Origin of the sequence: Halomonas terrestris (genome assembly GCF_049166755.1) — a bacterium.
Taxonomy (GTDB): domain Bacteria; phylum Pseudomonadota; class Gammaproteobacteria; order Pseudomonadales; family Halomonadaceae; genus Halomonas.
The window spans coordinates 1-56,992 of sequence record NZ_JBMHFZ010000012.1; the positions used below are offsets into that span (position 1 = coordinate 1).

A 56,992-nucleotide genomic window follows, 5' to 3' on the forward strand; every position below is an offset into this window, starting at 1 on the left:
CCAGCTTCCAGCTTCCAGCTTCCAGCTTCCAGCTTCCAGCTTCCAGCTGTCAGAACTTCTCCAGCGTTTCCCGGTAGCCGAGGAAGTCCTTGCGGCGCTGTTCGATGCGGCTGGCGGCGGTGGTGTCGCCTTCGCGTTCGGCGACCCCCTTGGCCACGCCGAGCTGGCGGATAGCGCTGTCGATGCGCCCGGTGAGCTGCATCTGCTCGGCGCGGGCCAGGTGCCCCCAGGCCTCGCGATCGCTGCGCCCGGCGGCCTCGGCCAGCAGGGTGAACACCTGGGGATCCTCGGGGCGGCGCTCGGAGAGGTCCCGCAGTACCCGCCAGGCCTCGTCGGGGTCGCGCTGCAGCAGCGCCTCGCCGAGCAGGCGGGAGGTGGGCACATGGCCGGGCATCAGCCTCAGCTGGCGGCGACTGCGTTCGATGGCGTCGTCGTAGCGACCGGCCTCGAACGCCACCTCGGCGGCCGAGGCGGGCAGCATCGCCAGGTCGGGATGCGCCCGGGCCAGGGCGTCGATCTCGCGCAGGGCGGCGTCGGTCTCGCCGCGCTCGGCGTCGATCAGCGCCGCCAGGTAGCGCCGAGCGTCCTCCGGGGCACCTCCCTGGGCCAGCCGGGTGGCGGCCTGTCGCGGGTCGCGGGAATGGATCGCCAGCAGCGCCCTGGCCCTCACCAGGGCATACTGAAGGGACGGGTCGCGCGGGCTGTCGATCCCCAGCTGGCTGGCACGATCCTGGGCATCGCTGAGGCGCGATTCGGTTACCGGGTGGGTCAGCAGGAACTCCGGCGGGTTGCCGCCCTGCAGGCTCGCCATGCGCTGCATGGCGCGGAACATGCGCACCATGGCCTGGGGGTCGTAGCCGGCCCGGGCCATGGCCTGGAGGCCGATGCGGTCGGCTTCCTGCTCGAAGCGTCGCGAATAGGCCAGCTGGTCCTGGATGAAGGCAGCCTGGGAGCCCATGGCCACGCCGATACCGGCATCGCCGCCCCCGCCGGCGGCGATCAGCATGCCGGCGAGCATGGCCGCCATGGCGGGAATCTGGGTCTGCTCGGCACGGGCCTGGCCGCGGGCATGGTGGCGCTGGGAGAGATGGCCGAGCTCGTGGGCCAGCACCGAGGCCAGGGCGGCCTCCTCGTCGGCGAAGGCGAACAGGCCGGCATTGACGCCGATCACCCCGCCCGGCACGGCAAAGGCATTGAGCATGCGGCTCTCGACCAGGGTGACGACGGTCGTGGTGCCCACCAGGCCGCTGTGGGGCAGCAGGCGCGCGACCAGGGATTCGACATACTCCTGGGCGATGGGGTCGTCCCAGCCCGGGGCGCGAGCCCGGAACTGCCTGAGCCAGGCGCGGCCCAGGCGTACCTCTTCGCCGCTCACGGCCTGGCTGCCACTGCTGGTCAGGCTGGGCAGGCCATAGTCGCCGCTCGACCGGTTGTCGATCCACTGGCCGGTGGCGGGCAAGGCGAGCGCCAGGCTCAGGGCGCCGACGGCAAGACAGCTTGTGGTACGGTGCATGGCCATCCTCTTGGGCGGATCAGGCGGCGGGCATCCTCCTCCGACATTGATTCGTCCCGTAAAGTGCCTTTAAATCTCAAGGGGTTTCATGTCGAGCGGCGTCCTGCCTGACGCCCGGCATGCCCTGAATGCATTCTCCCGGGAGACAACATGGCTGTGCAACCTGATGACGTGCTCGATGCCCGCGGTCTTCCCTGCCCCTTGCCGCTGCTCAAGGCCAAGCAGGCGCTGGCGCGACTCGAGCCGGGCCAGCTTCTCGAAGTGATGGCCACCGACGCGGGCTCCTGGCGTGACTTCGAGACCTTCATCGAGCAGAGCATCCACGAGATGCCGGCCAGGGAGGAGCGTGGCCCGGTCTATCACTACTGGATCCGCAAGGGCGGGGAGCACGCCTCATGACCCTGCGGGCGGTCTTCAAGAGCTGGATCGATCACTACTTCTCCGACGAGGAGGCGGTCATCCTGCTGGTGGTGCTGGTACTCGGGTTCGCCGCGGTGATCTGGTTCGGGCGAATGCTCGCTCCCTTCTTCACCGCCCTGGTGATCGCCTTCCTCCTGCAGGGGGCCGTGAGCTGGCTGGAACGTCGCCACGTGCCCCACCTGCTGGCGGTGACCCTGGTGTTCCTGGGCTTCATCGGCATGCTGCTGGCGCTGGCCTTCATCCTGATGCCGCTGATCTGGAACCAGCTCGTGAGCCTGGTCCAGGAGACGCCGCGCATGTTCGCCAGCGGCCAGCAGCTGCTGGACGACCTGCAGGAGCGCTACCCCAACCTGGTCACGCCCGACCAGATCCAGAACTGGATCGCCGTGGCGGGGCGCGAGATGACCCAGTTCGGGCAGCGTGCGCTGACGCTGTCGCTGGCCTCGCTGGGCAATGTCCTGGCGCTGATCATCTACCTGGTGCTGGTGCCGATCCTGGTGTTCTTCATGCTCAAGGACCGCGAGAAGCTGGTGAACTTCACCCTCTCGCTGCTGCCCCAGAACCGTGGCCTGATGACCCGCATCTGGCAGGAGATGGACGACCAGATCGCCAACTACGTGCGCGGCAAGTTCATCGAGATCATCATCGTCGGTACCGTGGCCTTCATGACCTTTGCCTACTTCGGGCTGCCCTATTCGGCCCTGCTGGCGGTGCTGGTGGGCTTCTCGGTGCTGGTGCCCTACATCGGCGCCGCCGTGGCCACCCTGCCGGTGGCGGCGGTGGCGGGCTTCCACTTCGGCATGACCAATGAGTTCCTCTACGTGGTGATCGCCTACGGCATCATCCAGGCGCTGGACGGCAATGTCCTGGTCCCGATCCTGTTCTCCGAGGCGGTCAACCTGCATCCGGTGTCGATCATCGTGGCGGTGCTGTTCTTCGGCGGGATCTGGGGCTTCTGGGGGATCTTCTTCGCCATTCCGTTGGCGACCCTGCTCAAGGCGCTGGTCTATGCCTGGCCCCGGGGCATCAAGCGGCGCCATCAGAACGAGGCGGTGGAATCCCTGGCCGAGGAGTGAGGCCGGGCCGGCTCCCGCACCGCACATGCATCGGGCGGTGCGGGAGGACGGTCAGGAGGCGCCGTGCAGCTCCCGGGCGGCTTCCAGCACCTCCTCGACGTGGCCGGGCACCTTGACGCCGCGCCACTCCCGGGCGAGCCTGCCCTCGGCGTCGATCAGGAAGGTGCTGCGCTCGATGCCGAGGTGCTCCTTGCCGTAGAGCTTCTTGAGCTTGATGACGTCGAACAGCCGGCAGACGGTCTCGTCCTTGTCCGAGAGCAGCGCGAAGTTGAAGCCCTGCTTGGCCTTGAAGTTCTCCTGGGCGCGGAGGCCGTCCCGGGAGACGCCGAGAATCACGGTGTTGGCGGCATCGAAGGCCTCCTTGCGGTCGCGGAAGTCGCCGCCCTCGGTGGTGCAGCCCGGGGTGCTGGCCTTGGGATAGAAGTAGACCACGACCTGCCTGCCCTTCAGCTCGGAGAGGGTCACGGTGGTGTCGCCGGTGGCGCTGGCGGTGAAGTCGGGCACGGGCTGGCCGATGCTGACGCTCATGGATAGGCTCCTGCTGCTGTCTGCTGATGGGGAGTGGCACTCGATTACACGCAACCGCACCCCTGCTGTCAAAGTCTCGCCTGCCCGTGCTGTACAGACTTTGATCGCCTGAGTACCATCTACCCCTTGGCGAGGGTGCCATTGTCCGAAGCGTGTCCCCGCAGTCAGGGGATGGTTGACACAGCCGTCGTATCGCGTAGTCGTATCGAGAGGAATGAGAGGATGATCACTGGCAGTATCGTCGCCCTGGCGACGCCGATGAAGGTCAATGGCGACATCGATTGGGAGGCGCTGCGCCGCCTGGTGAACTTCCACCTCGACAACGGCACCGATGGCATCGTCGCTGCCGGTACCACCGGCGAGCCCACCACCATGTCCTTCGCCGAGCACTTCGACGTGATTCGCGCGGTGGTGGAGGAGGTCGACGGGCGCATTCCGGTGATCGCCGGCACCGGTGCCAACGCCACCTCCGAGGCCGTCGAACTGGCCCGTTACGCCAGCGAGGTGGGGGCCGACTACTGCCTGTCGGTCTGCCCCTACTACAACAAGCCGACCCAGGAAGGCCTCTACCAGCACTTCAAGGCGGTGGCCGAGGGCAGCAAGCTGCCGGTGATCCTCTACAACGTGCCGGGGCGCACCGCCAGCGACCTCTACAACGAGACCGTGCTGCGCCTGGCCGAGGTCGACAACATCATCGGGCTCAAGGATGCCACCGGCAACCTGGAGCGGGCAGAAGACCTGATCTCGCGCCTCGAGGGCAGCGGCTTCATGCTCTATTCCGGTGATGACGGCACCGCCTGCGACTTCATGCTGATGGGTGGCCATGGTGACATCTCGGTGACCGCCAACGTGGCGCCCAGGGCGATGCATGATCTGTGTGCCGCCGCCGTGGCCGGGGACGCCGACCGCGCCCACCAGATCAACACCCGCTTGATGCCCCTGCACACCAATCTCGGTATCGAGTCGAACCCCATCCCCGTCAAGTGGGCGCTGCATCGCATGGGCCTGATCGAGCCCGGCATTCGTCTACCGCTGACATGGCTGTCCGAGAAGTACCACTCCACCATCAGCGAGGCCCTCCAGCTGGCGGGGCTGATCGACGACTGATCGGTGCTCGGCTGCCGGAACCTGGACAACTGGATGCAAGGTAGACGCATGAACTCTGCGCTGAAATGGATGCCGCTGGTGGCGGCCATCGTCCTGGCGGGCTGCGCTCGCCCCGACGGCTACTACCACGATCGCAACGTCGACTACGCCGAAGCACGTGACAGCTCGCCGCTGGTGCTGCCCGAGACGCGTGATCCCGCTCGCTACCGCGACGCCATGCCGGTACCCGAGGCGGCCGGCGACTTCCGGGCGCCGGATGGCCGCTTCAGTGTCCCGAGCCCCCCGCCGCTGGCGGCCGGGCGGGCCACCGAGCGCGATTTCGTCGAGCGCCGCAACATCGGCCGTGACAGCTGGCTGGTGGTCGGTGCCGATCCCGGTACCGTCTGGCCACAGCTCGAGGAGTTCGCCCGTACCCGTGGCCTGCAGGTGACCGCCAGCGACACCTCTCGCGGCGTGATCGAGACCAGCCAGGCGCGCATCCGCGTGCGTCAGGGGCTGCGCGCCGGCGACAGCGAGGTGCGCTGCGACCAGGGCGGCGCGCCGGTGGCGGCCTGTCTCGAGGCGATGGAGCAGTACTTCAGTGCGCGCAGCGCCTCCGCCAGTTCCTCGTCGCTGGCCGCCCAGCGCCTGGCCGGCGAGGAGCGCCTGCGCGTCGAGCAGCAGGGCGACGAGTGGCGGGTGGTGGTACCCCTGGACATCGATCGCACCTGGGCCGAGCTCAGCCACCAGCTGCAGCTCGACTTCACCGTGGAGGAGCGTCGCGAGCTGCTCGAGGGCGACCCCGAGGCCCACGACTTCCTGATCAGCTACATGACGCAGACCGAACGCAACCGCAACCCGCTGCAGGTCGCCTTCAGCCCCGACGTGCGGCAGATGTCCCAGCAGATCCGCCTGGTACTGGAGTCCGTCGGCCCCGAGCGGACCGTGCTGCGGGCCGAGAATGCCAGCGAACGTGCCTTCAGCCCCGAGGACCAGCGCGAGCTGCTCGAGCGGGTCTCGGGCCTGCTGCGCTGATGGGGGGTCGGGTGGTCGAGCCGAGCCCACCCGCCGGTACGCTGCGCTTCGGCTCCCTGGGCAGCGGCAGCAAGGGCAACGCGACCCTGGTCAGCGACGGCGAGACCCACCTGCTGGTCGACTGCGGCTTCGGCCTGCGCGAGACCGAGCGGCGGCTGGCCGGCTTCGGCCTGCATCCGCGTCAGCTGGATGCGGTACTGGTGACCCATGAGCATGGCGATCACGTGCGCGGGGTCGGCCCCCTGGCGCGCCGCCACGGCGTGCCGGTCTACCTGACCCCGGGCACCTGGGCCTCGGGTCGCCTCGGCGTGATTCCCGGGCACCACTGGATCACCCCCCAGGCGCGCTTTGCCATCAAGGGGGTCGCCATCGACCCGGTCACCGTGCCCCACGACGCCCGGGAGCCGGTTCAGTTCCGGTTCCATGCGGCGGGGCGCAGCCTTGGCGTGCTCACCGACCTCGGCCACCCCACCGACCACGTGGCCGAGGCCTTCGCCGGTTGCGACGCCCTGGTACTGGAGTGCAACCATGATGTGCGCATGCTCGCCGAGGGTCCCTATCCCCCGCGGCTGAAGCGCCGGGTGGGCGGGGACTGGGGGCACCTGGCCAATGCCCAGGCGGCGGCCCTGCTGGCCCGGCTGGGCCTGGACCGCCTGCAGCGCATCGTCTGCTCGCACCTTTCCGAACACAACAACCGCCCCGAGCTGGTGCTGGAGGCCCTGGTGCCGCTGCTCGACGGCGATGAATCGCGGCTGATGGTCGCCCGCCAGGACGAGAGCCTGGCGTGGCAGGCGATCGGCTGACTTCCCATACTTTCGCTATTCGCAGCCTGTGGAGGCTCCCATGGAAAAGCGTCAAGAACTCTACGCCGGCAAGGCCAAGTCGGTCTTCGCCACCGATGACCCGGAGCGTGTGGTCCTGCAATTCCGCGACGACACCAGCGCCTTCGATGGCGAGCGCATGGAGTCGCTGGCTCGCAAGGGCCTGGTCAACAACCGCTTCAACGCCTTCATCATGGAGACGCTGGCCGCCGCGGGGATCCCCACCCACTTCGAGAAGCGCCTCTCCGATACCGAGAGCCTGGTCAAGAAGCTCGAGATGATCCCGGTGGAGTGCGTGGTGCGCAACATCGCCGCCGGCGGCCTGGTCAAGCGGCTGGGGGTGGAGGAGGGCAAGACGCTGACGCCGCCCACCTTCGAGCTGTTCCTCAAGAACGATGCGCTGCACGACCCGATGATCAACGAGTCGCTGGCCGAGACCTTCGGCTGGGCCACGCCCGAGCAGCTCGCCGAGATGAAGGCGCTGACCTTCCGGGTCAACGAGGTGCTCAAGCAGCTGTTCGCCGACGGCGACCTGCTGCTGGTCGACTACAAGCTGGAGTTCGGCCTGTTCCAGGGCCGGCTGGTGCTCGGCGACGAGTTCTCGCCGGATGGTTGCCGGCTGTGGGATGCCGAGACCCGCGAGAAGCTCGACAAGGATCGCTTCCGCCAGGGGCTGGGCGGGGTGATCGAGGCCTACGAGGAAGTGGGGCGGCGGATCGGCGTCAGCTTCGACTGACGGCGCCGAGGACGCGATCGTTGCTGCCGGGGCATCAGGGAGGACCTGAGCATGTCAGGCGATTCACTCCGTAGTAGCGCTGCCATCTTCGAGCATGCCCCTGTTGGTCTTGCCGGGTTGGATGTGGAGGGCGTCCTGGTGCAGGTGAATACCCACTTTGCCCACCTGCTCGGTTGTCGGATCGAGCAAGTGGTGGGGTGCCGGTTGCACGACCTGATCATCGAACCCTACGGTGTGGAGTTTACTGCTTGTCTGGCCGACATCGCTCGCGGTGCTGAGGTCGAGGGTCGTCTCGAAATCCCGGTCAGGCATGGTGACCGCGACATGACCTGGGTAACCATGACCCTGGTTCGGATGGGGGAGTCTCTTGAGCAAGGGCCAGGGATATCCTCGATGATCGTGGACATCAGGGAGCATCATGGTCAGGCGAGTCAGACGCTAGTGGATCGCCTGATGCAGGCCAGCCCGGCGGTGGTCTATACGATGCGGCCTGAAAACCTGGCAACCATGACCTTCGTCAGTCAGAACGTGGCGAATGTTACCGGTTGGTCGCCGCAGGCGATTGCAGGCCGGCCTGACTGGCTGGAGGAGCATGTCCATCCGGAAGATTTCCAGAGGGTCTATGATGATCTGACCCGCTGGCTCGCGCGTGATGCTCCCGGTTATGCCCGGATCCACTATCGTCAACGCACTCCGGAAGGTCGTTGGCAGTGGCTGGACGATCAACTGACGACGGTCCGGGATTCCCGGGGCCGTGTCGTCGAACTGGTGGGGGCCTTTCGCGATGTCACCGACCGGGTCGAAATCACCCGGCGCCTGGAAAAGCTTGCTCGCAATGTCCCGGGTGTGCTCTTCCAGTATCGCCAAGATCCCGACGGGCAGGCCCACTTCACTTATGCAAGCGAGGGTGCGCTCGATATCCTTGGCCTGCCTCATGAGGAGATGGAGGCCGATGCCGCGAAGGCATTCGACCGAGTCCATCCTGACGACCTACCGACGCTCCTGGCCAGCATCGAGAAATCACGATGCCAACTGACTCCCTGGCAGTTGCGACTGCGTTTCCTGCATCCGCAACGTGGCGAAATCTGGCTGGAGGGGCGTTCTTCGCCGGAAGAGGAAGAGGGTGGAAGCGTACTCTGGCATGGCGTACTCCTGGATATCTCCAGGGAGGTGGTAGCCGAGAAGGCCTTGCAACAGAGCCGGGCGGAACTGGCAGAAGCCCAGCAGCTGGCCCATCTGGGTAGCTGGGTATGGAGTGTCGACACAGATGACCTTCGCTGGTCAGAGGAGATGTTTCGGATCTTCGGTGTGACGTCTGACGCCTTTATCCCGACCTTCGAGGGGTTCATGCAACGGGTCCACGATGAGGACCGTGAACGCGTCAGGGCAGCGGTGGGCGAGGCTCTGACAGGGTCACCTTACGAGATCGACTTTCGGCTCCTGCGGCCAGATGGCTTCGAGCGCATCGTGAATGCCCGGGGGACGGTCGAGTTCTCCACCAACGAGCAGCCGCTGCGCATGATTGGGTCGGTGCTGGACGTTACCCGCCTTCGAGCGATGGAGGCCGAACAGCGACTGCTTGCCGCCACCTTCCACAGTAGCCAGGCAATCTTCATCACGGATTCAGACGGCACGATCCAGCGGGTCAATCCCGGGTTCACGGCCCTCCTGGGATATACTCCCGATCAGGTGGTTGGCCAGAATCCTCGCGTCTTCCACTCTTCTAAGCAAGGCCCCGAATTTTATAGGAATATTTTTGATCATATAGAAGAAAAAGGGTACTGGGAGGGTGAGATCTGGAACCTTCACCGCTCGGGGAAGGTGATTCCCCTACATGAGTTCATCACGGCTATCTATGATCCCGGCGGTCGGCTCGAGCATTACATCGCGACCTTCTTCGATATCAGCCGACAGAAGGAACTGGAGAGCCGCCTTGAATATCTCGCCTTGTATGACCCGCTCACGGAGACAGCCAATCGACGTCACATCGAGCCCCTCATGGAGCATGAGGCTCGCAGGGCAAGCCGTTACGGTAATCCCTGTTCCCTGGTGATGCTGGACCTGGACCACTTCAAGTCAGTCAATGACACCTTCGGTCACGATCTCGGCGACGAGATACTGCGCAGGGTCGTCGCGACCCTGGAGGAGCGGCTGCGCGACACCGATGTCCTGGGACGCTGGGGAGGAGAGGAGTTCATTGTGCTGCTACCCGATACGAATGGCGATCACGCCAAGGAAGTGGCTGAACAGCTTCGCCTTCGTGTCGAGCGAACGGAGATGCCCAAGGCGGGACGTGTGACGATCAGCCTCGGGGTATCCGAATATCATCCTGAAGAGTCCATCAAGGACTGGGTCAAGCGAGCGGACGATGCCATGTATTCAGCCAAGAAGGCAGGCCGCAATCGAGTGGGATGAGACCGCTCGGCATCTCCCGGCGAATGTGCCTGGCTCAGCCGTAATTTTCCTGGACGACCCGGTAATGCCCGTGGTCCTTGCCGAGGTAGAGGGCGTCGTCGGGCCGTTGGAGAAAGTTCTCCCTGTTTCGTCGTTCTCGTTGTAACCGACAGCGTCACCGGTGACGGATGTCAGGAACGTCTTTCCGGCATCTGTGCCGAACGGCCATGCCGGAGGTTGCTTCCCTAGGCACTTTCGCGACTCGCAGATGACTCTTTCAGAATTGCACACATGGAGGGGCTATAAGGAACTGCCGGGCCCTTCGTCGTTTACGGGGCGGATGCCGCGACGATCTCCACGACCCATTGCCGGATGTCGCCGGCCGGATCGGCCTCGGCACGAAAGCGCACGTCCACGTCACGCAGGCGTACGCCGTAGATCCGTGACTCGGCGCCGTTGCGGTAGGCCGGGCGAGGATCCTGGGCCAGCACCTGGGTGATCAGCTCGTGCAGCGAGTCGCCATCGCCACGGGCCGCCAGCGTCGCCTCCGCCTCGGGCGAGAAGTGGACCGGGAAGTGGGGCGGCGCCTGCGGGGCGAAACCGGTGCGGGCCTCGGGCCGGGCTTCCGCCCAGGGCAGGTAGGGCTTGATGTCGAGTACCGGGGTGCCGCTGACCAGGTCGGCACCGCGCAGCAGCAGGCAGACCCCGTCGCGGGTATCGATGCCGAGGAGTTCCACCAGCGACAGCCCCAGGCGGTTGGGCCTGTGCGTGCTGCGGCTGGCGAAGACCCCGACCCGGGCGTTGCCGCCGAGGCGGGGCGGCCGCACCAGGGGTGTCCAGCGCTCGGGGCTGAGGTGGAAGACGAAGGTCAGCCAGAGGTGGCTGAAGGCCGCCAGGCCCCTCACCGCCAGCGGGTCGTCGTAGGGCGGGGTGAGCACCAGCCTGGCGCGGGCCGCCGGGGCCAGGCCGGGCTGGCGGGGAATGCCGAACTTGTCCGGGTAGTCGCTCTCGATGACACCGATGGGTGTCATCGAGAAGCCCGACGGGGCGGGAGAGGAGGGCGTCGTGGTCATGGCGCGATTATGCCCGTTCGGCGTTGGCCGGGCGAGGGGATTGGCCGCGGCGTCAGGCTTGTGTAGGCTGCTGCTCGGCACCCAGGGTGCCGCATTCGACCCCCGACCCAGCACAGGGCAGACACCGATGAGCCAGACCACCACCGAGCGGACGCCGCGGATTCTCTATCGTGCCGCCCTAGCACGGGATGCCGCCGACCAGTCCGAGGTCTTCCACCATGCCGTGATGCAGGGGGCCAGTGCCCATTATGGACTGGCCGAGCGCGAGGCCTGGGCAGCGGTCCTGCCGCGGGAGGCCAGCGCCTGGGCGGCGCGCCAGGCATTGTTCACCACCCTGGTGGCAACCTGCGACGGTCGCTGCGTGGGTTTCCTCGAACTCGATATCCCCCGGGGGCGCATCGAGACGCTCTATGTCTGGCCCTCGCTGGCCCGCCGCGGTATCGGTTCTACCCTGCTGGTGCATGCCGAGCGCCTGCTGCTCGAACACGGGGCGGGGCGGGTGCGCATCGAGGCCAGCCTGATGCTCGCCGAGAGCCTGCTGCGCCGGGGCTGGCGGGATCTCGGCACGGAGTGGGTGGAGCGCGGCGGCGAACGGCTGTGCCGCCGCCGGCTGGAGAAGCCGCTCACCGCCGTCGAGACCTGAACTTCGTGAGTTCACCAGGATGACCGAGGGGAGCCGGGGGCAGGCCGAAGAGGAGGTCCGATTGCAGGGAAGGAATCGGTAGCGCCCAGGGACGGGTTCACAGCGCCTCCTCTCAGGCCTGCCTCCGGATCAGCCCCGCTGCCGAGACGCTTGGAGATCGACTTCGATGGACCGGCCTAGTCGACCAGCCGCATCGACAGGTCGATGGCCTTGAGGTCCTTGGTCAGGGCGCCGCTGGAGATGCAGTCCACGCCGGTCTCGGCGATGGCGCGCAGGGTCGTCTCGTCGACGTTGCCGGAGGCCTCCAGGGTTGCCCGCCCCGCGTTGCGCTTCACCGCCTCGCGCATGTCGTCGAGCGAGAAGTTGTCGAGCATCACGATATCGGCGCCGGCCGCGAGGGCCTGGTCCAGTTCGTCGAAGCTCTCCACCTCCACCTCCACCGGCAGATCGCGGGCGATGTTGCGCGCCTCCTTCACTGCCGCCTCGATACCGCCGCAGGCGGCGATGTGGTTCTCCTTGATCAGGAAGGCGTCGTAGAGGCCGATGCGGTGGTTGTGCCCGCCGCCGCAGGTCACCGCGTACTTCTGCGCCAGACGCAGGCCGGGCAGGGTCTTGCGGGTATCCAGCAGGCGCACCCCGGTGCCGGCGAGCAGGTCGACGTAGTGGCGGGTGCGGGTGGCGGTGGCCGAGAGGGTCTGCAGCAGGTTGAGCGCGGCGCGCTCGCCGGTCAGCAGGCTGCGGGCGGGGCCCTCGAGCTCGAGGAGGGCCTGGCCGGCCTCGAGTCGGTCGCCGTCGGCGGCACTCCAGCGCAGCGTGACGCTGGCATCGAGGCGACGAAACAGTTCGTCGACCCAGGCCACGCCGCACAGCACGGCGGTCTCGCGGGTGATGACCCGCGCCGTCGCCCACTGCTGATCGGGGATCAGCTGGGCGGTGATGTCACCGGGGCCGACATCCTCGGCCAGCAGCCGGGCGGCGCTGTCGCGGATCTCTTCGCCGAGCTTCTGGTGATAAAGAGGGGCATCCTGATAATGCATGGCGGGCCTGTCACTCTCCAGGGGGTGCGATGGACGTTCGAGGCGTCCATTATAGGGAATCTACGCGGAAGACGTCAGGGGAAGACAATGCCGATCGATGCGGGGTGGCTGTCAGGGGCGCGCCGGGTGCCGTCGCCCAACCGTGATGCTCGCCCCGAGGGCGAGGTCTCGCTGCTGGTGCTGCACTCCATCAGCCTGCCCCCCGGCGAGTTCGGCGGTGAGCACGTCGAACGCCTGTTCACCAACCGCCTCGACCCCGAGGCTCACCCCTACTTCGCCGCCATCGCCGCACTGCGGGTCTCGGCCCACCTGCTGATCCGGCGTGACGGCGAGTGCGTGCAGTTCGTGCCGTTCGGGGATCGTGCCTGGCACGCCGGCCGTTCGCGCTGGTGCGACAACGGCTGGCCGCGAACCGCCCTCAACGACTTCTCCATCGGCATCGAGCTGGAAGGCGACGAGGTCACGCCCTATACGCTGGCCCAGTACCGGGCGCTGGCGGCAACCACTGCCGAGCTGCTGGCCACCTACCCGGCGCTGACCGCGCACCGCATCACCAGCCATGCCCGAGTGGCGCCGCTGCGCAAGAGCGATCCGGGCCCGGCCTTCGATTGGGCCTACTTTCGCCAGTTGCTGGGTGCGCAATGTTGGAAAGACTACGCAGTTCGTGGCGGGAGATGGGCCTGATCGCTCACGCCGGGTGGCACGCTCGATTCATACGGTAGTTCGGCTACAACTGCTTGCCCTTGGTCGAATTCATGGCCTTTACGTCCACGTAATGCCTTGTGCTGCGGCGCAATGCCGGTTTTTTGAAAAACATTTCCATTGATGCTTGAATTGGCAGGACGGGACGTTTACGGTATCTTCTCCGGCATCAGCGGCGGGTATGCCGAGCCGTCTTGTAAAACTACTACACCACCCCCCGACATGCGGCGTGCACAGCATCTCCACAAGAGATAGCACCCATGCCCCCTGCGTTGCGGGGCAATCGACACCCCCATCGTCATTCGGAGAGACGTCTATGAGTCTGGAGACAAGAGAGGATCTCGATCCGATCGAGTCCGCGGAATGGTTGGATTCCCTGGAATCGGTACTGGATCGCGAGGGCGAGGAACGTGCCCAGTACCTGCTGACCCGCCTGGCCGACCGCCTGCGTCGGGATGGCATGCAGGTGCCCTTCTCGGTGACTACCCCGCATCGCAATACCATACCGGTGCACCGCGAAGCGCCGATGCCGGGCGATCTCTTCATGGAGCGGCGCATCCGCTCGCTGATCCGCTACAACGCCATCGCCCAGGTGATCCGCAACAACCGCGCGAATCCGGGCCTGGGCGGCCACATCGCCAGCTTCATGTCGGCGGCCACCCTCTACGATGTCGGCTTCAACCACTTCTTCCGGGCCCCCAGCGGCGACTTCGAGGGCGACCTGGTCTACATCCAGGGTCACGTGGCCCCCGGCGTCTATGCCCGTGCCTACCTGGAGGGGCGCCTGACCGAGGCGCAGATGGACAAGTATCGCCAGGAGGTGGACGGCGACGGCCTGTCGTCCTATCCGCACCCCTGGCTGATGCCGGACTTCTGGCAGTTCCCCACGGTCTCCATGGGCCTGGGCCCGATACAGGCGATCTATCAGGCGCACGTGATGAAGTACCTTGACTCCCGTGAGCTCAAGGACATGCACGATCGCAAGATCTGGTGCTTCATGGGCGACGGCGAATGCGACGAGCCGGAATCCCTGGGGGCCATCTCCCTGGCCGGACGCGAGAACCTCGACAACCTGATCTTCGTCATCAACTGCAACCTGCAGCGCCTCGACGGCCCGGTGCGCGGCAACTCGCGCATCATGGACGAGTTGGAGGGCGTCTTCCGCGGTGCCGGCTGGAACGTGCTCAAGGTGGTCTGGGGGCGCCTGTGGGACCCGCTGTTCGAGAAGGACAAGAAGGGCATCCTGCAGAAGCGCATGGACGAGGCGGTCGACGGCGAGTACCAGAACTACAAGGCCAACGGCGGCGCCTATACCCGGGAGCACTTCTTCGGCAAGTACCCGGAGACCGCCGAGATGGTCAAGGACATGTCCGACGAGGACATCTGGAAGCTCAACCGCGGCGGCCACGATCCGTTCAAGGTCTATGCGGCCTACCACGAGGCGGTCAATACCAGCAACGGCAAGCCCACCGTGATCCTGGCGCACACCGTGAAGGGCTACGGCATGGGCGGTGGCGACGGCGAGGCGGCCAACGAGGCGCATCAGGTCAAGACCATGGAATACGAGGCGCTGCGCAAGTTCCGCGATCGCTTCGGCATTCCGTTGACCGACGAGCAGCTCAAGGAGGTGCCGTACTACAAGCCCGAGGACGACTCCCCCGAGCTCAAGTACATGCACCTGCAGCGCGAGCGCCTGGGCGGTTACCTGCCGCAGCGGCGCAGCGACTTCGAGTCCCTGGCGATCCCCTCGCTCGAGGACAAGACCTTCGCCTCCCAGCTCGGCGGTTCCAAGGGTCGCGAGATCTCCACCACCATGGCCTTCGTGCGGGTCCTCAATGGCCTGGTGAAGGACAAGAAGATCGGCAAGCAGGTGGTGCCGATCATCCCCGACGAGGCCCGCACCTTCGGCATGGAGGGGATGTTCCGCCAGCTGGGGATCTACACCTCGGAAGGCCAGCAGTACGAGCCCGTCGACAAGGGCCAGATCATGTACTACCGCGAGGACAAGCAGGGCCAGATCCTCGAGGAGGGCATCACCGAGGCGGGGGCCATGTCGGCGTGGATCGCCGCGGCCACCTCCTACAGCAACAACAACCTGACGCTGCTGCCGTTCTACATCTACTACTCGATGTTCGGCTTCCAGCGTGTCGGCGACCTGGCCTGGGCGGCGGGTGACCTGCAGGCGCGCGGCTTCCTGGTCGGCGGCACGGCCGGTCGTACCACCCTCAACGGCGAGGGCCTGCAGCACCAGGATGGCCACAGCCACATCCAGGCGTCGACGATCCCCAACTGCCGCAGCTACGACCCCACCTATGCCCACGAGGTGGCGGTGATCGTCCAGGACGGCCTGAAGCGCATGTTCACCGACAAGGAAAACTGCTTCTACTACCTGGCGGTGATGAACGAGAACTACGAGCATCCCGCCCTGGAGGAGGTGCCTGCCGAGGACATCATCAAGGGCATGTACCTGCTGCGCGAGACCCAGGGTGACAAGGGCCGCGTGCAGCTGATGGGCTCCGGTACCATCCTGCGCGAGGTCGAGGCGGCCGCCGAGCTGCTCGCGTCCGACTGGGGGATCGGCGCCGACATCTGGAGCGTGACCAGCTTCAACGAGCTGCGTCGCGAGGCGCTGGGCCTGGAGCGCGAAGCGTTCCTGAACCCGGAGGCCGAGCCGACCAAGCCGCACGTCACCCGGTGCCTGGAGGGGCGCCAGGGCCCGGCCATCGCCTCCACCGACTACATGCGGCTGTTCGCCGACCAGGTCCGCGCCTGGGTGCCGACCGACTACCATGTACTGGGGACCGATGGTTACGGGCGCTCCGACACCCGCGAGAAGCTGCGTCGCTTCTTCGAGGTCGACCGTCACTTCGTCACCGTGGCCGCGCTCAAGGCACTGGCCGACCGCGGTGAGCTGGAGCGCAAGGTGGTGGGTGAAGCGATCGAGAAGTACGGCATCGACCCCAACAAGCCCAATCCGCTGACCAGCTGATCCGGTGGCACGGCGGGCCGAGTGCCCGCCTGTTCCAGGCACGATTTGGAAGGAGCGCGACCTTGAGTAGCGAAATCATCAAAGTTCCCGACATCGGCGGCAGTGAAGATGTCGAAATCATCGAGATCGCGGTGTCGGAAGGCGACGTGATCGAGGCCGAGGACACCCTGATCACCCTGGAATCCGACAAGGCCAGCATGGACGTGCCCGCTCCCAGGGGCGGCAAGGTCATCAAGGTGCTGGTCAAGGAGGGGGATACCGTCTCCGAGGGCGACGACATCGTCGAACTGGAGGCGGAGGGTGCCGGGGATGGCGAGGCCGAGGAGCCGGCAGACGCCGCCCCCGAGCCGGCACCCGGCAAGGCGCCGGAGCCCGCCGAGGAGAAGCCTGCGGCCAGGGCCGGCGGGGGCAAGCGCAGCGTGGAGATCAAGGTGCCCGACCTGGGTGGCTCCGACAACGTGGAGATCATCGAGGTGGCGGTGGCCGAGGGCGACGAGGTCGCCGAAGAGGACACCCTGATCACCCTGGAGTCCGACAAGGCCTCCATGGACGTGCCCAGCCCCCATGCCGGCAAGCTGGTATCCCTGGCCGTGAAGGAGGGCGACACCGTCTCCGAGGGTGACGTGATCGGTACCATGGAGGTCGCCGGCGAGGGCGGCGATGACGCCGAGGCGCCCGCCGAGCCGGCCCGGGCCGCTGCCGAGCCCGAGCCCGAGGAAGCGCCGGCCGAGGAGGAGGCGTCCGGCGGCGAGCCGGAGCGCAAGGAGATCCTCATACCGGATCTCTCCGGCGCCAGCGACGTGCCGGTGATCGAGATCGCCGTCGCGGTGGGCGACGAGCTCGACGAGGAGGATCCGCTGATCACCCTGGAGTCCGACAAGGCCTCCATGGACGTGCCGAGCCCCTACAAGGGCAAGCTGGTGGAGCTGACCGTCAGGGAGGGCGACACCGTCTCCGAGGGGGATCTGATCGGCTATATCGAGGTGGCGGGCAGCAAACCTGCGCCCAAGGCGGCCGCCAGGCAGGCGGAGCAGAAGGCCGAGGCGCCGAAGGCCGACAGGCCGGCACCGACCCCGGCCGGCACGCCCAGCCCCGAGGCCCAGATGGCGGCCCACAAGCCCCGCGACGGCAAGCTGGTTCACGCCGGCCCCGCGGTGCGCATGCTGGCCCGTGAGCTGGGCGTCGACCTGGGGCTGGTCAAGCCCTCCGGTCCGAAGGAGCGGGTGCTCAAGGAGGACGTCCACGCCTACGTCAAGCAGGCGATAGCCGCCCAGTCCCGGGGCCCCGCCGCGTCGCCTGCTGCCCAGGGTGGCATGGGCATCCCGCCGGTCCCCGAGGTGGACTTCAGCCAGTTCGGCGAGGTGGAAGAGAAGCCGATGGGCCGCCTGATGAAGATGGGCGCCACCAACCTGCACCGCAGCTGGCTCAACGTCCCTCACGTCACGCAGTTCGACGAGGCGGACATCACCGAGCTGGAGGCCTTCCGCAAGTCGATGAAGGCCGAGGCGGAGGCCCAGGGCGCCAAGCTCACGCCGCTGCCCTTCCTGGTCAAGGCCTGCGCCCTGGCGCTGAAGGCGTACCCCCAGTTCAACGTCAGTCTCAAGCCGGACGGCGAGACCCTGGTATGGAAGAAGTACGTCCATATCGGTGTGGCGGTGGATACCCCGGACGGCCTGATGGTCCCGGTGATCCGCGATGCCGACAGCAAGTCGCTGATCGATATCGCCAAGGAGTCCGTCGAGCTGGCCGGCAAGGCCCAGTCGAAGAAGCTCAAGCGCGAGGAGATGACCGGCGGCTGCTTCACCATCTCCAGCCTCGGCTCCATCGGCGGCACCGCCTTCACGCCGATCGTCAACGCCCCGGAGGTCGCCATCCTCGGTGTCTCCAAGGCCTCGATGAAGCCGGTATGGGACGGCCAGGCCTTCCAGCCACGGCTGATGATGCCGCTGTGCCTCTCCTACGACCACCGGGCGGTCAACGGGGCGGATGCGGCCCGCTTCACCGCCTTCCTGGCACAGGCGCTGACCGACATCCGCCGGATGCTGCTCTGAGCCGGGCCATGACGGCGCCTTCGGGCGCCGTCATTCCTTCCCGCCCCGGTCGGGGAAGACCAAAGTGCTATTCGGATGACAAATCCTTGATGCCAAGGATTTTTTTTCGTTACTGGGCGCAGCCTGCGAGCCGGCTGGCTTGTCTGGTGTCGGCGCCGCGGTTATCGTTCGTGACATTCATTTTTCCAACTCCAGGCTTTTTACCAATCGAGGAGCAGCAAGATGCGTTTGATCCTGTTGGGCGCCCCGGGTGCCGGCAAGGGCACCCAGGCCCAGTTCATCTGCGAACGATTCAATATCCCGCAGATCTCCACCGGCGACATGCTGCGCGCTGCGGTCAAGGAAGGCAGTGAGCTGGGGCTCAAGGTCAAGGAGATCATGACCAGCGGAGGCCTGGTGTCCGATGACATCATCATCGCCCTGGTCAAGGAGCGCATCGCCCAGCCTGACTGCGAGAACGGCTTCCTGTTCGACGGCTTCCCGCGCACCATCCCCCAGGCCGACGCCATGAAGGAAGCGGGCGTCAAGCTCGATCACGTGCTGGAGATCGCCGTCGAGGACGAGGAGATCGTCAAGCGCCTGGCAGGCCGTCGCGTGCACCCGGGCTCCGGTCGTGTCTATCACGTCGAGTACAATCCGCCGAAGGAAGCCGGCAAGGATGACGTCACCGGCGAGCCGCTGATCCAGCGCGACGACGACCGCGAGTCCACCGTGCGCAACCGCCTGGCGGTCTACCACGAGCAGACCGCGCCGCTGGTCGACTACTACCAGGCCTGGGCGGCGCAGGACCCCGAGGCCGCGCCTGCCTACCACCGCGTGGAGGGCGTGGGCAGCGTCGATCAGATCACGGCGCAGGTGCTCAAGGCCCTGGAGGGCTAACCACGCCATGCCTGCCGGGGCTTTCCCGGCGACAGGCCTGCGGGGAGGCGCTGTGAACCCCTCCCTGGGCGCTACTTTTTCCTTCCCTGGAAAAAGACCTCCCCTTCGGCCTGTCCCCGGCGCCCCTTGCCCGCTACGACGTGAGTTCCCTGGCCCGCCATAGGCGGGCCATCGTCGTTTCTGGCCGGGCCACGTATAATGACCCCCCATTTTGCTGTGATGGCCGAGTCCCATGTCGATCCTGCTGGCCCTGGATGCCTCCTCGAGCGCCTGTTCGGCCGCCCTGCTGCGCCGCCGCTCGGGTGCCAATGACGAACTGCTCTCCCGCTTCGAGATGACCCCCCGCGAGCACACTCGCCGGCTGCTGCCGCTGGTCGACGAGGTGCTGGCGGAGGCCGGCATCGCCCCCTCGGCACTGGATGCCGTGGCCTACGGCCGTGGCCCCGGCTCCTTCACCGGCCTGCGCATCGCCGCCGGTGCCGCCCAGGGGCTGGCCTATGGTCTCGATCGCCCGCTGATCGGGGTCTCGACGCTGGCCGCCCTAGCGCTGGGTGCCCACCGTCGCCACCACTTCCGCTGGCTGGTCACCGCCCTGGATGCGCGCATGGGCGAGATCTACGTGGCGGCCTGGCAGTGTCGTGACGGTCTTCCCGAGCCGCTCTCCGAGGAGGCCGTGATGCCGCCGTCGCGGCTGCGCCTGCCGGCGGGTCATGAGGACCAGGACTGGGTGGGGATCGGCTCGGGATGGGGACTCTGGGACGCCATGCCCGTCGCCGTGCAGGCGGGTATCGGCCAGCGTCTGCCGGAGGTGGAGGCGGACGCCGCCGACATGGCGCTGCTGGCCATGCAAGACCTGGAAGCCGGCCGGGGACGGCCGGCCCATCTCGTCCAGCCGGTCTACCTGCGTGACCAGGTGGCCTGGAAGAAGGCGCGATGAGCCAGCGGCCACCGCTGGCAGTGCGGGGAGACGGGCTGGCCACGCTGGCCGGGCGATTCGGCTTGCCTTTGGGTGGCGACGCGGAAGTGACCCTCGAGCGCCGCGACGGGCGCCTGGTGCTGGCCGGTGACCCGCGGCGCTACGGCAACCCGCTGGCGGTGGATTTCGTCGCCGGCCGGGCGGCCCACCGGCGCCGCTTCGGTGGTGGCCGTGGACAGCTGATCGCCCGTGCCTGCGGCCTTGGCAAGGGGGTCACCCCCTCGGTGGTGGACGCGACCGCCGGGCTTGGCCGGGATGCCTTCGTGCTGGCGAGCCTCGGTGCCCGGGTGCTGCTGGTCGAGCGGGTGGCGGCCATCTTCGCCCTGCTCGAGGATGGCGTGGCACGGGCCCTGGCCGATCCCGAGACCGCCGGGATCGCCGCCCGGATGCACCCGGTCCATGGCGATGCCTGTCGCGAGCTCGAGACCCTGGTGGTCGGCGGCGGCGTGGCACCCCAGGTGGTCCACCTCGACCCGATGTATCCCCACCGCGAGAAGTCGGCGCTGGTCAAGAAGGAGATGCGGCTCTTCCGGCTGCTGGCCGGGGACGACGGCGATGCGCCGCGGCTGCTGGAGGCCGCGCTGGACGTGGCCACCCACCGGGTGGTGGTGAAGCGGCCGCGCAAGGCCCCGCCCATCGCCGGCCGCGCTCCCCAGCATGTGATCGAAGGCAAGACCAGCCGCTATGACCTCTACGTCCACCGCTCCCTGACCCGGGACTGAGCGCGCGCCGGCTCAGGCGTCACGGCTGCGGGTGATCAGCTGCAGGCGGTGGCGCAGGGCCGGGTCGAACAGTTCGCGCGAGCGCCGGGCCGCCTCGCGCAGGGGCTGGCCGAACATCAGCCGCTCCTCCTCACGCCACAGCCACCCCTCCGCTTCCAGGCTCTCCACCAGGCTGGCGAACAGCCGGGTATCGAAGAATTCCGGGGCATCGAGCCCCGAGAGCAGTGCCAGGCGTTCGGCCAGCTGGCGGCTGCGCTCGGCCAGTTCCTCGGCGACCAGTCGACCCGGGCCGGCATCGAGCAGCACCGCCAGCAGCAGGTAGCCGCGCTCCAGCGAGGGCTGCATCAGCCGCCCGAGCAGGCCCAGGCGTTCGCCGGCCTCCAGGGGCTCGCGGGGACGCCGCCACCCCTCGCCGTCGCGTTCCAGCAGCCCCTGGTCGACCAGCAGGTCGAGCATCTCGGCCAGCGCCTCGCGCAGGGAAGCCGGCGGTTCGATGCCCAGCTCCCGCGCCAGGATCGGCCAGCCGGGGGCGAGCAGGGTCTCCAGCGGCTCGAGGCGGTGGGTCGATTGATGGCGGAAGGCGAAGGCGACCAGCCCGGCCAGGGCGAAGAGGTGCATCACGTTGTTGCGATACCAGGCGAGCAGGCCGGCCTGGCCGGCATCGGCGACCAGGATGTCGCCCAGCGGGTGCGCACGTCGCTCGACCATGCCCAGGGTGGCCACCTGGTCGATCCAGTCGGTGGGGGTGCCTTCCGGCAGGCTGGCGTGGGCCCCGCCGGGGCGGCGGCGCTGGAGTTCGGCGAGCAGCGCGAGCTGGCGTTCCAGCAGGCTGACCTCGATGGCATGGTGGGGGGTGGCCAGCAGCACCAGCGCCACCAGGTTGACCGGGTTGAGCGCCGCCGCGGCATTGATCCGCCGGCACAGCTCCTCGCCGAGCCGGGGCACCAGCGGGGTGAGCCAGGCGGGGCGTGTCTCGCCCAGGGTCTGTCGCCAGTCGCTCACTTCCCGGTCCAGGTAGTCGGCCAGGGTGAGGGGCTCGCCCACGTTCACCGCCACCCGGCCGAAGGGCTGGCGCAACTGGCCGAGCACCCGCAGCAGGGCCAGGGGGCTCTCCTTGCGCTTCCTGCCGCCACGCAGCTCGCGTTGGTAGCTGGCGCTCTCGATGATCCGCTCGTAGCCGATGTAGACCGGCACGAAGGCGAGCCGCTGCTGGCCGCTGCCGGCGGCGCTGCGCAGGTAGGAGCGCAGGGTCATGGCGAGCATGCCGGGGCGGGCGGCGAGCATGCGGCCGCTGCGTGAGCGCCCCCCTTCGATGAAGTACTCCAGGGGGTGGCCGCGGGAGAGCAGGCGGTGGAGGTATTCGTTGAACACCGCCGCATAGAGGCGGTTGTCGCGGAAGCTGCGCCGCAGGAAGAAGGCGCCGCCGCGGCGCAGCAGCGGCCCGATCAGGGGCATGTCGAGGTTGCGGCCGGCGGCGATGTGCGGCGGCATCAGGCCATCCCGGTAGAGCACGTAGGAGAGCAGCAGGTAGTCGATGTGGCTGCGGTGGCAGGGCACATAGACCAGCGTATGGTCACCGGCCAGGGCCTTGACCCGATCCAGGCCGCGGATCTCCACGCCGTCGTAGAGCCGGTTCCACAGGCGCTTGAGCAGGCCATCCATGAAGCGCAGCACCGGGTAGGCCATGTTGGAGGCGATCTCGCGGCCGTAGCGTACGGCGCGCCGCTGCAGCCGGGCCCGGGAGGTGCGCTGCTCCTCGGCCAGGCTGTCGATCACCCGACGGACCTCGGGGCTGCGTGCCACCCCCTCGATCAGGGTGCGCCGGTGAGAGAGGTCGGGCCCCAGTACCCGAGTGCGGAGGCGGCGGAAGTGCACCCGCAGCAGCCTGGCCGTCTTGCGGTTGGCGAGCGCCGCGCCGCGCTCGTCGAGCAGGTCGCCGAGCCGCAGCGGGGCACCGAAGTGCACCTCGACGTTCTTGCCGTGGAGCAGCACCGAGAGTGCTCGGCGCAGGCGGCCGGTGAGCTGCCAGCTGTCGGCGGCCAGCATCTTCCAGAAGCCGAAGCGCTTGCCCGGGGCACGGCCCCAGAAGACGCTGACCGGCACCAGCTGTACCTCGTGTCCGGGGTGCGCCCGGCGCTGCTCGAGCAGTGCCAGGAAGGGTGCCTCGAGCCGCGTGGAGCGACGCCACAGGCGGCGTCCGGGGGAGGGCAGGGCGAGGCAGGCCGGCAGGCTGATATCGCCCACGCGGCGCTGGCCGGCGGCCGGGGGCAGCCCGTGGGCCCGGGTGAGCGACTCCAGCAGCAGGGCGTCGGAGAGGGCCGGGTGCGGGAGCACGTAGAGCACCGGCAGCCGTGGGTCGAGGTCGAGCTCCTCGGTGGCCGGCTCGATCAGGCGAAGCTCCACCCAGGCGGCGATCAGCCGCCGCAGCGGTGCGCGCAAGGGGGTCGTCAGCGTGCGTACTAAGGCCATCCGATTGCCTTGGCAGAGGATACGAAGTGGCCAGTATAGCCATCGTGGACCGGCCGGTCAGGGGCATGGCTTTTCCTGATCCGGCAAACGTGCGTCAATGCGGTGGGGAATTTCACAGGGAAGCGTCATGCACGGCATGTGGAGAGACGGCAATCACTTCCAGCTGCTGCCGGAGTCGGCACGCTTCCTGCCGGCCATGTTCGAGGCGATCCACCAGGCACGCGAGTCGGTGTTGATCGAGCTCTACCTCATGGAGTCGGGGCGGCTCGCCTCGGCGCTGGTCGATGGACTGCTCAAGGCCGCCGAGCGCGGGGTCGTGGTGATGCTGATGCTCGATGGCTATGGCGCCATGGGGCTCTCGACCGCCGACCGCCGGAGCCTCGAGGAGGGCGGGGTGGCGCTGCGCTTCTTCAACCCGCTGGGTTTTCATTCGCTTGCCCGCAACCTGACGCGCGATCATCGCAAGTTGCTGGTGGTGGATGGTCGGGTGGCCTATACCGGCGGCTTCGGCGCGGTCGACGAGTTCCTCGACGCCTGGTACGAGGTGGCGGTGCGCATCGAGGGACCGGTGGTGGCCGACTGGGTCCGGTTGTTCTGCCGCCTGTGGGACTCGCCGCTGACCCGGGGCAGCGGCGAGCCTGATCTGGTGCACAACCTGCGCCTGGACGTGTCGCCCCACGAGGACTACCGGGGCATGCGCGGGCGGGTGGTCTGGGGCCAGGGCTATCGCTACCAGGCGATCCGCCATTCGCTGCAACGCCAGGTGTCGTCGGCACGGCGGCGCATATGGATCTGCACGCCCTATTTCGTGCCCACCTTCAGCCTGCGCCTGCGGCTGGCGCGGGCGGCCCGCCGTGGGGTCGACGTGCGCCTGTTGTTGCCGGGCGAGCGCCATGACCATCCCGGTGTGCGCTATGCCGGCCAGCGCTTCTATGGCCGTCTGCTCAAGGCGGGTGTGCGGATCTTCGAGTTCCAGCCCACCTTCATCCATGCCAAGTTCACCCTGGCCGACGACTGGACCAGCATCGGCTCGTGCAACTTCGACCACTGGAGCCTGCACTGGAACCTGGAGGCCAATCAGGAGGTGGAGGATGGTCGCTTCGCCGCGGAGGTGGCCGAGCTGTTCGAGCGCAGCTTTGCCACCAGCCGCGAGATCCGGCGGGAGGAGTGGTCCCGGCGCCCCCGCTGGCAACGCCTCAAGGAGTGGCTCTACGGCAGCCTGGACGGGATGCTGACGCGGCTGCGCTAACCCGGCTTCTCCGGGAGCCATAAGCTGTAAGAGCGGCGCTTCGCGCCTGGAAGAGCCGGGCTGCGCCCGGAGCTGGAAGAACGTCCGCTGCGCGGACTTGAGCTTGAAGCTGGAAGACAAGCCTTGACCCGAGTGGAGTAGGTTTCATGCTGCCTTCCAGCTTCCAGCTTCCAGCTTCCAGCTTCCAGCTTCCAGCTTCCAGCTTACCGCTTGCGTTTGCCGCCTCGCCCGGCAGGTTTCTTACGGCGCGGCATGGGCTTGGGGGCTTCCGGCGGTACGCGGTAGTGCAGGTAGAGGTCCAGCACCAGCTCGGGGAGCTGGGTGACGAGACCCTCGAGGCGTGCCCTGTCGGCGGTGAACTCGGCCATGTCCGGCTCCTCGTCGAACAGCCCCGAGAGCGCCATGAAGGGCAGCAGCAGGGTGGCGGCGGCCTCCTCGTCCTCCTCGAACCAGGCCGCCTCGTCGAGGAAGACCCCTTCCATGAAGCCGGCGCACCAGTCGCCGATCGGCGTCTCCTCCGGCGCCATGCCGTCGAGCTCGAGCGCGAAGGGCAGCTCCGGCAGCAGGCCCTGCTCGAGGGCGCCGATGGCGTTGCGCCTGAGCTGTTCCAGCAGCCCGAGGATGGCCTCGCGTTCGGTGTCGTCGGCGAAGGCCGGTTCGCCGTGGAAGAGCTCGGCGACCCAGCTCGCGGGGGGCACGTCGCTGGGGGCCACCGCCAGTGCCACCAGGAAACCGTGGGCGCCGATCAGGTCCAGGGCGTCGGCGTCGACCCGGTCGGAATCCAGGAAGTCGTCGAGCCGCTCGAGATCGTCGTCGTCGAGCAGCGGCTGAGGCTGGGGAGTGTCGGACATCGGGCATCTCGCTGTATGGCAGGGGTGTCGCTCGGCTTGCCGCTTCGTGGCTGGCGCGTCATTCTAGCATCCCATGACGACACCCGTGCTGCCCCATCCCGATCCCGCCCGGCTGGCCGCCCTCGACCGCGAGGCGCTGCTGGAGGCCCTCCACGAGCGTGTCGAGGCGGCCTGGCGACTCTGCCGCGAGGTGCACCCCGGGCTGCCGAGGCCGGCGGTGTGGTGCGACCTGCGTGGAAAGTGCGCCGGCCAGGCCCACTTCGGCCGCGGCGGGTTGCGCTTCAACCCGGTACTGTACGCCGAGAACCGTGAAGCCTTCCTGATCGAGGTGGTGCCCCACGAGATGGCCCACTGGCTGGTGGAGCATCTCGAGGATGGCCATCTCGCCCGCCCCCATGGCCGTGAATGGCAGACCGTGATGCGGCGGCTGTTCGGCCTCGAGCCACGCACCACTCACCGCTTCGACACGCACCGGGCGAGCCCGGCGCCGCATCGCTACCGTTGCGGTTGCCGCGAGCACGGCTTCACCGCTCGCCGGCACGCCCTGGCCCGGCAGGGGCGGCGCTACCGCTGTCGCCACTGCGCTCAGACCTTGGTCTATCTTGGCCGTGTCATGCCCGGAAATGATTCGTAAGTCATTGGGATAAAAAGGAAAAATGTTGCTACCAATGTCTAAAGGGAAGGCCGCTGCCGGCAGTATATGCTGGAATCACCTTATGGGGCCGGCTCGCCCAACAATAACGCAGCCGGCGACATCAATCAGGGTGCATCTCCCGGAAGAGGCCAATCCATGACCGAACAGCAGAAAGTCTACCCGGTACGCGACGACTTCGCCGCCAATGCCCATGCCGACATGGCCAGGTACCAGGCCATGTACCAGCAGTCGCTGGACGATCCGGAAGGGTTCTGGGCCGAGCAGGCGAAGCGTCTCGACTGGTTCAAGGCACCGACGAAGATCAAGCATACGAGCTTCGATTCGCACAACGTCGATATCCGCTGGTTCGAGGACGGCACCCTCAATGCCAGTGTCAACTGCCTCGATCGTCACCTGGAGAGCCGCGGTGACCAGACCGCCATCATCTGGGAGGGTGACGACCCCGCCGACGACAAGCACGTCACCTATCGCGAGCTGTACGAGCGCACCTGCCAGCTGGCCAATGGCCTCAAGGAGCTGGGGGTCGGCAAGGGGGATGTGGTCACGCTCTACATGCCGATGATTCCCGAGGCGGCCGTGGCCATGCTGGCCTGCGCACGCATCGGCGCCGTTCACTCGGTGGTGTTCGGCGGCTTCTCGCCGGACGCCGTCGCCCAGCGGGTCATTGGCGCCGACTCCAAGCTGGTGATCACCGCCGACGAGTCGGTGCGCGGCGGCAAGCAGGTGCCGTTGAAGGACAACGTCGATGCGGCACTGACCCGCCCGGGCACCGAGGTGTGCGAGAAGGTGCTGGTGGTCAAGCGCACCGGCGGCGAGATCGACTGGCAGGAAGGGCGTGACGTCTGGTTCGATGAACTGGTCGACAAGCAGTCCACCGACTGCCCGGCCGAGGAGATGAATGCCGAGGATCCGCTGTTCATCCTCTACACCTCGGGCTCCACCGGCGCGCCCAAGGGCCTCAAGCACACCACCGGCGGTTATCTCACCTACGCCAGCCTGACCCACCAGTACGTCTTCGACTACCAGGACGGCGAGGTCTACTGGTGTACCGCCGACGTGGGCTGGGTCACCGGGCACAGCTACATCGTCTACGGGCCGCTGGCCAATGGTGCCATCACCCTGATGTTCGAGGGCGTGCCGAGCTATCCGACCCACGGGCGCATGGGCGAGATCGTCGACAAGCACAAGGTCAGCATCCTCTACACGGCCCCCACCGCCGTGCGTGCCCTGATGGCCCACGGTGATGACGTCATGGCCAGCAGCCAGCGCGACAGCCTGCGCCTGCTCGGCTCGGTGGGCGAGCCGATCAACCCCGAGGCCTGGGAGTGGTTCTACCGGGTGATCGGCAACTCGAAGTGCCCCATCGTGGACACCTGGTGGCAGACCGAGACCGGCGGCATCATGATTGCCCCGCTCCCCGGTGCCATGGACCTCAAGCCCGGATCGGCGACCCTGCCGTTCTTCGGCGTGATGCCGGCGCTGGTCGACAGCGAGGGCAACGAGCTCAAGGGGGCCACCGAGGGCAACCTGGTGATCCTGGACTCCTGGCCGGGCCAGGCGCGCTCCATCTGGGGCGACCATGATCGCTTCGTCCAGACCTACTTCTCCACCTACAAGGGCATGTACTTCACCGGCGACGGGTGTCGCCGCGACGAGGATGGCTACTACTGGATCACCGGCCGGGTCGACGACGTGCTCAACGTCTCCGGTCACCGCATGGGGACTGCCGAGATCGAGTCCTCGCTGGTGGCTCACGATGCCGTGGCCGAGGCCGCCGTGGTCGGTTTCCCCCACGACATCAAGGGACAGGGCATCTACATCTACGTCACCCTGACCGATGGCGTGGAGCCCTCCGACGAGCTCAAGAAGGAGCTGACCCAGTGGGTGCGCAAGGACATCGGCCCGATCGCCTCGCCGGACGTCATCCAGTGGGCCCCCGGCCTGCCCAAGACCCGCTCGGGCAAGATCATGCGGCGCATCCTGCGCAAGATCGCTGCCAACGAGTGCGATGGCCTGGGCGACACCAGCACCCTGGCCGACCCGTCGGTGGTCGATGAACTGATCGAGCATCGCGCCAACCGTTGACGGCGGCCCTCGGGCTGCCGGGGGAGGCGCTCCCCGCGCGCCGGCTCGCCTCGGACCGAGCCCCGGGAGAGCACGCCAGCTCCTCGCCTCCCCCTTCCCGACCGGCCCTCGTGGCCGGTTTTTTCGTATCCGTTGACGCTGTTTGTCGACAACCCTCGCCGAGCGCTTGGGAAAGCCTTCCCGCATGGGGTAACATGCCGTCATCGACAGAAGAGTCCAGCATGGCGGCCCTCGGCCCGCTGCTCGAGGAACCGGAGGAGAATCCATGGCCTTTGCCCAGAAATTCATCGTCGCCGATGACCATCCGCTGTTCCGTGCAGCCCTGACCCAGGCACTGCGCCAGCTGGCGCCCCAGGCCGAGATCGTCGAGTCCGACACCATGGAGGCCACCACCGAGGTGGTGACCCGCCATCCGGATGCCGACCTGATCCTGCTCGACCTGCACATGCCGGGTGCGCACGGCTTCTCGGGCCTGATCCAGCTGCGCGGCCAGACTCCCGACATTCCGGTGGCGGTGGTCTCCGGCAGCGACGAGCCCCATGTGGTGCGTCGCGCCATCGACTATGGCGCCTCGGGCTTCATCCCCAAGTCATCGTCGCTGCAGCTGATCGCCGAGGCGGTGGGCGAGATCCTCGATGGCGAGGTTTGGCTGCCGGCAGAGCTGGCCGAGGCGATGGGGGAATCCGACGAGGAGGAGACCCGCTTCGCCGAGGCGATCGCGTCGCTGACCCCGCAACAGTTCCGGGTGCTCAACATGCTCACCGAGGGCCTGCTCAACAAGCAGATCGCCTATGAGCTCAACGTCTCCGAGGCCACCATCAAGGCCCACGTCACCGCCATCCTGCGCAAGCTCGGGGTGCACTCCCGCACCCAGGCGGTGATCGCCGCCCAGAAGCTCGAGGTCGAGCCGCCCAAGGTCGAGTCCTGAGCCGGCGGAGCCGGCTCAGGAGCTTGAAGCCATAAGCTTGAAGCTCGAAGAACAACCGCCCCCATGGCCTTGCCGTGGGGGCGGTTGAGTTTAGACTGCTATCCAGCTTCCAGCTTCCAGCTTCCAGCTTCCAGCTTCCAGCTTCCAGCTTCCAGCTTCCAGCTCGTGCGCAGCGCGCTACCCCTCCTGCCTGGCCGCCCGGTTCGCCTGCAGGGTACGGGTGAGCAGGGCGCGCAGGGCCGCGGGGCGCACCGGCTTGAGCAGCAGCTGGTAGCCGCTGCGCTTGATCTCCTCGGCCACCTCCTCGGTGCGGTCGGCGGTGATGACGATGCCCGGTACCGCCCCCTCCAGCCGCTCGCCCAGTGCCTCCAGGGCCATCAGGCCGGTGACCTCGTTGTCCAGGTGGTAGTCCGCCAGTATCGCGTCCGGGTCGCCGTCCAGGTGGCGCAGTACCGACTTGGCCCCGCCGATGGTGGTGGCGGTGAACACCTCGCAGCCCCAGCCCGAGAGCATGGCCTTCATGCCCTCGAGGATCAGCGACTCGTTATCGATGCACAGGATGCGCGTGCCGACGAGCTTGTTGCCGGCGCGACGAGGGGCGGCCTCCTCGGCCTGCTGCGTCTCGCTGCGCGCCGCCACGACCGGCACGCTGACCGAGAACACGGTGCCGAACCCGTCCCAGGAGCGCACCTTGATGGGGTGGTCGAGCACACGGCTCATGCGGTCGGCGATGGAGAGCCCGAGACCCAGGCCCTTCTCGCTCTCCTTGTGCCGCGATGCCTGGTCGAGGCGGCGGAACTCCTGGAAGATCTCGGCCTGCTTGGACTCGGGGATGCCGGGACCGCTGTCCCACACCTCGATGGCCAGCCGGTCGCCCTGGCGACGACAGCCCAGCAGCACCCGGCCCTCCTGGGTGTAGCGGATGGCATTCGACAGGAAGTTCTGGATGATCCGACGCAGCATCTGGGGGTCGCTGTCGACCCAGGCACGGGTGGGCACCACCACCAGGTCGAGGCCACGGTCCTCGGCCAGCACCTCGAACTCGGCACGCAGCGGGCGGAAGACGTCGGCCAGGGCGAAGTGACTGCGCCGGGGGGTCAGCGCACCGGCATCGAGCTTGGAGATGTCGAGCAGGGTGCCGAGCAGCTCCTCGGCGGCCTGCAGCGAGTTGTCGATGTGACCGATGGTGCGCTTCATGTCGGCGGCTTCCATCTCCTGGGAGAGCGCCGAGGTGAACAGCCGGGCGGCGTTGAGCGGCTGCAGCAGGTCATGGCTGGCCGCGGCCAGGAAGCGCGTCTTGGAGGCGTTGGCGTTTTCCGCCACCTGCTTGGCCTGGCGCAGGGCCAGCTCGGCCTCGGCGCGTACCCGGTTCTCCTGGCGCAGGGCGGCGTTGGCCTCGGAGAGGGCCTGGGTGCGTTCGCGGACACGCTCCTCCAGGGTCTCGTTGGTCTCCTTCAGGGCGATCTCCGCCAGGCGCCGTTCGGTGATGTCCTGATAGAGGGAGAAGAAGCCCAGGATCGCGCCACTGTCGCCGAAGTGGGGGGTGTAGGTCACCAGCATGTGACGGGTCCCCTCGGGTAGCGTCAGCGATACCTCGAAGCTGACCCGCTCGCCGGCCAGCGCCCGTTCGATCCAGGGGGCGCGGTCGCGGGCCATCGCCGGCGAGATCACCTGCTCGATATGCTTGCCGATCACCGCGTTGCGGTCGATGCCGAAGGCCTGCTCGTAGGCGCGGTTGGTGAAGAGGTAGCGGCACTCCTTGTCGAAATAGGCGATCAGCGCCGGGACGTTGTCGGTGTAGATGCGGATGTTGTTCTCGGAGCGGATCAGCGCTTCCTCGATGCGTTTCTGCTGGGTGATGTCCTGGTAGGTGTAGACGAAGCCGCCGCCGGGCATGGGGTTGCCCTGCACCTCCAGCACGCTGCCGTCCTGGCGGTAGCGCACGTAACGGTGTGGCTGGCCCTCGCGGATGTTGTCGAGCAGCAGCTGGACGTGCTCTTCCGGGTCGCCGGGGCCATATTCCCCGTTGTGGGCGTTGTAGCGGAAGATGCGGTCGATCGGGGCCCCCACCCGGATCAGGTGGTCGGGGAAGCGGAACAGCTCCAGGTAGCGCTGGTTCCACACCACCAGGCGCAGGTTCTGGTCGACCACGCTGATGCCCTGGTTGATGTTCTCGATGGTGGCCTGCAGCAGGGCGCGGTTGAACTCCAGCACCTGGGAGGCCTCGTCGACGATGGAGATCACGTCCGAGATGCCGATGCCGCGGCCCTGCAGCGCCGAGTTGACGACGATCCGCGCCGAGGAGGCGCCGAGCACCGAGGCAAGGAAGCGTTCGGTGAACTGGATCACGTCGATCGAGGCCCGGGTACCATCCTCGAGTGGCTTGCCGGTGCGCCGCGCATAGTCGTCGAAGGCGCGGCTCACCTGGCCGGCACCGAGGAAGCGTTCGCACAGCACCTTGAGGTCGCCCACGGTGGTGGCGCCGGTCCAGGGGCGGTTCACCGAGGTCTGGCGGGTCTCGACGCTGTCGACGAACAGCGAGGCCTGGATGCGTTCGACCACCCGCTGGGAGGTGACCTGGGAGACGAAGATGTAGCAGAACAGGTTCACGCCCAGCGAGAGCATCACCCCGTGGGTGAAACTGTCGCCGACGTTGAGCCCGAACAGCGAGGTGGGGGTGAGCCAGGCCAGGTCCAGCGGGCCGCCGTCGATCCAGTGGGCCGGCAGTACTCCGGCGGAGATCATCGCCGGCATCAGCAGGCTGTAGGCCCAGATGGCGAAACCCGCGTTCATGCCGGTGATCACCCCGAGGCGGTTGCCGCGCTTCCAGTAGAGGCCGCCGATCAGTGCCGGGGCGAACTGGGCGGCGGCGGCGAAGGAGAGCATGCCGATGGAGGCCAGGGAGGTGAATTCACCGATCAGCTGGTAGAAGCCGTAGGCCATGGCCAGGATCACGGCGATGGTGATCCGCCGTGCACGCAGTACCAGGCGGCCGTAGTCGCGGGCCTTGGTGTCGAACCAGCGCAGGCGGAACAGCGCCGGGATGACGATCTCGTTGGAGATCATGATCGACACCGCCACTGCGGCGACGATGACCATCCCGGTGGCCGCCGAGAAGCCGCCGATGAAGGTCAGCAGGGTCAGCCATTCGCTGTTGGCGGCCATGGGCAGCGCCAGCACGTAGGTGTCCGGCTCGATGCTGCTGTCGGCGAACATCGTCAGGCCGGCGGCGGCCAGCGGCAGCACGAAGAAGGCGAAGGCCACCAGGTAGAGTGGGAAGAGCCAGCGTGCCTTGGTGGCATCGTCGCGGTGGGTGTTCTCGACGACGGCCACGTGGAACTGGCGGGGCAGGCAGAGGATGGCCAGCATGGCGAGCAGGGTCTGGGCCCAGAAGCTCTGGCCGAAGTCCTGCTGGGAGAGCTGGCGCTGCAGTTCGAGCTGGGTCTCGGCACGCCCCAGCAGGTCGCCGAGCCCGTCGAACATGCCCCAGGTGACGTAGGCACCGAGCACCAGGAAGGCCAGCAGCTTGACCAGCGACTCGAAGGCCACGGCGTGGATCAGCCCCTCGTGGTGCTCGGTGGCATCGGTGTGGCGGGTGCCGAAGAGGATGGCAAAGGCCGCCATCACCAGCGCCACGTAGAAGGCCGTGTCGCCGAACAGCGGTGTACGGGTGATGTCGCCGGCATCGGTGAGCACGCTGAAGGAGGTGGAGACCGCCTTCAGCTGCAGGGCGATGTAGGGCAGGGTGCCGATCAGCGCGACCAGGCTCGCGAAGGCCGCCAGCGACTGGGTCTTGCCGTAGCGAGAGGCGATGAAGTCGGCGATGGAGGTGACGTTCTGGTGCTTGGCGACACGGATCATCTTGGCCAGCACCGGCCAGAACAGCAGGAAGGTGAGGATCGGCCCCACGTAGATGCTGGCAAAGGACCAGCCGGCGGTGGCGGCCTGGCCCACGGCGCCATAGAAGGTCCACGAGGTACAGTAGATCGCCAGCGCCAGGCTGTAGATCACCGGGCGACGGCGGCTGGCGCCGTGCTGACGGGCATGGCGGTCGCCTCGCCAGGCAATGGCGAACAGCACGGCGATGTAGATCAACGAAACGGCAATCAGCAGCCAGCCTGCGAACATGCGCACTCCCCCTGTGTGTGCGCCCATTCTAGGGCAATGCTGTCCGAGAGGGCAGCCGGAAGCCGGTGGCATCGCCGCGACATGGCTTCCCGGGTATCCTCCGGGCGGTGGTGGTCCCGGGTCAGCTGTCGCTACATACCGCCTGGAACAGGGGATCGGAAGCCTCGATGCTGCGCATCCCCTCGAGACGGGGCTCGCGCTCCTCGCCGACGAGCGGCAGGCGCTCGCGCGTGGTGCAGTTCATCAGCCAGGCCTGGTGGCTCACCTGGTCCACGTACTGCCGTTCGAATCGATAGAGGATGAATTCGACCAGTCGGTGGTCATCGGCCTGCTTCGTCACCAGGTTGGCGCGGTCCACGACACTGAATGCGGTGGTCATGGGGAAGACGTAGGTCCAGGGGCGCCAGAAGGCACCGCCTTCCTCGACGGATACCACCTGGGCCGACGCGGGGAGCTGGAGCTGCTTGTGACTGAACCAGGAGTACTCGTGGTAGATCTGGTAACCGAGCATCCCCAGCCCCGCGAAGACCGGGATGATCCAGCGCGGCAGCCGCTTGCCACTGATGAAGCGCAGCAACAGGCCGATGCCCGCGGCTCCCAGGGCGGCAAAGAACGCCGCGATCAGGTGCAATAACATACATCAACCTTCCTGAAACAGATCGGGCTTCCCATGGGGAAGCCCGATCGGGTGAAGTTCCACGACCCGGACAGGCCGGGTCGGGAAGCCATTATGGCTCAGTGGTCGACCGCTGTGCCAGCGCCCTTCGGGAAGCGAACGCTTTCCACCAGGTCCTGGATCTCCTGCGGCGGTTCCTCGGTCGCGCTGGAGACGGCGAAGGCCACGGCGAAGTTGATCATCGCGCCGACCGCACCGAAGGAGAGCGGTGAGATCCCCATGACCCAGTTGTCCGGCGTGTTGGGCAGCATGTTGGTGCCCGGAATGAACAGCCAGCCAAGGTAGGTGAAGATGTAGAGCAGGGTCGCGATCAGACCGGCCAGCATGCCGGCAACGGCGCCCTTGTTGTTCACCCGCTTGGAGAAGATGCCCATCATCAGTGCCGGGAAGAGCGAGGCACCCGCGATACCGAAGGCCAGGGCTACCGTCTGCGCCGCGAAGCCCGGAGGATTCAGGCCCAGGTAGGTGGCCAGCAGGATGGCGCCCGCCATGGAGATTCGCGCCGCCAGCATCTCGCCCTTTTCGGTGATGTTGGGGTTGATGGTGGTCTTGATCAGGTCATGACTGATGGCCGAGGAGATGGCCAGCAGCAGGCCCGCGGCGGTGGACAGCGCGGCCGCGATGCCGCCCGCGGCGATCAGGCCGATGACCCATCCGGGCAGGTTGGCGATTTCCGGGTTGGCGAGTACCAGGATGTCGTTGTTGACGGACAGTTCGTTGCCTTCCCAGCCACGCTCGGCAGCGGTTGACGCGAAGTCCTCGTTCCCCTCGTTGTAGAACTGGATGCGGCCGTCGTCGTTCAGGTCGTTGAAGGTGATCAGGCCGGTCTCCTCCCAGGTCCTGAACCACTCGGGACGCTCTTCGTAGAGCAGGGCGCCGTCCATCGCCTCTTCGTAGTTCTCCACCTGGCCGGCGGTCTCCGGATAGACGGTGGTCAGCAGGTTGAGGCGTGCCATGGAGGCCACCGCCGGTGCGGTGAGGTAGAGCAGGGCGATGAACACCAGGGCCCAGCCGGCGGACCAGCGAGCGTCGGCCACCCGGGGGACGGTGAAGAAGCGGATGATGACGTGGGGCAGACCCGCGGTACCCACCATCAGCGACAGGGTGAACAGCACCATGTTGAGCTTGTTGTCCACGTCGGCGGCATAGTCCCGGAAGCCCAGTTCGACGAGCACTTCGCTCAGCTTGGCCAGCAGCGGCATGCCGGACTCGTTGTGCACGCTGAACATGCCGAACATCGGGATCGGGTTGCCGGTCAGCTGCAGGGCGATGAAGACGGCGGGAATGGTGTAGGCAATGATCAGTACCACGTACTGCGCCACCTGGGTGTAGGTGATGCCCTTCATGCCACCGAATACCGCGTAGAGGAAGACGATGAAGGCGGCGATCCAGATGCCCCAGGTGTTGCTCACCTCGAGGAAGCGCGAGAAGGCGACGCCGGCACCGGTCATCTGGCCGATGACGTAGGTGACGGAGGCCACCACCAGGCAGATCACCGCGACCAGGCGTGCGGTATTGCTGTAGAAGCGGTCACCGATGAAGTCGGGCACGGTGAACTTGCCGAACTTGCGCAGGTAGGGCGCGAGCAGCATCGCCAGGATGACGTAGCCACCGGTCCACCCCATGAGGAAGGAGGAGTTGGCGTAGCCACCGGAGGCCAGCAGGCCCGCCATGGAGATGAAGGAGGCGGCCGACATCCAGTCGGCGGCGGTTGCCATGCCGTTGGTTATCGGGTGTACGCCGCCACCGGCGACATAGAAGTCCTTGGTGGACCCGGCACGGGCCCAGATCGCGATGCCGATATAGAGGGCGAAGGAGGCCCCCACGAACAGCAGGTTGATTGCAAATTGACTCATGCTGGCTTACTCCCCGAGGCCGAACTTTTTATCCAGCCTGTTCATTTTCCATGCGTAGAAGAAAATGAGGCCGATGAAGGTCAGGATGGATCCCTGCTGGGCGAACCAGAAGCCAAGGTCCGTTCCGCCAATGGGAATGCCTGCCAGAAGGGGGCGCAGCAGGATAGCGAAGCCATACGACACCAGTGCCCAGACGATCAGGCAGCCGGCTATCAGGCGTACGTTCGCCTTCCAGTAAGCAGCAGCATTGGATTTGTCATCTGCCATAGTGTTGCTCTCCACTTGTTTTTAAGGTTGGGAAGTTGCACCGAGAGTTGGCATGACTCGTCAGGGCAATTGCACGTTCACAACAATCTGCATCTGCACTGGCGCGAAGTGCGACGATGTCGCGGTGTCGCCGGTCGAGCGAGTGCTCGATGCCGGGCAGGCATGTTACCTCACCCGTTACCATCTCCTTGCGCGGCATTTCACCTCACCCTTCGACGCTTTCCTTGTGCGACGAAGCCGACTCCTCACCCTGCTGCCAGCTCGTTGCCGAGGTGCATTGTCGACGTGCGATTGCCCTGCATGACGCATGATTGATACTGGGCAATAAGTGCAGAAAATAAATCCCAGACTTTGGTATCATGAAGGAATGCTGATGGAGCCTGTTCTGCTTGATTCCTTTAAAAACAGGTGCTTATATTGTTCGGGTGCGACCGGTGTCGATCTCTCGCGACGCCGTATAGGACGATGGTATAGCCGGCAGGAAGTGGGACGTTAGTCTAATCGTGAATCATCTATGACGTTTGTCTAAGTCGGCCAGGATAGGACGATTGTCTAGGTTCTTTCCCGAAACAAGCCTTTGCTATCTTGAAGTCATCGTGGCTGTAAAGTGCGAATCAACCTGCGGGATGATGGCAGCCGCATAACGAGGACAGCCTCATGGTCGATGTCGATCTCTCTCAACCACCATTCACCTTCCTGGATGAAGAAGGGCGCGAGCGCGTACGCAGTGGCATCGACCTGGCCTATTTCGATCGTGACGAGATCATTCTCGAAACCGGCCAGCCGGGTGAGTTCGTCTTCATCATCCACAAGGGGGAGGTCGCGGAGCTGGACACGACCCTGCCCAGTGCCCGGGAGCGCATCGGCCATTACACCCATGGCGACCTGTTCGGTGCCATCAGCATCCTCAACGGCAAGAGCCGCTACCGATTCCGCGCCGAGCAGGAGAGTCTCTGCTACCTGCTGCCGAAGGCGCTGTTCCTGCAGCTGTGTGACGACTATCCGTCCTTCGCCGAGTTCTTCCGCCAGACCCTGGCCCACAAGGCCCGGCTGCTGACCGAGCAGCGCGCCGAGGGGGGGGTGACCATGGCCGGCTTCATGCTGGCCAGGGTCAGCGAGTGCATGCGCGAGCCGCTCTGCGTGGGGCCGAGCTCGACCATCGCCGAAGCGGTGGCCACCCTGCACGATAGTCATGCCGACAGCCTGCTGGTCGAGGGTGACGAGGGGGCGGGCATGGTCACCAAGACCGACCTGCTCAATGCCCTGGTGCTGGAGGGACGGGGGCAGGACAGCCCGGTGAAGGAGGTCGCCCACTTCGAGCTGGTCTCGGTGAGGCCGGACCAGTACCTGTTCGAGGTGCTGGTGGTGATGACCCGCCACAAGGTGGAGCGGGTGGTGGTCATGGACCAGGCCAGACCCTGTGGTGTGGTGGAGCTGACCGACGTGCTCAGCTACTTCTCCAGCCGCAGCTATGTCGTCAGCCTGCAGGTGGAGCAGGCGGACAGCCTCGAGTCACTGGCCGCTGCCAGCCGACGCACCCCCGAGCTGGTGCGTGCGCTGATGGCCCAGGGCGTCAAGTTGCGCTTCGCCATGGGCCTGCTGGCGGCGCTGAACGGCCGCATCATGAACAAGGCCTGGGGCTTTCTGATCGACGAGCGCTATCACGCTGACAGCTGCCTGATGGTGATGGGCAGCGAAGGGCGCGGCGAGCAGATCCTCAAGACCGACCAGGACAACGGCCTGATACTGGACGATGACCTCGACTGGCCCGACTGCACCGAACAGATGCAGCGGCTCACCGAGACCCTGATCGAACTCGGCTATCCGCCCTGTCCCGGCAATATCATGGTGTCCAACCCCGAGTGGGTGGGGACCGTGACCCAGTGGCGCGGCCGCATCGCCCGCTGGGCGGCGAGTCGGGATGGTGACAGCCTGATGAAGCTGGCCATCATGCTCGACTCCCATGCGGTGGCAGGCAACCCGGCGCTGCTCGAGCAGGTTCGCCAGGAGCTCTTCGAGCGCTGTTCCCGGGACGAGATCCTGCTCTCCTATTTCGCCCGCCCGGCGCTGCGCTTCTCCACGCCGCTGACCCTGTTCGGCTCGCTGAAGAAGCCCCAGCACGGCATCGACATCAAGAAGGGCGGCATCTTCCCCATCGTCCACGGGGTTCGTGCCATGGCCTTGGAGCGGGGAATCCATGTCACCTCCACCCTGGAGCGCCTGGATGCCCTGGCCGAGGACGGCCGCCTGGAGAGCCGCTTCGCCGAGGACCTGGGCGAGGCGCTGTCGCTGTTTACCGAGTTGCGCCTCAAGCAGCAGCTGGCGCGGCTGGACGGTGACGACGGCAAGTCGAGGAAGCCCGACCGTGTCGTGGTGCAGGAGCTCTCGTCACTGGAGCGGGACCTGCTGCGGGAGGCGCTGCACATCGTCAAGGACTTCAAGCAGCGCCTCTCGCACCGCTTTCATCTGGAATATTCGTGACACGAGCGGCGTTCTCGGGGATCGACAACTACAACAGGAGGTCAGCCCATGCTCAAGGTACTGCGCCGGGTTGCCGACCGGCGTCGCCAGGCCGACGGCTACTACGCCTGGCTTTTCCAGCCATATACCGGCGAGGAACTGGTCGCCATCGACAGCGAGACCACCGGGCTCGATACCCGCAGCGCCGAGCTGGTCTCCCTTGCCGCGGTGAGGATACGCGGCGATCGGGTGCTGGCCAGCGAGTCGCTGGACCTGCGCCTGGCCCGCCCGGCCTCGCTGAGCGGCGACTCGATCCGTATCCATGGCCTGCGCGGCATCGACCTGGAGGGTGGGGACAGCATCGAGACCGCGCTGGGCGCCTTCCTGGACTTCGTCGGCAACCGGCCGCTGGTGGGGTGGTGCCTGGATTTCGACCTCGCCATCATCAACCGGGAGCTGCGCCCGCGCTTCGGCTTCGACCTGCCCAATGCCGGCATCGACGTGGCCCATACCTATGCCCGTCAGCTGCGCCGCAGCCACCCCGAGATCGAGCCCAGCCTGCGCTTCGAGAAGGTGGCCGAGGCCCTGGGCGTACCGGTGATGGGGCGCCATACCGCCCTGGGGGACGCCGTGACCACGGCGCTCATGTACCTGCGCCTGGAGCGGGGGGCCATGCTGGCGAAGCGATCCTCCTGAGGCCAGCGCGATCCGGGGCATTCCGTCGCCAGCCGGCGGCGGCAGTGGTAGGATAGGCTCCCGTCATTTCCCAGCCGCTCTGGCAGTGCCCCGACCATGCAAGATGCCGTGATCTTCGATCCCAGCCCCGCTGACGCCTCCGTCACGGATGGCGATACCCCCCCTCTCGACGCCCTCGACGCGAAGGGCAGGCGCGAGTTCAACAAGCTGCAGAAGCGGCTGCGGCGCCAGGTGGGCAATGCGATCATCGACTACGGGATGATCCATGAGGGCGACCGCGTGATGGTCTGCCTGTCGGGCGGCAAGGACAGCTACACCATGCTCGAGATCCTGCGCAGCCTGCAGCGCAACGCGCCGGTCAACTTCTCCCTGGTGGCGGTCAACCTCGACCAGAAGCAGCCCGGCTTCCCCGAGCATGTACTGCCGGAGTACCTGGACGAGCTGGGCGTCGAGTACCATATCCTGGAGCGGGACACCTACTCGGTGGTGAAGGAGAAGACCCCCGAGGGCAAGACCACCTGTGCGCTCTGCTCGCGGCTGCGGCGTGGTTCCCTCTACGGCTTCGCCGAGGAGATCGGCGCCACCAAGATCGCCCTGGGCCACCACCGCGAGGACATCCTCGAGACGCTGTTCCTCAACATGTTCTTCGGCGGCAGCCTCAAGGCGATGCCTCCCAAGCTGCTCTCCGACGATGGCCGGAACATCGTCATCCGCCCCCTGGCCTACTGCCGGGAGGCGGACATCGCCGAGTTCTCGAGGCTGATGGCCTTCCCCATCATTCCCTGCAACCTGTGCGGCTCCCAGCCCAACCTGCAGCGCCAGGTGGTCAAGGAGATGCTCGCCGAGTGGGAAGAGAAGCACCCCGGGCGCCTGGAAAACATGTTCAGGGCGGTGACCAACGTGGCGCCCTCCCAGCTCGCCGACCGCGAGCTGTTCGACTTCGCCGGCCTGGAGGAGAAGCAGGCCCGGATGCAGGCCGACCGGATCGATATCCTCAACGAGTAGCCGTAAGCCTTAAGCGTTAAGCCATAAGAAAACCCCACTGCCCTCGAGAGCGTGGGGTTTTCTGTGTCGGAATATTGCCAGGCTGATCAACAGTTTGCAGCTGGGGCGCAGCGCTTCAGCGGGCGCCTTCCTCCTCGGCGACCCGGGCCAGGGCCTCGAGGTCGAGGATGTTCACTTCGCGGCCGGACACGGCCACCAGCCCCTGGGAATGGAAGCGGCCGAGGATACGGCTCACGGTCTCCACGGCCAGCCCCAGATAGTTGCCGATATCGGCCCGGGACATGGAGAGGCGGAAGCTGTAGGGGGAATAGCCGCGGCGGCGGAAGCGGTCGGAGAGGCCGGCGAAGAAGGTCGCCAGGCGCTGGTCGGCGGTCTTGCGCGACAGCAGCCGCATCATCCGGCGGTCGTCGCGCATCTCCTTGCTCATGCTGCGGTAGAGCTGCGCGCGCAGTTCCGGCAACTCCTCGGAGAGCATGTCGAGGCGGTCGAAGGGGATCTCGCAGACGGTAGTGGTCTCGAGCGCGACCACCGTGCCGGGGTAGCACTCCTCGTCGATGCCGTCGAGCCCCACCAGCTCGCTGGGCAGGTAGAAGTTGGTCAGCTGGTCCTCGCCGCTGCCCTCGGTGGTGACCTGCTTGAGGCTGCCCGAACGTACGGCAAAGACGCTGGTGAAGGCACTGTCCTGGCGGAACAGGGCCTCGCCTTTCTTCAGGGGAGCACGGCGCCGGATGATGGCATCGAACTGGTCCATGTCCTGGACCTCGAGTGCCAGCGGAAGGCAGAGCGAACTGAGGCTACAGGTCTGGCAGCGGGTCTCGTGCAGCAGGGAACGCCGCCTGCCGGGCGCGGTATCAGGCATGCTCTCCTCCGTGATGGTGAGTCTGCCACCATTATGGAGGATTAACGCCTGGCGGCAAAGCATCCCTTTGGAGGTAGGTCCGCACCTCGCGGGAGGCGTTCCTCACAGGATACGGGAGTATCCCGTTGCCTGCTGCTCGGGCAGATGGGCATCGAAGGCCATGGCGATGTGACGGATCAGCAGCCGGCCGATCGGCGTGACGAGCAGCCGAGGACCGGTGCGAACCACCAGGCCGTCCCTCTCGGCCGCTTCCAGCCGGACCAGTGCGTCTGCCAGCCAGGCCTCCGCGTCGACCCCGTAGGTCCTGCCCAGTGCCTCGAGATCGAGGGTCATGTCGCACATCAGGCGCTCGATGGCGTGACGCCGCAGGCGGTCATCGAATGTCAGGCGCCACCCGCGGGCGGTGGCCAGGTGGCCGGTATCCAGGGTCTCCTCGTAGCGGGCGAGGGCCCGGTGATTCTGGGCGTAGACATCATCGACCCGGCTGATCGCCGAGACGCCGAGCCCGACCAGGTCGCACTGGGCGTGGCTGGAGTAGCCCTGGAAGTTGCGCTGCAGGGTGCCCTGGCGCTGGGCCACGGCCAGGGTGTCATCGGGGCGGGCGAAGTGATCCATGCCGATGTGCACATAGCCGGCCGAGGTCAGCATCTCGATGGTGGTATACAGCATCGCCAGCTTCTCCTCGGGCCCGGGAAGCTGCTCGGCCGGGATGCGGCGCTGGGGCTTGAAGCGCTCGGGCATGTGGGCGTAGTTGAACACCGAGAGGCGGGCCGGGGCCATGGCGATCACCTGCTCGAGGGTCTCGGCGAAGCTGTCGCGGGTCTGCAGCGGGAGGCCATAGATCAGGTCGAGATTGAGCGAGCGGAAGCCCAGGCGGTCGGCCTCGTCGACCAGCGATTCGGTCAGCACCCGGGGCTGGATCCGGTTGACGGCGCGCTGAACCCTGAGGTCCAGGTCCTGGACCCCGAGGCTGATGCGGTTGAAGCCCAGTGCCTGCAGGTGGCGAAGGGTCAGGACATCGGCCTCCCGGGGATCGATCTCGATGGCATAGTCGCGCTCTCTCGAGCCCGAGAGCCCGAAACGGGCATCGAGGCGATCGAACAGGTCGCTCATCTGGTCGAGGGTGAGGAAGGTGGGGGTGCCGCCCCCCCAGTGCAGCTGCTGGACCTCCCGCGAGGTATCGAGATGGCGCGAGGTGAGGACCATTTCCCGGTCGAGGCGCGAAAGGTAGGGCTCGACCAGTCGCGTATCCCTGGTGATGATCCTGTTGCAGGCGCAGTAGAAGCAGGTCTGGCGGCAGAAGGGGACATGCACGTAGAGCGACAGCGCCCGGCCATTGTCGTTGCTGCGCTCGAGGGCCGTGGTGAAGTCCTCGGCGGTGAAGGCTTCATGGAAGCTGGGAGTCGCGGGATAGGAGGTGTAACGCGGCCCGGTGGTGTCATGGCGGCGCAGCAGTGCCGTGTCCCAGGCGAACCCCCCTCGGTTCTCGCGCGTCGCATGAGCGGACATGACGGCACTCCGGATCGTGGATGTGGCTTCATGTTAGCGGGGGCTCGCCATGCCCGTGTTGAGCTGGGTCAAGCGAGGTCGAGTTCCTCGCGGCACTCAGGCATGGCCGGTGCCGGGCAGCAGGGTCCAGAGTTGCCAGAGGGCGAAGGCGATGATCGAGAGCGCGGCCAGGGTGCGGGTGGCTGGGTGGCGGATCAGGCCGCCGAGCTGGCGGGCCGCCAGCCCGGTGGCCAGCAGGGCCGGCAGGGTGCCCAGGCCGAAGGCGCCCATCAGCGCGGCGCCCCGCAGCGGGTCGGCCATGGCCAGGCTCCAGGCCAGCATCGAATAGACCAGCCCGCACGGTAGCCAGCCCCACACGGCGCCCAGCGCCACGGCCTGGGGGATCCTGACCACCGGCATCAGCCGCCGGCCCACCGGCTCCAGGTGCCGCCACAGGCGCCGGCCGACCGCCTCCACCCGCAGCAGCCCCTTCCACCAGTCGGCGATATAGAGCGCCATCAGGATGAGCATGACCGCGGCGAACAGCTGCAGTGCCACACGGGTGGCCGGGGTGAGGGTGAGCAGGGTACCGAGGCTCGCCACCAGGGCGCCGGCGACCATGTAGCTGGCGATGCGGCCCAGGTTGTAGCCCAGCAGCAGCCCGGAGAGCCGCGCCGGGGAGCGCATGCTGGGGGGCACGGCGAAGGTCAGGGCGCTCATGATGCCGCCGCACATGCCGATGCAGTGGGCGCCGCCGAGCAGGCCGAAGACGAAGGCCGCGAGCAGCGGCGGCAGGCCGAGTCCGGTGGGGTCCATCAGGCGGTGTCGTCCGGTCCCGGCTCGTCCCTGCCGGCCTCTTCACGGGCCTGGCGGCGGCGCCGGCGCTCCTCGGCAGGCAGGTCGTTCTCGTCCTCGTCGAAGAGGATGCGGTGGGCGGGGCCCTCCAGGTCCTCGAACTGGTCGTTCTTCACCGCCCAGAAGAAGGCCCAGACGGCCAGGCCGAGCAGGATCAGCGACAGCGGAATCAGCAGGTAGAGGATGGTCATGCGTTCATCCGTCGTGGGGCCGGTTGGGTGGCGGGATTCGGTGCCCGGGACCTGCCGCGGAAGCGATTGAGGCGCAGGGCGTTGCCGACCACCACCAGGGAGCTCGCCGACATGCCGATGGCGGCGAGCCACGGCGGGACGATGCCGATGGCGGCCAGCGGCATGGCCGAGAAGTTGTAGCAGACCGACCAGGCCATGTTCTGGCGCATCACCCGGCGGGTGGCCCGCGAGATCTCGATGGCCTCGACGATACGGATCAGCCGCGGGCTGAGCAAGATGGCATCGGCGCTGGTGCGGGCCAGGTCGGTGGCGCCGTTCATGGCGATGGCCACGTCGGCGCCGGCCAGCACCGGGATGTCGTTGATGCCGTCACCCACCATGGCGACCTCCTCGCCGACGGCCTGACACTCGCGGATGCGCTCGAGCTTCTGCTCCGGGCTGGCCGCACCGCGCCAGGTGGCGATGCCGAGACGCCCGGCCAGTTCGCCCGCCGCCTCGGGGGTGTCGCCTGAGAGCAGTTCCACCTGCAGGCCCAGGGCTTCGAGGGCGCGAATCGTCTCGGCGGCGTCCTCGCGGACGTGGTCGCGCAGGGCGAACCAGGCGCGGGGTTCCCCCTCCTCGGCGAGCAGCTGCCACTGGCCGTCGCCGGGAGGCTCCAGGACGTGGTCCGGCGCGGCGAAGGCGGGCTTGCCGAGTCGCCAGCGACGGCCCTCGAGGGTGCCCTCCAGGCCCTGGCCGGTACGGCTGGCGACCTCCTCGGCGCGCACCGTGGCCAGGCGGAAGGGGTGGAAGGCGCGGGCGATGGGGTGCTCGGAGTGCGCCTCCAGGGCGGCGGCGAGCACCCGGGCCCGATCGGGGGCAAGCTCGCCGAGCGGCCGGGTCTCCACCAGCGCCATCCGGCCCGTGGTCAGGGTGCCGGTCTTGTCGAGGATCACCCGGTCGAGCTGGGAGAGTGCCTCGATGGCGTTGGCGCGGGTCACCAGCACGCCGCGGCGACGCAGCTGGCCGTGACCGGCGGTCAGCGCCGTCGGCGTGGCCAGGGCCAGGGCGCAGGGGCAGGTCACCACCAGCACCGAGAGGGTGACCCAGAGCACCCGCGACGGGTCGATGAACCACCACACCGTGGCCACGCCGAGGGTGACGAACAGCAGGCGCAGCACGAAGAGGTGGGACATGCGGGCGGCCATCTGGGCCAGGCGCGGGCGGCTGGCGAAGGCGCGGTCGGTGAGGTCGACGATGCCGGCCACCCGGGCATCCCGGCCGGCATGGGTCACGCGCACCACCAGCGGGCTCTCCACGTTCTGGCTGCCGCCGGTGACGCCGTCGCCGACCCGGCGCGTCACCGGCAGGTACTCGCCGGTGAGCATGGACTCGTCGAGGCTCGACTCGCCCTCCTCGATCACCCCGTCGGCGGGCACGCCATGGCCGGGCTTGACCAGCACCCGGTCGCCGGCGGCGAGCTGGTCGGCCGGCAGGATGCGCTCCTCGCCGTCGTCGGTGAGGCGGATCGCCGAGAGCGGCAGGGCGCCGGAGAGGGCGTTGCCGCTGTGGCCGCTGCGTCGCCGGGCGCGGGCCTCCACGTAGCGGCCGAAGAGCAGGAAGAAGGTGAACATCGCCACCGAATCGAAGTAGACCTCGCCGGTGTCGGTGAGCACCGCATAGCTGCTGGCCAGGTAGGCCCCGCCGATGGCGATGGAGACCGGCACGTCCATGCCCAGCATCCGGGTGCGCAGGTCGCGCACGGCGTTGCGGAAGAAGGGCATGGCCGAGAAGAACACCACCGGGGTGGTCAGGGCGAAGGAGAGCCAGTGGAAGAGGGCGTGGAAGTCCTCGCTGAGCTCGCCGGGGCCGGCCACGTAGATGGGGATGGAGAACATCATCACCTGGGCCATGCCCACGGCGGCGATGATCAGCCGGCGCACGTTCATGCGCTCCTCGTGGTGCAGGCGCGCCTGGGCCTCGTCGGGCTCCCAGGGCTGGGCCTGGTAGCCGATGGCGGCCATCTCGGCCAGTATCCGCGATAGCTTGACCGTCTCGGGAGCCCAGCTGACCCGCACCCGATGGTGGGTGAGGTTGACGGCGCTGGAGTCGACGCCCGGCAGGGCGTTGAGGCGGTGCTCGATCAGCCAGGCGCAGGCCGCGCAGGTGATGCCGTCCACCGCCAGGGTGGCATGCACCCGGTCGCTGTCGGCCTCGGGGTGGACGAACTGGCGCTGCAGGCCGGGGTCGTCGAACACCGCCCAGGTCTCGGCGCGGGCCGACTGGCGGTCGTCCGGGCGCTCGGGCAGTTCGGTACGGAAGCGGTAGTAGCTGGCCAGCCCGCCCTCGACGATGGCATGGGCCACCGCCTCGCAGCCGGGGCAGCAGAGCGGGTGGCGGGCGTCGTCCAGGGTGATCGACCAGGGCGCGCCGTCCGGCACCCGGCTGCCGCAGTGGTAGCAGCCGGTCTCCACCGCTTCCTGGGTGTCCGCATTCATCGGTTCGGCCGGCCAGGGGGCGGTTGCGGGATCACGAATCGCGGGACGCCGCGGCGCGGCCCGGGGTCAGCACGATCTCGCCCTCGTCGGGGAAGGTTGCCTCGCCGACCAGGCGCCACTCGGGGGAGTCCCCCGTGGGCTGCAGCTGCAGGTACCAGCGGTAGTGCAGGTTGTCCGGCGCCTGGCCCAGGTAGCGCCCGCCCCGCACGTGCTCCAGCGTCAGCTCGATATCGCGGTCGTCCTGGGTGGGGAAGATCAGCTCGAAGTCGAGCCTCTCGGGGTGGCGCTCACTGCCCTCCAGGTCCAGCACCACATCGCTGGTCAGCGGGTCGAGGCGCAGGCGGGCGGACAGGCCCAGGTCGGCGGCCCGCTGCTGCTTGGCCAGCACCATGTTGATGGCGCGGCCGTGCTCGTAGTAGTCCTCCTGCACCATGCCGTCGGCGCTGCGTATCGCCAGGAAGGCAAAGGTCGAGCTGACGCTGATCGACAGCATCAGCAGGCCGATCAGGAACCAGGGCCAGAACTGCTTGTACCAGGGGGGCGCGGGGTGGGGCATGTCATCTCCGGATCTGTCCGAGGAAGCGGGTCTCCCGCTCCAGGGCGAGGTTGGGTCGGGTCTCGGACGCGAGGTTCAGCTGGATGGGGTGGCTGGGCAACTCTATCACCTCCGGGGCGGCGGTGATCTCCACCACGGCCCGGCGGGTCTCGCCGGCGGGCACCTCGATGCGGTCGGTGTCGAGTACCAGGCCGGGGAGGCCGGAGGCCTCGAGACGATAGACATGGTCCTCGCGGTCGAGGTTTCGCACGGTCAGCGTATAGACATTGCTGACGCGCCCCTCGCGGGTCATCTGGTAGAGCTGGTTGCGCTCCCGCTCCACCTCGAAGCCCAGCGGCGTGCGGTCGGCGACGGCCCAGGCGAACACGCCGATCATCACCACCAGGGCCGCCAGGTAGCCCATCAGGCGCGGGCGCAGGATGTGGGTGGGCTTGCCTTCCAGGGCGTTCTCGGTGGTGTAGCGGATCAGCCCCCTGGGGTAGCCCATCTTGTCCATCACGCTGTCGCAGGCGTCGATGCAGGCGGCACAGGTGATGCACTCGTACTGCAGCCCGTCGCGGATGTCGATGCCGGTGGGGCAGACCTGCACGCAGAGGTCGCAGTCGATGCAGTCGCCGTGGCCCGCCTCGCGTGCCTCCTGGTGCGAGAGGCTCTTCTTGCGGGCACCGCGGGGCTCGCCGCGTGCGCTGTCATAGGAGACGATCAGGGTGTCGGCATCGAACATCACCGACTGGAAGCGCGCATAGGGGCACATGTAGATGCACACCTGCTCGCGCAGCCAGCCGGCGTTGAGGTAGGTGAAGACGAGGAAGAAGCCGACCCAGAAATAGGACCAGCCATGGGCCTCGAGGGTGGGCAGGTCGATGACCAGCTGGCGGATCGGGGTGAAGTAGCCGACGAAGGTCACGCCGGTGGCCAGCGCGATCAGCAGCCAGATGGCGTGCTTGGCCGACTTGCGCCAGGCCTTGTCGAAGGTCATCGGTGCCTTGTCGAGCTTGATGCGGCGGTTACGGCTGCCCTCGAGGCGGTGCTCCAGCCAGATGAAGAGGAAGGTCCAGACGCTCTGGGGGCAGGTGTAGCCGCACCAGACGCGACCGGCGAATACCGTGATGAAGAACAGGCCGAAGGCGCAGATGATCAGCAGCCAGGAGAGCAGCATGAACTCCTGGGGGTAGAAGGTGGCGGCGAAGATATGGAATTCACGGCCCGGCAGGTCGAACCAGATGGCCGGGCGCCCTCCCCACTGCACCCAGGGCGTCACGAAGAACGCCAGCATCAGGAGCCAGTTGGCACCGCGGCGGAGGCGCTGGAACAGTCCCTTGATCTCGCGCACGTAGATGTGGCGCCGGCTGGCGTACATCTCCTGCTGGACGGTGTCCCCGGGGGCATGGTGGCCGACCGGGTTCGGGGTGACATCTGTCGTGGGAATCTTGTCGCTCATGGCAGGCTCGCGAAAGGTACGGCGGGAGGGGAAGGACGGCCGCGGTTCATTGTATCGACCCCTCTGCCCAACGAGACAGGGTGCGACCCGAGGCCGCACCCTGTCCGCTCAGCGCAGGTCGCCTCAGTCCCTGAAGCGCAGGCTGTAGACGTAGGCGGCGACCAGGTGGACGCGCTCCTCGCCGATGTAGGCGGCCTGGGCCGGCATGTGGCCGTTGCGGCCGTTGCGCAGGGTCTGGCGCACCGAATCCGCGACGCTCTGGCCCGGGGCCTGGTAGAGCCAGATGTCGTTGGTCAGGTTGGGTGCGCCCAGGGCCTGGTTGCCGGTGCCGTCGGGCATGTGGCAGGCCGCGCACACCGAGGCGAAGGTCGCCGCGCCGCGTTCGGCACGCTCGGCGTCATGCTCCAGGTCGGAGAGCGCCAGCACGTGCTGGGTGAGGTTCTCGATGTTCTCCTCGCCCAACTGCTGCCAGGAGGGCATCAGGCCGTTGCGGCCGCGGTGCAGGGTGGTCAGGATCTGCTCCGGTTCCCCGCCGTACAGCCAGTCGTCGTTGGTCAGGTTGGGGAAGCCGTAGCCGCCCTGGGCATTGGAGCCGTGGCACACCGCGCAGTTGTTGAGGTAGATGCGCTCGGCCACCTGCATCGCCTCGTCATCCCGGGCCAGCTCCGGGATCGGCACTTCCTGGTACTGGGCGAAGATCGGCGTGAAGCGCTCCTCGGCGCGCGCCACTTCCTCCTCCCACTGGCCCTCCTGGGTCCAGCCCAGCAGGCCGGCGAAGTTGCCCAGCCCGGGGTAGAGCAGCAGGTAACCCAGCGAGAAGATCACCGTGCCCACGTAGAGCTGGAACCACCAGCGCGGCAGCGGGTTGTCGTACTCCTCGATGCCGTCGGCGGCGTGACCGGTCGTCTCGACATTGCCCTCGGCGTCGGGGGTCTTGTCGGTTCTCCGGTTGGCATAGAGCAGCCAGAAGGCGATGCCGATGGAGCCCAGCGTGATGACGATGATCCAGGCGCTCCAGAAGCCGGAAAGGGAGTCATCCCAAAGATTGTTCATGTGTTCCTGTCTCCCCTGTCTTTTCGGGAATCGGCCTCGTCGCGGGAGGCGCTCTTGTCACGGTTCGGTTGCTCATCATCGTCGGCGAAGGGCAGGTTGGCCGCCTCGTCGAAATCCGGCTTGCGGCGCCGAGAGTAGGCCCACACGGTGATGCCGATGAAGGCCAGGATCAGCAGCCCGGTGATGATGCCGCGAAAGGTCCCGGTATCCATGTCAACGCGTGCCCTCGAGCACGGTGCCCAGCTGCTGCAGGTAGGCGACCAGGGCGGTGATCTCCTGCTGGCCGCGCACCTCGCTGGTGGCGTTCTCGATCTGCTCGTCGGTATAGGGAACGCCGAGGCTGCGCAGGGTCTCCATCTTCTTCGGCGTGTCGCGTCCGTCGAGGGTGCGCTCGAACAGCCAGGGGTAGGCCGGCATGATCGACTCCGGCACCACGTCACGGGGGTTGTACATGTGGGCACGGTGCCAGTCATCGCTGTAGCGGCCGCCGACGCGTGCCAGGTCCGGGCCGGTGCGCTTGGAGCCCCACAGGAAGTTGTGGTCATAGACCGACTCCCCCGCCACGCTGTAGTGGCCGTAGCGCTCGGTCTCGGCGCGGAACGGACGGATCATCTGCGAGTGGCAACCGACGCAGCCTTCGCGGCGATAGATGTCACGTCCCTCAAGCTCCAGGGCGGAGAGCGGGCGAAGCCCCTCCACCGGCTCGGTCGTCTGTTTCTGGAAGAACAGCGGCACGACCTCGGCCAGGCCGCCGAAACTGATCACCACCAGGATCAGCACGGCGAGCAGGCCGACGTTCTTTTCGACGATCTCGTGTCTCATTGGTGTCGGTTTCCCCGTTGGCTCAGGCAGTCTGCGGAAGCGGCTGGCGAGCGGTCTCGCTGCGCTTGACGGTCATGGTGACGTTGTAGGCCATGATCAGCATGCCAAGCACCCAGCACAGGCCGCCGATCAGGCGCACGATGTAGCCGGGGCCGCTGGCCTCGACGGACTCGATGAAGGTGTACATCAGGGTGCCGTCGGGGTTGATGGCACGCCACATCAGGCCCTGCAGGATGCCGTTGACCCACATGGAGGCGATGTAGAGCACGGTGCCGATGGTGGCCAGCCAGAAATGCACGGCGATCATGCCGACGGAGTACATCTCGGTACGGCCGAACAGGCGCGGGATCAGGTGGTACATGGAGCCGATCGTGATCATCGCCACCCAGCCCAGGGCGCCGGCGTGCACGTGGCCGATGGTCCAGTCGGTGTAGTGGGAGAGGGCGTTGACGGTCTTCACCGCCATCATCGGGCCCTCGAAGGTGGACATGCCGTAGAAGGAGAGCGCCACGACCAAAAAGCGCAGGGTTGGGTCGGTGCGCAGTTTGTGCCAGGCGCCCGAGAGGGTCATCATGCCGTTGATCATGCCGCCCCAGGAGGGGGCCAGCAGGATGATCGACATGATCATGCCCAGCGACTGGGCCCAGTTGGGCAGGGCGGTGTAGTGCAGGTGGTGCGGGCCGGCCCACATGTAGATCATGATCAACGCCCAGAAGTGGACGATGGAGAGCCGGTAGGAGTAGACCGGGCGCTCGGCCTGCTTGGGCACGAAGTAGTACATCATCCCCAGGAAGCCGGCGGTCAGGAAGAAGCCCACCGCGTTGTGGCCATACCACCACTGCACCATGGCGTCGATGGCGCCGGAGTAGATGGAGGTGGAGTACATGGCGGTGACCGGGATGGCGGCATTGTTGACGATGTGCAGCACCGCGACGGTCAGGATGAAGGCAGCGAAGAACCAGTTGGCCACGTAGATGTGCGACGTCTTGCGCTGCTTGATCGTCATCAGGAAGACGATGGCATAGCTCACCCAGACCACGGCGATCAGGATGTTGATCGGCCACTCCAGCTCGGCGTACTCCTTGGTGGTGGTGTAGCCCAGCGGCAGGGAGATCACCGCCGACAGGATCACCGCCTGCCAGCCCCAGAAGGTGAAGGCTGCCAGCTTGTCGGAGAACAGCCGCGTCTGGCAGGTGCGCTGAACCACGTAGTAGGAGGTGGCGAACAGCGCCGACCCGCCGAAGGCGAAGATCACGGCGTTGGTGTGGAGGGGGCGAAGACGGCCGAAGCTCGTCCAGGGCAGACCCAGGTTGAGTTGCGGCCATACCAGCTGTGCGGCGAGGATGACACCGAGGGTCATGCCCACGATGCCCCACACCACCGTCATGATCGCGAACTGCCGAACTACCTTGTAGTTGTAGGTCGGGTGTTCCAGTGCTGTGCTCATGTCAGGTTCCCATCGAATGCGGTATTGGGTTGCCCCGCGGCATTCTGCCTCGGGTCGGCCTCCCGCAGGATGATGCAGGTCAATTTCCAGCGGGAATTCTAGCGCAGCCCGGCCACAACCTGAACACGCCTAAGTGTTAATTCATGAACTCGAGAGGGCTCTGAGTGTCTAAATATTTCTTTAATGTCAGCGATCTGGTGTCTCCCGAACGGCTGCGCGAGCACCTGGTCGCAGGCGATCGCGGCGGCTGGCTGGTGGAGGGACTGGGGCCCCTCGAGGTGCGCGGCGAGGCAGGCGTCGGACGGCTGCTGATCGCGCATGGCGCGGGGGCCGGGCAGGATGCCGTGTTCATGGAGAGGCTGCGCGACAGCCTGGCCGAGGCGGGGGTCCAGACCCTCGCCATCGAGTTCGCCTACATGCAGCAGATGCGACGCGAGGCGCGTCGCCGACCCCCGCCCCGGGTCGATCATCTGGTCGAGGAACTGGCCGCCTGGTGCGACACCGTGTCGCATCCCTCGCTGGCCGCCCCGTGGCTCGGCGGCAAGTCCATGGGCGCCCGGGTCGCCAGCCTGCTTGCCGCCCGTGATCAGGCCGCGGGACTCGTGCTGTGCAGTTATCCCTTCCATCCGCCGGCCAGGCCGGAGCAGCTGCGCCTGTCCCACTGGCCATTGCTGACCTGTCCGACCCTGGTGGTGCAGGGCAGCCGCGACCCCTTCGGGACCCGGGAGGAGCTGGCCGGTCATGCGCTGCCCGACGTGGCCAGGGTGCACTGGCTCGAGGATGGCGACCATGACTGGAAGCCCAGGCGCGTCTCGGGGCGTGACCAGGGGCAACTGATCGCCGAGGCGGCCGGGAAGATTGCCGCCTTCATGGCCGAGCACGCATGATCCGCCGGCAAGTCGATGATATGGCGGTGGTTCTGCGATGAGTGGCCGGCAGTCGTGGCGATGCAAAAAGCATTGACATTGGGCGGCGCCCCTGTAGAATGCAGCGCCACGTGACCGGGGGTGGTTAGCTCAGCCGGGAGAGCACCAGCCTTACAAGCTGGGGGTCACAGGTTCGAACCCTGTACCACCCACCATCGCTTCGGCGATGCCCGATCATGTCGCAGGAAGAGAGCAGCGGACCGGTAGTTCAGTTGGTTAGAATGCCGGCCTGTCACGCCGGAGGTCGCGGGTTCGAGTCCCGTCCGGTCCGCCATCGTCTTTCGCCCTGCAGTCATCTTGTGGACCGGTAGTTCAGTCGGTTAGAATGCCGGCCTGTCACGCCGGAGGTCGCGGGTTCGAGTCCCGTCCGGTCCGCCACGATGGCCTGGCAGTTGCAGCACGCAGTTTGATGTTCGTGGGTGATTAGCTCAGTTGGTTAGAGCACCAGCCTCACATGCTGGGGGTCACTGGTTCGAGTCCGGTATCACCCACCATGCGGACCGGTAGTTCAGTCGGTTAGAATGCCGGCCTGTCACGCCGGAGGTCGCGGGTTCGAGTCCCGTCCGGTCCGCCATCACGAATTCCGAGCCCCGAGTCGAGAGACTCGGGGCTCTTTCGTGTGCGCCAGGCCTCCGAGTCCCCTGGCCGTGCCCGGTCGAGCCAGTCGACGACCAGCGGGAAGACCTCGCGGGCCGCCTGCGGGTGGGTCAGCATGTCCAGGTGGCCATAGTCGCGGATGAAGCCCTGGTCACGGCCCAGCAGCGCCAGGCGCTGCTCGTGGGGGCCGCACTCGCCGGCGAAGCGGGCCACGTCAGCGGGATGCCCCAGCGCCTGGTCGAGTCGCCCGGCAAGGTGCAGGGTGGGCGGCAGGCCCCCTTCGGCGAGGGCCGCGGTGTAGTCGAAGCCATCGCGGCTATCGACCCAGGCGCCTGGCCTCACCCAGTCGACGCCCTGGCGATGGCTGCCGGCATACTCGTCGTCACTTCCCCAGCGCAGCGCCCGCGCCGGCAGGTAGCCCCACAAGGCGCGAGCCAGCGGCGCCAGTCCCTTCCAGATCAGATCCACGTAGAGCAGTCGCTGAGGTGTCCAGCTGTGCACGCTGCGCTTGGTGCCGAAGTAGGCCTGGCGGGAGATTCTCGGGCGCAGTTCGGGATGGCGTGCCAGACTCGATGCTGCCAGCACGCCGCCCCAGGAGTGGGCGACCAGGTGCAGGCGTGGCGCCCCTGCCAGCGACAGGCAGGCCTCGACGGCGGCGGGCAGTTCCTCGACGATGACGTCCGTCTGGTCGATGTCGATACCGCGGGCAGGGCGCGGCGGCGCCTTGCCCCGCCCGCGCTGATCGGCGACGAAGACGTCGAAGCCCTGACGGGCCAGCCAGGGAGCGAAGCCCCTGCCGGAGCGGCTGTGGAAGATCCGTCCGGACTCGATGGCACCATGCCAGCAGAGCACGACGCCACGCTCAGGGCCTGCGGCGCGGAAGCGGCTGAGGTGAACGGCGCCGCGGGAGAGGGGCACTTCCCGATGGTCGGGGGCGAGGCGCTCGGGAGTCGAGATCATGGGGTCTCCGGCGATGGTCGGGATTGCCTGTCGAGCGCTGGCGTTGCACTCTGTTGGCGACAGTCATACAGTTGTTTGAATCTTGCCGCAAGCGAGGCCCGATACCGTGACATCCTATCCACACCTGTTCCGGCCGCTCGAGGTCGGCCACCTGACGCTACCCAATCGGGTGCTGATGGGCTCCATGCACACCAACCTCGAGGAGGCCCCCGGCGGCTTCGCGCGCCTGGCGGCCTTCTACGCCGAGCGTGCCCGTGAAGGCGTCGGCCTGATCGTCACCGGCGGCATCGCCCCCAACCCCGAGGGCGCCGTCTTCCAGGGCGCGGCGACCCTCCAGCGCCCCGAGCAGGTGGCGGAGCACCTCGGGGTGGTCGAGGCGGTGCACCGCGAGGGCGGACGGATCTGCCTGCAGATCCTGCATGCCGGCCGCTATGCCTACACGCCGGAGCCGGTGGCCCCCTCGCCGATCCAGGCGCCGATCAACCCCTTCGCGCCCAGGGAGCTGGGCGCCGGGGAGGTCGAGACCCAGATCGATGACTACGTGCGCTGCGCCGTCCTGGCCCGGGAGGCGGGTTACGATGGCATCGAGGTCATGGGCTCGGAGGGCTACCTGATCAACCAGTTCGTCTGCCCGCGCACCAACCGGCGCGATGACGACTGGGGCGGGAGCTTCGAGAACCGCATCCGTTTCCCGGTGGAGATCGTGCGCCGTATTCGCGCGGCAGTGGGCGACGACTTCCTGATCATCTTCCGCCTGTCGATGATCGACCTGGTCGAGGAGGGCAATACCCGGGAGGAGATTGTCGCCCTGGGCCGTGCCATCGAGGCAGCCGGTGCCGACCTGATCAACACCGGGATCGGCTGGCACGAGGCGCGGGTGCCGACCATCGTCACCAGCGTGCCCCGGGCCGCCTTCAGCGAGGTGACCCGTCGGATGCGGGCCGAGCTCTCCGTCCCGCTGATCACCACCAACCGCATCAACATGCCCGATGTGGCGGAGCGGCTGCTCGCCGAGGGGCACGCCGACATGGTCTCCATGGCCCGCCCCTTCCTCGCCGACCCGGCCTGGGTGACCAAGGCGGCGGAGGGGCGCAGCGACGAGATCAACACCTGCATCGCCTGTAACCAGGCCTGCCTGGATCACACCTTCCAGGGGCGGATCACGTCCTGCCTGGTCAACCCGCGTGCCTGCCACGAGACCGAACTGACCGTTCTGCCCGTCGAGGCACCCCGGGATATCGCCGTGGTGGGGGGAGGCCCGGCGGGACTGGCGGCGGCGGTCACCGCGGCGAGCCGGGGTCACCGGGTGACGCTGTTCGAGCGGGACACCGAGCTGGGTGGGCAGTTCAACTATGCACGGCGTATCCCCGGCAAGGAGGAGTTCGACGAGACCCTGCGCTACTACCGGGTGATGCTTGACAGGCACGGGGTGCGGGTCCGCCTCGGTGCCGAGGCGGATCTCCATGCCCTGCGTGACTTCGACGTGGTGGTACTGGCGACCGGGGTGCGCCCGCGTCGCCTCGAGCTGCCGGGTATCGAGCATCCGAAGACGATGAGCTACCCGGCCGCCATCATGCACCCCGAGCGTGTCGGACCGCGGGTGGCGATCATCGGGGCCGGCGGGATCGGCTTCGACGTGGCCGAGCTGCTGACCCATGTCGGCCACCCGGCACAGGACCTCGAGACCTGGTGCGACGAATGGGGCGTGGACCTGACGGTGGCCAGCCGTGGCGGGCTCAAGCCGCCGCAGCGTCCCGAGACGCCGCGTCGGGTGCATCTGCTGCAGCGCAAGACCTCCAAGCCCGGCAAGGGGCTCGGCAAGTCCACCGGCTGGGTGCACCGGGCGTCGCTGCGGCACCGGGGCGTCGAGGCCCTGGCCGGCTGCGAGTATGTCGGCATCGACGACGCGGGACTGCATATCCGCGTCGAGGGCGAGCCTCGCCTGCTCGAGGTGGACTCCATCGTGGTCTGTGCCGGGCAGGAACCGGTCCGCGAACTGCTGGAACCGCTCCAGGCGGCGGGCATCGAGGTGCATGTCATCGGTGGGGCGGACGAGGCCGCCGAGCTGGATGCCAAGCGCGCCATCGACCAGGGCACGCGGCTGGCTGCCCGACTGTGAGCCGGGCCCGGCCATGTCGGCGGGCAGCGTGCACGTAACGTTGAAACTGCACAATTCTTGCGCGAACCGGCCTCCTTTCTCGGGTTCTTAGGGGGGAGGGATTCCGAGCGTTGACTCGATCGGCAAACCGTTATCCGCTGATGCTGTCTACGCTGAGGAGTACCCACCCCGCGCCGCCTCTTCACCTCTGTCGGCGGGGATCCGGGCATACAGGAGGCATCGATGAGTATCTTCGATCATGTGCAGAATCGCTTCGAGCGTGTCCAGCAGGAAGAGATGAGCCTGCAGGAGTATTTGGAGCTCTGTCGCCAGGAGCCCGTGGCCTATGCCACCGCGGCGGAACGCATGCTGGAGGCCATCGGCGAGCCCGAGGTGATCGACACCGCCAAGGATTCGCGGCTATCGAGAATCTTCTCCAACAAGGTGATCCGCCGCTATCCGGCGTTCTCCGAGTTCTACGGCATGGAGGAGGCGATCGAGCAGATCGTTGCCTACTTCCGCCATGCCGCCCAGGGGCTCGAGGAACGCAAGCAGATCCTCTACCTGCTCGGGCCGGTGGGGGGTGGCAAGTCGTCACTCGCCGAGCGGCTCAAGCTGTTGATGGAGAAGGTGCCTTTCTATGCCATCAAGGGCTCGCCGGTCTACGAGTCGCCGCTGGGGCTCTTCTCCCCCGAGGAGGACGGCGAACTGCTCGAGAAGGAGTACGGCATCCCGCGGCGCTATCTCAAGAGCGTGATGTCGCCCTGGGCGGCCAAGCGCCTCAAGGAGTATGGCGGCGACATCTCGCAGTTCCGGGTGGTGCGCCTCTACCCCTCGCGACTCAACCAGATCGCCATCTCCAAGACCGAGCCGGGCGACGAGAACAACCAGGACATCTCCTCGCTGGTGGGCAAGGTGGACATCCGCCAGCTCGAGCTCTACTCCCAGGATGATCCGGACGCCTACAGCTTCTCCGGTGGCCTGTGCAAGGCCAACCAGGGGCTGATGGAGTTCATCGAGATGTTCAAGGCGCCGATCAAGGTGCTGCATCCGTTGCTCACCGCCACCCAGGAGGGCAACTACAACCCCACCGAGGGCATGGGGGCGATCCCCTTCGAGGGCATCGTGCTCGCCCACTCCAACGAGAGCGAGTGGCAGGCCTTCCGCAACAACCGCAACAACGAGGCCTTCCTCGACCGCGTCTACATCGTCAAGG

At 67.2% G+C, this 56,992-nt stretch carries 45 protein-coding genes, 5 tRNA genes and 1 pseudogene (1 of these 51 cut by a window edge); 29 read left to right on the plus strand and 22 right to left on the minus strand.

Going from position 1 to position 56,992, the window contains the following annotated elements:
• Positions 1-49: 49 nt before the first annotated feature.
• A complete protein-coding gene (locus tag ACOMD9_RS12405) occupies positions 50-1,513 on the minus strand; it encodes a M48 family metalloprotease (protein WP_421415303.1) in 1,464 nt (487 codons plus the stop codon).
• Positions 1,514-1,663: 150 nt separating this feature from the next.
• Here ACOMD9_RS12405 and ACOMD9_RS12410 point away from each other — a divergent pair, with 150 nt between their 5' ends.
• On the plus strand, positions 1,664-1,912 hold the full coding sequence (locus ACOMD9_RS12410) for a sulfurtransferase TusA family protein (RefSeq protein WP_421415306.1): 249 nt from the start codon (positions 1,664-1,666) through the stop codon (positions 1,910-1,912).
• On the plus strand, positions 1,909-3,009 hold the full coding sequence (locus tag ACOMD9_RS12415; protein WP_421415309.1) for an AI-2E family transporter: 1,101 nt from the start codon (positions 1,909-1,911) through the stop codon (positions 3,007-3,009). Before ACOMD9_RS12410 ends, ACOMD9_RS12415 begins: the two co-directional genes overlap by 4 nt.
• Positions 3,010-3,060: 51 nt before the next feature.
• On the opposite strand, the gene ACOMD9_RS12420 is transcribed toward ACOMD9_RS12415, so the two are convergent.
• On the minus strand, positions 3,061-3,537 hold the full coding sequence (locus tag ACOMD9_RS12420) for a peroxiredoxin (RefSeq protein WP_421415312.1): 477 nt from the start codon (positions 3,535-3,537) through the stop codon (positions 3,061-3,063).
• Positions 3,538-3,759: 222 nt separating this feature from the next.
• Between ACOMD9_RS12420 and dapA the strand changes: the two genes are divergently transcribed.
• From dapA to ACOMD9_RS12445, 5 genes are read left to right on the plus strand one after another with little or no spacing between them, the layout of a single operon-like run.
• Positions 3,760-4,644, plus strand: a complete 885-nt coding sequence (dapA, locus tag ACOMD9_RS12425; protein WP_421415314.1) for a 4-hydroxy-tetrahydrodipicolinate synthase — start codon at positions 3,760-3,762, stop codon at positions 4,642-4,644.
• 48 nt (positions 4,645-4,692) lie between these two features.
• Entirely contained in the window at positions 4,693-5,658 is a 966-nt protein-coding gene (locus ACOMD9_RS12430; RefSeq protein ID WP_421415317.1) for a lipoprotein, NlpB, read from the plus strand.
• Between the two features lie 11 nt (positions 5,659-5,669).
• Positions 5,670-6,461, plus strand: a complete 792-nt coding sequence (locus ACOMD9_RS12435; RefSeq protein WP_421415320.1) for an MBL fold metallo-hydrolase — start codon at positions 5,670-5,672, stop codon at positions 6,459-6,461.
• Between the two features lie 40 nt (positions 6,462-6,501).
• The gene (gene purC, locus ACOMD9_RS12440) at positions 6,502-7,215 is read left to right on the plus strand and encodes a phosphoribosylaminoimidazolesuccinocarboxamide synthase (protein WP_421415322.1); all 714 of its coding nucleotides are present in this window, start codon (positions 6,502-6,504) and stop codon (positions 7,213-7,215) included.
• 51 nt (positions 7,216-7,266) lie between these two features.
• Complete coding sequence (locus tag ACOMD9_RS12445; RefSeq protein WP_421415325.1) at positions 7,267-9,630, plus strand: PAS domain-containing protein; 2,364 nt, start codon at positions 7,267-7,269, stop codon at positions 9,628-9,630.
• Between the two features lie 308 nt (positions 9,631-9,938).
• Here ACOMD9_RS12445 and tsaA read toward each other — a convergent pair whose 3' ends face one another.
• Positions 9,939-10,682: a tRNA (N6-threonylcarbamoyladenosine(37)-N6)-methyltransferase TrmO gene (tsaA, locus tag ACOMD9_RS12450; protein WP_421415326.1), complete on the minus strand. Its 744-nt coding sequence runs from the start codon at positions 10,680-10,682 to the stop codon at positions 9,939-9,941.
• 127 nt (positions 10,683-10,809) lie between these two features.
• Between tsaA and ACOMD9_RS12455 the strand changes: the two genes are divergently transcribed.
• Positions 10,810-11,325: a GNAT family N-acetyltransferase gene (locus tag ACOMD9_RS12455; protein WP_421415329.1), complete on the plus strand. Its 516-nt coding sequence runs from the start codon at positions 10,810-10,812 to the stop codon at positions 11,323-11,325.
• 176 nt (positions 11,326-11,501) lie between these two features.
• Here ACOMD9_RS12455 and nadC read toward each other — a convergent pair whose 3' ends face one another.
• Positions 11,502-12,362: a carboxylating nicotinate-nucleotide diphosphorylase gene (nadC, locus tag ACOMD9_RS12460; protein ID WP_421415330.1), complete on the minus strand. Its 861-nt coding sequence runs from the start codon at positions 12,360-12,362 to the stop codon at positions 11,502-11,504.
• Positions 12,363-12,449: 87 nt separating this feature from the next.
• Between nadC and ampD the strand changes: the two genes are divergently transcribed.
• The 6 genes from ampD (at position 12,450) to ACOMD9_RS12490 (ending at position 20,681) form a co-directional block, all read left to right on the plus strand.
• Positions 12,450-13,046: a 1,6-anhydro-N-acetylmuramyl-L-alanine amidase AmpD gene (gene ampD / locus ACOMD9_RS12465; RefSeq protein ID WP_421415332.1), complete on the plus strand. Its 597-nt coding sequence runs from the start codon at positions 12,450-12,452 to the stop codon at positions 13,044-13,046.
• A 334-nt stretch (positions 13,047-13,380) separates the two neighbouring features.
• A complete protein-coding gene (gene aceE / locus ACOMD9_RS12470; protein ID WP_421415334.1) occupies positions 13,381-16,053 on the plus strand; it encodes a pyruvate dehydrogenase (acetyl-transferring), homodimeric type in 2,673 nt (890 codons plus the stop codon).
• Between the two features lie 62 nt (positions 16,054-16,115).
• Positions 16,116-18,104, plus strand: coding sequence for a pyruvate dehydrogenase complex dihydrolipoyllysine-residue acetyltransferase (aceF, locus tag ACOMD9_RS12475; protein ID WP_421415337.1), 1,989 nt, complete (start codon positions 16,116-16,118; stop codon positions 18,102-18,104).
• Positions 18,105-18,326: 222 nt separating this feature from the next.
• Positions 18,327-18,983, plus strand: a complete 657-nt coding sequence (gene adk / locus ACOMD9_RS12480; protein WP_421415340.1) for an adenylate kinase — start codon at positions 18,327-18,329, stop codon at positions 18,981-18,983.
• Positions 18,984-19,215: 232 nt separating this feature from the next.
• The gene (tsaB, locus tag ACOMD9_RS12485; RefSeq protein WP_421415343.1) at positions 19,216-19,920 is read left to right on the plus strand and encodes a tRNA (adenosine(37)-N6)-threonylcarbamoyltransferase complex dimerization subunit type 1 TsaB; all 705 of its coding nucleotides are present in this window, start codon (positions 19,216-19,218) and stop codon (positions 19,918-19,920) included.
• Entirely contained in the window at positions 19,917-20,681 is a 765-nt protein-coding gene (locus ACOMD9_RS12490) for a class I SAM-dependent methyltransferase (protein WP_421415345.1), read from the plus strand. The genes tsaB and ACOMD9_RS12490 overlap by 4 nt, the downstream gene beginning before the upstream one ends.
• A 12-nt stretch (positions 20,682-20,693) precedes the next feature.
• Here ACOMD9_RS12490 and plsB read toward each other — a convergent pair whose 3' ends face one another.
• Positions 20,694-23,150, minus strand: coding sequence for a glycerol-3-phosphate 1-O-acyltransferase PlsB (gene plsB / locus ACOMD9_RS12495; protein WP_421415349.1), 2,457 nt, complete (start codon positions 23,148-23,150; stop codon positions 20,694-20,696).
• Positions 23,151-23,277: 127 nt separating this feature from the next.
• Between plsB and ACOMD9_RS12500 the strand changes: the two genes are divergently transcribed.
• Positions 23,278-24,399, plus strand: coding sequence for a phospholipase D-like domain-containing protein (locus tag ACOMD9_RS12500; RefSeq protein WP_421415350.1), 1,122 nt, complete (start codon positions 23,278-23,280; stop codon positions 24,397-24,399).
• A gap of 203 nt (positions 24,400-24,602) precedes the next feature.
• Here ACOMD9_RS12500 and ACOMD9_RS12505 read toward each other — a convergent pair whose 3' ends face one another.
• Positions 24,603-25,250 (minus strand): YecA/YgfB family protein, encoded by a 648-nt coding sequence (locus ACOMD9_RS12505; RefSeq protein WP_421415352.1) that lies wholly within the window; start codon positions 25,248-25,250, stop codon positions 24,603-24,605.
• Positions 25,251-25,323: 73 nt separating this feature from the next.
• Between ACOMD9_RS12505 and ACOMD9_RS12510 the strand changes: the two genes are divergently transcribed.
• From ACOMD9_RS12510 to ACOMD9_RS12520, 3 genes are all read left to right on the plus strand, one after another.
• On the plus strand, positions 25,324-25,884 hold the full coding sequence (locus tag ACOMD9_RS12510) for a SprT family zinc-dependent metalloprotease (protein WP_421415354.1): 561 nt from the start codon (positions 25,324-25,326) through the stop codon (positions 25,882-25,884).
• 156 nt (positions 25,885-26,040) lie between these two features.
• Entirely contained in the window at positions 26,041-27,990 is a 1,950-nt protein-coding gene (acs, locus tag ACOMD9_RS12515; protein ID WP_421415357.1) for an acetate--CoA ligase, read from the plus strand.
• 265 nt (positions 27,991-28,255) lie between these two features.
• Entirely contained in the window at positions 28,256-28,918 is a 663-nt protein-coding gene (locus tag ACOMD9_RS12520) for a LuxR C-terminal-related transcriptional regulator (RefSeq protein WP_421415360.1), read from the plus strand.
• A 177-nt stretch (positions 28,919-29,095) separates the two neighbouring features.
• On the opposite strand, the gene ACOMD9_RS12525 is transcribed toward ACOMD9_RS12520, so the two are convergent.
• The 4 genes from ACOMD9_RS12525 to ACOMD9_RS12540 all read right to left on the minus strand — a co-directional run bounded on the left by ACOMD9_RS12525 (position 29,096) and on the right by ACOMD9_RS12540 (position 35,845).
• Positions 29,096-33,046 (minus strand): hybrid sensor histidine kinase/response regulator, encoded by a 3,951-nt coding sequence (locus ACOMD9_RS12525; protein WP_421415363.1) that lies wholly within the window; start codon positions 33,044-33,046, stop codon positions 29,096-29,098.
• Positions 33,047-33,167: 121 nt separating this feature from the next.
• Entirely contained in the window at positions 33,168-33,683 is a 516-nt protein-coding gene (locus ACOMD9_RS12530) for a hypothetical protein (protein ID WP_421415365.1), read from the minus strand.
• A gap of 98 nt (positions 33,684-33,781) precedes the next feature.
• Positions 33,782-35,578, minus strand: coding sequence for a sodium:solute symporter family protein (locus ACOMD9_RS12535; protein WP_421415368.1), 1,797 nt, complete (start codon positions 35,576-35,578; stop codon positions 33,782-33,784).
• A gap of 6 nt (positions 35,579-35,584) precedes the next feature.
• The gene (locus tag ACOMD9_RS12540; protein ID WP_421415370.1) at positions 35,585-35,845 is read right to left on the minus strand and encodes a DUF4212 domain-containing protein; all 261 of its coding nucleotides are present in this window, start codon (positions 35,843-35,845) and stop codon (positions 35,585-35,587) included.
• A gap of 657 nt (positions 35,846-36,502) precedes the next feature.
• On the opposite strand from ACOMD9_RS12540, the gene ACOMD9_RS12545 reads away from it, so the two are divergent.
• The 3 genes from ACOMD9_RS12545 to ttcA all read left to right on the plus strand — a co-directional run bounded on the left by ACOMD9_RS12545 (position 36,503) and on the right by ttcA (position 40,006).
• A complete protein-coding gene (locus ACOMD9_RS12545) occupies positions 36,503-38,326 on the plus strand; it encodes a DUF294 nucleotidyltransferase-like domain-containing protein (protein ID WP_421415372.1) in 1,824 nt (607 codons plus the stop codon).
• A gap of 48 nt (positions 38,327-38,374) precedes the next feature.
• Positions 38,375-39,001: a 3'-5' exonuclease gene (locus ACOMD9_RS12550; protein ID WP_421415374.1), complete on the plus strand. Its 627-nt coding sequence runs from the start codon at positions 38,375-38,377 to the stop codon at positions 38,999-39,001.
• 96 nt (positions 39,002-39,097) lie between these two features.
• Positions 39,098-40,006: a tRNA 2-thiocytidine(32) synthetase TtcA gene (gene ttcA, locus ACOMD9_RS12555; RefSeq protein WP_421415376.1), complete on the plus strand. Its 909-nt coding sequence runs from the start codon at positions 39,098-39,100 to the stop codon at positions 40,004-40,006.
• Between the two features lie 115 nt (positions 40,007-40,121).
• On the opposite strand, the gene fnr is transcribed toward ttcA, so the two are convergent.
• From fnr to ccoN, 11 genes are all read right to left on the minus strand, one after another.
• The gene (gene fnr, locus ACOMD9_RS12560; RefSeq protein ID WP_421415378.1) at positions 40,122-40,865 is read right to left on the minus strand and encodes a fumarate/nitrate reduction transcriptional regulator Fnr; all 744 of its coding nucleotides are present in this window, start codon (positions 40,863-40,865) and stop codon (positions 40,122-40,124) included.
• 102 nt (positions 40,866-40,967) lie between these two features.
• A complete protein-coding gene (gene hemN / locus ACOMD9_RS12565) occupies positions 40,968-42,374 on the minus strand; it encodes an oxygen-independent coproporphyrinogen III oxidase (protein WP_421415380.1) in 1,407 nt (468 codons plus the stop codon).
• Positions 42,375-42,470: 96 nt separating this feature from the next.
• Complete coding sequence (locus tag ACOMD9_RS12570) at positions 42,471-43,169, minus strand: sulfite exporter TauE/SafE family protein (protein ID WP_421415382.1); 699 nt, start codon at positions 43,167-43,169, stop codon at positions 42,471-42,473.
• A complete protein-coding gene (ccoS, locus tag ACOMD9_RS12575) occupies positions 43,169-43,399 on the minus strand; it encodes a cbb3-type cytochrome oxidase assembly protein CcoS (RefSeq protein ID WP_421415384.1) in 231 nt (76 codons plus the stop codon). Before ccoS ends, ACOMD9_RS12570 begins: the two co-directional genes overlap by 1 nt.
• A complete protein-coding gene (locus ACOMD9_RS12580; RefSeq protein ID WP_421415386.1) occupies positions 43,396-45,876 on the minus strand; it encodes a heavy metal translocating P-type ATPase in 2,481 nt (826 codons plus the stop codon). Before ACOMD9_RS12580 ends, ccoS begins: the two co-directional genes overlap by 4 nt.
• Positions 45,877-45,907: 31 nt before the next feature.
• Positions 45,908-46,432, minus strand: a complete 525-nt coding sequence (locus ACOMD9_RS12585) for a FixH family protein (protein WP_421415387.1) — start codon at positions 46,430-46,432, stop codon at positions 45,908-45,910.
• A gap of 1 nt (position 46,433) precedes the next feature.
• Positions 46,434-47,873: a cytochrome c oxidase accessory protein CcoG gene (gene ccoG / locus ACOMD9_RS12590; protein ID WP_421415390.1), complete on the minus strand. Its 1,440-nt coding sequence runs from the start codon at positions 47,871-47,873 to the stop codon at positions 46,434-46,436.
• Positions 47,874-47,996: 123 nt separating this feature from the next.
• Entirely contained in the window at positions 47,997-48,926 is a 930-nt protein-coding gene (ccoP, locus tag ACOMD9_RS12595; protein ID WP_421415393.1) for a cytochrome-c oxidase, cbb3-type subunit III, read from the minus strand.
• Entirely contained in the window at positions 48,923-49,138 is a 216-nt protein-coding gene (locus tag ACOMD9_RS12600) for a cbb3-type cytochrome oxidase subunit 3 (protein WP_421415396.1), read from the minus strand. Before ACOMD9_RS12600 ends, ccoP begins: the two co-directional genes overlap by 4 nt.
• Position 49,139: 1 nt before the next feature.
• On the minus strand, positions 49,140-49,748 hold the full coding sequence (gene ccoO, locus ACOMD9_RS12605; protein ID WP_421415398.1) for a cytochrome-c oxidase, cbb3-type subunit II: 609 nt from the start codon (positions 49,746-49,748) through the stop codon (positions 49,140-49,142).
• Between the two features lie 22 nt (positions 49,749-49,770).
• On the minus strand, positions 49,771-51,195 hold the full coding sequence (ccoN, locus tag ACOMD9_RS12610; protein WP_421415400.1) for a cytochrome-c oxidase, cbb3-type subunit I: 1,425 nt from the start codon (positions 51,193-51,195) through the stop codon (positions 49,771-49,773).
• A gap of 164 nt (positions 51,196-51,359) precedes the next feature.
• Here ccoN and ACOMD9_RS12615 point away from each other — a divergent pair, with 164 nt between their 5' ends.
• The 6 genes from ACOMD9_RS12615 (at position 51,360) to ACOMD9_RS12640 (ending at position 52,695) form a co-directional block, all read left to right on the plus strand.
• Complete coding sequence (locus tag ACOMD9_RS12615) at positions 51,360-52,082, plus strand: alpha/beta family hydrolase (protein ID WP_421415402.1); 723 nt, start codon at positions 51,360-51,362, stop codon at positions 52,080-52,082.
• A gap of 118 nt (positions 52,083-52,200) precedes the next feature.
• Positions 52,201-52,276 (plus strand) — tRNA-Val (locus ACOMD9_RS12620).
• Positions 52,277-52,318: 42 nt separating this feature from the next.
• Positions 52,319-52,395: transfer RNA gene (locus tag ACOMD9_RS12625), tRNA-Asp, on the plus strand.
• Between the two features lie 27 nt (positions 52,396-52,422).
• Positions 52,423-52,499: transfer RNA gene (locus tag ACOMD9_RS12630), tRNA-Asp, on the plus strand.
• A gap of 39 nt (positions 52,500-52,538) precedes the next feature.
• A tRNA-Val gene (locus tag ACOMD9_RS12635) sits at positions 52,539-52,615 on the plus strand.
• A 3-nt stretch (positions 52,616-52,618) separates the two neighbouring features.
• Positions 52,619-52,695: transfer RNA gene (locus tag ACOMD9_RS12640), tRNA-Asp, on the plus strand.
• Positions 52,696-53,231: 536 nt separating this feature from the next.
• Here ACOMD9_RS12640 and ACOMD9_RS12645 read toward each other — a convergent pair.
• Positions 53,232-53,678, minus strand: a pseudogene (locus ACOMD9_RS12645) (alpha/beta fold hydrolase); the annotation flags it as partial.
• Positions 53,679-53,784: 106 nt separating this feature from the next.
• Between ACOMD9_RS12645 and ACOMD9_RS12650 the strand changes: the two are divergent.
• Complete coding sequence (locus ACOMD9_RS12650; protein ID WP_421415405.1) at positions 53,785-55,797, plus strand: FAD-dependent oxidoreductase; 2,013 nt, start codon at positions 53,785-53,787, stop codon at positions 55,795-55,797.
• Between the two features lie 222 nt (positions 55,798-56,019).
• Positions 56,020-56,992, plus strand: the 5' portion of a protein-coding gene (locus tag ACOMD9_RS12655; protein WP_421415408.1) for a PrkA family serine protein kinase. The gene runs 950 nt beyond the window's last position; 973 of the gene's 1,923 nt are visible here — the first part of the coding sequence; it begins with the start codon at positions 56,020-56,022; its stop codon lies off the right edge, out of view.

Excerpts from the sequence above, each read along its gene's own strand:
- ACOMD9_RS12405 (WP_421415303.1), bottom strand. The coding sequence starts at position 1,513 with ATGCACCGTACCACAAGCTGTCTTGCCGTCGGCGCCCTGAGCCTGGCG.
- ACOMD9_RS12410 (WP_421415306.1), top strand. The coding sequence starts at position 1,664 with ATGGCTGTGCAACCTGATGACGTGCTCGATGCCCGCGGTCTTCCCTGC.
- ACOMD9_RS12415 (WP_421415309.1), top strand. The coding sequence starts at position 1,909 with ATGACCCTGCGGGCGGTCTTCAAGAGCTGGATCGATCACTACTTCTCC.
- ACOMD9_RS12420 (WP_421415312.1), bottom strand. The coding sequence starts at position 3,537 with ATGAGCGTCAGCATCGGCCAGCCCGTGCCCGACTTCACCGCCAGCGCC.
- dapA (WP_421415314.1), top strand. The coding sequence starts at position 3,760 with ATGATCACTGGCAGTATCGTCGCCCTGGCGACGCCGATGAAGGTCAAT.
- ACOMD9_RS12430 (WP_421415317.1), top strand. The coding sequence starts at position 4,693 with ATGAACTCTGCGCTGAAATGGATGCCGCTGGTGGCGGCCATCGTCCTG.
- purC (WP_421415322.1), top strand. The coding sequence starts at position 6,502 with ATGGAAAAGCGTCAAGAACTCTACGCCGGCAAGGCCAAGTCGGTCTTC.
- ACOMD9_RS12445 (WP_421415325.1), top strand. The coding sequence starts at position 7,267 with ATGTCAGGCGATTCACTCCGTAGTAGCGCTGCCATCTTCGAGCATGCC.
- tsaA (WP_421415326.1), bottom strand. The coding sequence starts at position 10,682 with ATGACCACGACGCCCTCCTCTCCCGCCCCGTCGGGCTTCTCGATGACA.
- ACOMD9_RS12455 (WP_421415329.1), top strand. The coding sequence starts at position 10,810 with ATGAGCCAGACCACCACCGAGCGGACGCCGCGGATTCTCTATCGTGCC.
- nadC (WP_421415330.1), bottom strand. The coding sequence starts at position 12,362 with ATGCATTATCAGGATGCCCCTCTTTATCACCAGAAGCTCGGCGAAGAG.
- ampD (WP_421415332.1), top strand. The coding sequence starts at position 12,450 with ATGCCGATCGATGCGGGGTGGCTGTCAGGGGCGCGCCGGGTGCCGTCG.
- aceE (WP_421415334.1), top strand. The coding sequence starts at position 13,381 with ATGAGTCTGGAGACAAGAGAGGATCTCGATCCGATCGAGTCCGCGGAA.
- adk (WP_421415340.1), top strand. The coding sequence starts at position 18,327 with ATGCGTTTGATCCTGTTGGGCGCCCCGGGTGCCGGCAAGGGCACCCAG.
- tsaB (WP_421415343.1), top strand. The coding sequence starts at position 19,216 with ATGTCGATCCTGCTGGCCCTGGATGCCTCCTCGAGCGCCTGTTCGGCC.
- ACOMD9_RS12490 (WP_421415345.1), top strand. The coding sequence starts at position 19,917 with ATGAGCCAGCGGCCACCGCTGGCAGTGCGGGGAGACGGGCTGGCCACG.
- plsB (WP_421415349.1), bottom strand. The coding sequence starts at position 23,150 with ATGGCCTTAGTACGCACGCTGACGACCCCCTTGCGCGCACCGCTGCGG.
- ACOMD9_RS12500 (WP_421415350.1), top strand. The coding sequence starts at position 23,278 with ATGCACGGCATGTGGAGAGACGGCAATCACTTCCAGCTGCTGCCGGAG.
- ACOMD9_RS12505 (WP_421415352.1), bottom strand. The coding sequence starts at position 25,250 with ATGTCCGACACTCCCCAGCCTCAGCCGCTGCTCGACGACGACGATCTC.
- ACOMD9_RS12510 (WP_421415354.1), top strand. The coding sequence starts at position 25,324 with ATGACGACACCCGTGCTGCCCCATCCCGATCCCGCCCGGCTGGCCGCC.
- acs (WP_421415357.1), top strand. The coding sequence starts at position 26,041 with ATGACCGAACAGCAGAAAGTCTACCCGGTACGCGACGACTTCGCCGCC.
- ACOMD9_RS12520 (WP_421415360.1), top strand. The coding sequence starts at position 28,256 with ATGGCCTTTGCCCAGAAATTCATCGTCGCCGATGACCATCCGCTGTTC.
- ACOMD9_RS12525 (WP_421415363.1), bottom strand. The coding sequence starts at position 33,046 with ATGTTCGCAGGCTGGCTGCTGATTGCCGTTTCGTTGATCTACATCGCC.
- ACOMD9_RS12530 (WP_421415365.1), bottom strand. The coding sequence starts at position 33,683 with ATGTTATTGCACCTGATCGCGGCGTTCTTTGCCGCCCTGGGAGCCGCG.
- ACOMD9_RS12535 (WP_421415368.1), bottom strand. The coding sequence starts at position 35,578 with ATGAGTCAATTTGCAATCAACCTGCTGTTCGTGGGGGCCTCCTTCGCC.
- ACOMD9_RS12540 (WP_421415370.1), bottom strand. The coding sequence starts at position 35,845 with ATGGCAGATGACAAATCCAATGCTGCTGCTTACTGGAAGGCGAACGTA.
- ACOMD9_RS12545 (WP_421415372.1), top strand. The coding sequence starts at position 36,503 with ATGGTCGATGTCGATCTCTCTCAACCACCATTCACCTTCCTGGATGAA.
- ACOMD9_RS12550 (WP_421415374.1), top strand. The coding sequence starts at position 38,375 with ATGCTCAAGGTACTGCGCCGGGTTGCCGACCGGCGTCGCCAGGCCGAC.
- ttcA (WP_421415376.1), top strand. The coding sequence starts at position 39,098 with ATGCAAGATGCCGTGATCTTCGATCCCAGCCCCGCTGACGCCTCCGTC.
- fnr (WP_421415378.1), bottom strand. The coding sequence starts at position 40,865 with ATGCCTGATACCGCGCCCGGCAGGCGGCGTTCCCTGCTGCACGAGACC.
- hemN (WP_421415380.1), bottom strand. The coding sequence starts at position 42,374 with ATGTCCGCTCATGCGACGCGCGAGAACCGAGGGGGGTTCGCCTGGGAC.
- ACOMD9_RS12570 (WP_421415382.1), bottom strand. The coding sequence starts at position 43,169 with ATGGACCCCACCGGACTCGGCCTGCCGCCGCTGCTCGCGGCCTTCGTC.
- ccoS (WP_421415384.1), bottom strand. The coding sequence starts at position 43,399 with ATGACCATCCTCTACCTGCTGATTCCGCTGTCGCTGATCCTGCTCGGC.
- ACOMD9_RS12580 (WP_421415386.1), bottom strand. The coding sequence starts at position 45,876 with ATGAATGCGGACACCCAGGAAGCGGTGGAGACCGGCTGCTACCACTGC.
- ACOMD9_RS12585 (WP_421415387.1), bottom strand. The coding sequence starts at position 46,432 with ATGCCCCACCCCGCGCCCCCCTGGTACAAGCAGTTCTGGCCCTGGTTC.
- ccoG (WP_421415390.1), bottom strand. The coding sequence starts at position 47,873 with ATGAGCGACAAGATTCCCACGACAGATGTCACCCCGAACCCGGTCGGC.
- ccoP (WP_421415393.1), bottom strand. The coding sequence starts at position 48,926 with ATGAACAATCTTTGGGATGACTCCCTTTCCGGCTTCTGGAGCGCCTGG.
- ACOMD9_RS12600 (WP_421415396.1), bottom strand. The coding sequence starts at position 49,138 with ATGGATACCGGGACCTTTCGCGGCATCATCACCGGGCTGCTGATCCTG.
- ccoO (WP_421415398.1), bottom strand. The coding sequence starts at position 49,748 with ATGAGACACGAGATCGTCGAAAAGAACGTCGGCCTGCTCGCCGTGCTG.
- ccoN (WP_421415400.1), bottom strand. The coding sequence starts at position 51,195 with ATGAGCACAGCACTGGAACACCCGACCTACAACTACAAGGTAGTTCGG.